The 57,671-nt window shown below is 67.0% G+C and carries 45 protein-coding genes, 1 tRNA gene and 5 pseudogenes (1 of these 51 running past the window's edge); 14 read left to right on the top strand and 37 right to left on the bottom strand.

Annotation, left to right across the window (positions count from 1 at the left end):
• From OR16_RS21915 to OR16_RS21900, 4 genes are all read right to left on the bottom strand, one after another.
• A protein-coding gene (locus OR16_RS21915; RefSeq protein WP_006160138.1) for a 3-hydroxybutyryl-CoA dehydrogenase crosses the window boundary here: on the bottom strand, positions 1–411 show its 5' portion. Its footprint begins 444 nt before the window's first position; only the first 411 of its 855 coding nucleotides appear in the window; the start codon lies at positions 409–411; its stop codon lies off the left edge, out of view.
• 72 nt (positions 412–483) lie between these two features.
• Positions 484–906 (bottom strand): HIT family protein, encoded by a 423-nt coding sequence (locus OR16_RS21910; RefSeq protein ID WP_006160137.1) that lies wholly within the window; start codon positions 904–906, stop codon positions 484–486.
• Between the two features lie 123 nt (positions 907–1,029).
• Positions 1,030–4,326 carry a fused isobutyryl-CoA mutase/GTPase IcmF gene (gene icmF, locus OR16_RS21905; protein ID WP_006160136.1) on the bottom strand — a complete coding sequence of 1,099 codons (3,297 nt, stop codon included), beginning with the start codon at positions 4,324–4,326 and terminating at the stop codon, positions 1,030–1,032.
• A gap of 369 nt (positions 4,327–4,695) precedes the next feature.
• Entirely contained in the window at positions 4,696–5,040 is a 345-nt protein-coding gene (locus OR16_RS21900) for a DUF2917 domain-containing protein (protein WP_006160135.1), read from the bottom strand.
• A gap of 182 nt (positions 5,041–5,222) precedes the next feature.
• Here OR16_RS21900 and OR16_RS21895 point away from each other — a divergent pair, with 182 nt between their 5' ends.
• A complete protein-coding gene (locus OR16_RS21895; protein ID WP_006160134.1) occupies positions 5,223–6,629 on the top strand; it encodes a PLP-dependent aminotransferase family protein in 1,407 nt (468 codons plus the stop codon).
• A 12-nt stretch (positions 6,630–6,641) separates the two neighbouring features.
• Here OR16_RS21895 and OR16_RS21890 read toward each other — a convergent pair whose 3' ends face one another.
• From OR16_RS21890 to OR16_RS21880, 3 genes are all read right to left on the bottom strand, one after another.
• Entirely contained in the window at positions 6,642–8,039 is a 1,398-nt protein-coding gene (locus OR16_RS21890; RefSeq protein ID WP_006160133.1) for an amino acid permease, read from the bottom strand.
• 367 nt (positions 8,040–8,406) lie between these two features.
• The gene (locus tag OR16_RS21885; protein WP_006160132.1) at positions 8,407–9,924 is read right to left on the bottom strand and encodes a CoA-acylating methylmalonate-semialdehyde dehydrogenase; all 1,518 of its coding nucleotides are present in this window, start codon (positions 9,922–9,924) and stop codon (positions 8,407–8,409) included.
• A gap of 53 nt (positions 9,925–9,977) precedes the next feature.
• Positions 9,978–11,309, bottom strand: coding sequence for an aspartate aminotransferase family protein (locus OR16_RS21880; RefSeq protein WP_006160131.1), 1,332 nt, complete (start codon positions 11,307–11,309; stop codon positions 9,978–9,980).
• Positions 11,310–11,676: 367 nt separating this feature from the next.
• Between OR16_RS21880 and OR16_RS21875 the strand changes: the two genes are divergently transcribed.
• On the top strand, positions 11,677–13,182 hold the full coding sequence (locus OR16_RS21875; protein WP_006160130.1) for a PLP-dependent aminotransferase family protein: 1,506 nt from the start codon (positions 11,677–11,679) through the stop codon (positions 13,180–13,182).
• Between the two features lie 39 nt (positions 13,183–13,221).
• Here the strand turns inward: OR16_RS21875 and OR16_RS21870 are convergent, their stop codons facing one another.
• From OR16_RS21870 to OR16_RS21830, 9 genes are all read right to left on the bottom strand, one after another.
• Complete coding sequence (locus OR16_RS21870) at positions 13,222–13,800, bottom strand: acyloxyacyl hydrolase (protein ID WP_006160129.1); 579 nt, start codon at positions 13,798–13,800, stop codon at positions 13,222–13,224.
• Between the two features lie 355 nt (positions 13,801–14,155).
• Entirely contained in the window at positions 14,156–15,925 is a 1,770-nt protein-coding gene (locus OR16_RS21865) for a putative bifunctional diguanylate cyclase/phosphodiesterase (RefSeq protein WP_006160128.1), read from the bottom strand.
• A gap of 205 nt (positions 15,926–16,130) precedes the next feature.
• Positions 16,131–17,321 carry a M24 family metallopeptidase gene (locus OR16_RS21860; protein ID WP_006160127.1) on the bottom strand — a complete coding sequence of 397 codons (1,191 nt, stop codon included), beginning with the start codon at positions 17,319–17,321 and terminating at the stop codon, positions 16,131–16,133.
• Positions 17,322–17,352: 31 nt separating this feature from the next.
• On the bottom strand, positions 17,353–18,321 hold the full coding sequence (locus OR16_RS21855; protein ID WP_006160126.1) for a Bug family tripartite tricarboxylate transporter substrate binding protein: 969 nt from the start codon (positions 18,319–18,321) through the stop codon (positions 17,353–17,355).
• Between the two features lie 129 nt (positions 18,322–18,450).
• Positions 18,451–19,107 carry a TetR/AcrR family transcriptional regulator gene (locus tag OR16_RS21850; protein WP_006160125.1) on the bottom strand — a complete coding sequence of 219 codons (657 nt, stop codon included), beginning with the start codon at positions 19,105–19,107 and terminating at the stop codon, positions 18,451–18,453.
• 130 nt (positions 19,108–19,237) lie between these two features.
• The gene (locus tag OR16_RS21845) at positions 19,238–20,122 is read right to left on the bottom strand and encodes an alpha/beta fold hydrolase (protein ID WP_006160124.1); all 885 of its coding nucleotides are present in this window, start codon (positions 20,120–20,122) and stop codon (positions 19,238–19,240) included.
• 13 nt (positions 20,123–20,135) lie between these two features.
• Positions 20,136–20,795 (bottom strand): 3-isopropylmalate dehydratase small subunit, encoded by a 660-nt coding sequence (gene leuD / locus OR16_RS21840; protein WP_006160123.1) that lies wholly within the window; start codon positions 20,793–20,795, stop codon positions 20,136–20,138.
• Positions 20,788–22,206 (bottom strand): 3-isopropylmalate dehydratase large subunit, encoded by a 1,419-nt coding sequence (gene leuC / locus OR16_RS21835; protein ID WP_006160122.1) that lies wholly within the window; start codon positions 22,204–22,206, stop codon positions 20,788–20,790. The genes leuD and leuC overlap by 8 nt, the downstream gene beginning before the upstream one ends.
• Before the next feature lie 57 nt (positions 22,207–22,263).
• Positions 22,264–23,265, bottom strand: coding sequence for a tripartite tricarboxylate transporter substrate binding protein (locus OR16_RS21830; protein ID WP_006160121.1), 1,002 nt, complete (start codon positions 23,263–23,265; stop codon positions 22,264–22,266).
• 157 nt (positions 23,266–23,422) lie between these two features.
• Here OR16_RS21830 and OR16_RS21825 point away from each other — a divergent pair, with 157 nt between their 5' ends.
• Positions 23,423–24,343, top strand: a complete 921-nt coding sequence (locus OR16_RS21825; RefSeq protein ID WP_006160120.1) for a LysR family transcriptional regulator — start codon at positions 23,423–23,425, stop codon at positions 24,341–24,343.
• 4 nt (positions 24,344–24,347) lie between these two features.
• On the opposite strand, the gene chrA is transcribed toward OR16_RS21825, so the two are convergent.
• The 4 genes from chrA to OR16_RS21805 all read right to left on the bottom strand — a co-directional run bounded on the left by chrA (position 24,348) and on the right by OR16_RS21805 (position 28,318).
• Entirely contained in the window at positions 24,348–25,709 is a 1,362-nt protein-coding gene (gene chrA, locus OR16_RS21820; RefSeq protein ID WP_050983066.1) for a chromate efflux transporter, read from the bottom strand.
• A 104-nt stretch (positions 25,710–25,813) separates the two neighbouring features.
• A complete protein-coding gene (locus OR16_RS21815) occupies positions 25,814–26,449 on the bottom strand; it encodes a flavin reductase family protein (protein ID WP_006160118.1) in 636 nt (211 codons plus the stop codon).
• 20 nt (positions 26,450–26,469) lie between these two features.
• Positions 26,470–27,174: a GntR family transcriptional regulator gene (locus tag OR16_RS21810; RefSeq protein WP_006160117.1), complete on the bottom strand. Its 705-nt coding sequence runs from the start codon at positions 27,172–27,174 to the stop codon at positions 26,470–26,472.
• A gap of 139 nt (positions 27,175–27,313) precedes the next feature.
• On the bottom strand, positions 27,314–28,318 hold the full coding sequence (locus tag OR16_RS21805; protein ID WP_006160115.1) for a polysaccharide deacetylase family protein: 1,005 nt from the start codon (positions 28,316–28,318) through the stop codon (positions 27,314–27,316).
• A gap of 323 nt (positions 28,319–28,641) precedes the next feature.
• Here OR16_RS21805 and OR16_RS21800 point away from each other — a divergent pair, with 323 nt between their 5' ends.
• The 4 genes and pseudogenes from OR16_RS21800 to OR16_RS47795 all read left to right on the top strand — a co-directional run bounded on the left by OR16_RS21800 (position 28,642) and on the right by OR16_RS47795 (position 33,399).
• On the top strand, positions 28,642–29,817 hold the full coding sequence (locus tag OR16_RS21800; RefSeq protein ID WP_006160114.1) for an ABC transporter substrate-binding protein: 1,176 nt from the start codon (positions 28,642–28,644) through the stop codon (positions 29,815–29,817).
• 76 nt (positions 29,818–29,893) lie between these two features.
• A pseudogene (locus OR16_RS21795) lies at positions 29,894–30,776 on the top strand (branched-chain amino acid ABC transporter permease).
• Positions 30,773–32,500 carry an ABC transporter permease subunit gene (locus tag OR16_RS21790; RefSeq protein ID WP_006160113.1) on the top strand — a complete coding sequence of 576 codons (1,728 nt, stop codon included), beginning with the start codon at positions 30,773–30,775 and terminating at the stop codon, positions 32,498–32,500. The pseudogene OR16_RS21795 and the gene OR16_RS21790 overlap by 4 nt, the downstream one beginning before the upstream one ends.
• Positions 32,425–33,399, top strand: coding sequence for an ATP-binding cassette domain-containing protein (locus tag OR16_RS47795; RefSeq protein WP_423739675.1), 975 nt, complete (start codon positions 32,425–32,427; stop codon positions 33,397–33,399). Before OR16_RS21790 ends, OR16_RS47795 begins: the two co-directional genes overlap by 76 nt.
• Positions 33,400–33,417: 18 nt before the next feature.
• Here OR16_RS47795 and OR16_RS21785 read toward each other — a convergent pair whose 3' ends face one another.
• The 4 genes from OR16_RS21785 to OR16_RS21770 all read right to left on the bottom strand — a co-directional run bounded on the left by OR16_RS21785 (position 33,418) and on the right by OR16_RS21770 (position 35,876).
• Entirely contained in the window at positions 33,418–34,524 is a 1,107-nt protein-coding gene (locus OR16_RS21785) for a bifunctional nicotinamide-nucleotide adenylyltransferase/Nudix hydroxylase (protein WP_050983064.1), read from the bottom strand.
• A gap of 25 nt (positions 34,525–34,549) precedes the next feature.
• Positions 34,550–34,993 (bottom strand): GNAT family N-acetyltransferase, encoded by a 444-nt coding sequence (locus OR16_RS21780; RefSeq protein WP_006160110.1) that lies wholly within the window; start codon positions 34,991–34,993, stop codon positions 34,550–34,552.
• A gap of 268 nt (positions 34,994–35,261) precedes the next feature.
• A tRNA-Cys gene (locus OR16_RS21775) sits at positions 35,262–35,336 on the bottom strand.
• 120 nt (positions 35,337–35,456) lie between these two features.
• Complete coding sequence (locus OR16_RS21770; protein ID WP_006160109.1) at positions 35,457–35,876, bottom strand: hotdog fold thioesterase; 420 nt, start codon at positions 35,874–35,876, stop codon at positions 35,457–35,459.
• Between the two features lie 395 nt (positions 35,877–36,271).
• On the opposite strand from OR16_RS21770, the gene OR16_RS21765 reads away from it, so the two are divergent.
• Genes OR16_RS21765 through OR16_RS46200 form a run of 3 tightly spaced genes read left to right on the top strand, consistent with a single transcriptional unit; the run spans position 36,272 to position 39,361 of the window.
• The gene (locus OR16_RS21765; protein WP_006160108.1) at positions 36,272–37,978 is read left to right on the top strand and encodes a putative bifunctional diguanylate cyclase/phosphodiesterase; all 1,707 of its coding nucleotides are present in this window, start codon (positions 36,272–36,274) and stop codon (positions 37,976–37,978) included.
• A gap of 47 nt (positions 37,979–38,025) precedes the next feature.
• Positions 38,026–39,132, top strand: a complete 1,107-nt coding sequence (locus OR16_RS21760) for an HDOD domain-containing protein (RefSeq protein ID WP_237717173.1) — start codon at positions 38,026–38,028, stop codon at positions 39,130–39,132.
• Entirely contained in the window at positions 39,110–39,361 is a 252-nt protein-coding gene (locus tag OR16_RS46200; protein ID WP_237717172.1) for a hypothetical protein, read from the top strand. The genes OR16_RS21760 and OR16_RS46200 overlap by 23 nt, the downstream gene beginning before the upstream one ends.
• 99 nt (positions 39,362–39,460) lie before the next feature.
• Here the strand turns inward: OR16_RS46200 and OR16_RS21755 are convergent, their stop codons facing one another.
• From OR16_RS21755 to glmU, 6 genes and pseudogenes are all read right to left on the bottom strand, one after another.
• A complete protein-coding gene (locus tag OR16_RS21755) occupies positions 39,461–39,781 on the bottom strand; it encodes a hypothetical protein (RefSeq protein WP_006160107.1) in 321 nt (106 codons plus the stop codon).
• A 218-nt stretch (positions 39,782–39,999) separates the two neighbouring features.
• Positions 40,000–40,239, bottom strand: coding sequence for a winged helix-turn-helix domain-containing protein (locus OR16_RS44135; protein ID WP_237717171.1), 240 nt, complete (start codon positions 40,237–40,239; stop codon positions 40,000–40,002).
• Positions 40,145–40,756 carry a response regulator transcription factor gene (locus tag OR16_RS43610; protein ID WP_006160105.1) on the bottom strand — a complete coding sequence of 204 codons (612 nt, stop codon included), beginning with the start codon at positions 40,754–40,756 and terminating at the stop codon, positions 40,145–40,147. Before OR16_RS43610 ends, OR16_RS44135 begins: the two co-directional genes overlap by 95 nt.
• Positions 40,753–42,720, bottom strand: coding sequence for a sensor histidine kinase (locus tag OR16_RS21745; RefSeq protein ID WP_006160104.1), 1,968 nt, complete (start codon positions 42,718–42,720; stop codon positions 40,753–40,755). Before OR16_RS21745 ends, OR16_RS43610 begins: the two co-directional genes overlap by 4 nt.
• A gap of 572 nt (positions 42,721–43,292) precedes the next feature.
• Positions 43,293–45,131, bottom strand: a complete 1,839-nt coding sequence (glmS, locus tag OR16_RS21740) for a glutamine--fructose-6-phosphate transaminase (isomerizing) (RefSeq protein ID WP_006160103.1) — start codon at positions 45,129–45,131, stop codon at positions 43,293–43,295.
• Positions 45,132–45,251: 120 nt separating this feature from the next.
• Positions 45,252–46,620, bottom strand: a pseudogene (gene glmU / locus OR16_RS21735) (bifunctional UDP-N-acetylglucosamine diphosphorylase/glucosamine-1-phosphate N-acetyltransferase GlmU).
• Positions 46,621–46,877: 257 nt separating this feature from the next.
• Between glmU and OR16_RS21730 the strand changes: the two are divergent.
• Positions 46,878–47,744: a DUF6279 family lipoprotein gene (locus OR16_RS21730; protein WP_006160100.1), complete on the top strand. Its 867-nt coding sequence runs from the start codon at positions 46,878–46,880 to the stop codon at positions 47,742–47,744.
• Positions 47,745–47,770: 26 nt separating this feature from the next.
• On the opposite strand, the gene ttcA is transcribed toward OR16_RS21730, so the two are convergent.
• From ttcA to OR16_RS21715, 3 genes are all read right to left on the bottom strand, one after another.
• Complete coding sequence (ttcA, locus tag OR16_RS21725; protein ID WP_006160099.1) at positions 47,771–48,712, bottom strand: tRNA 2-thiocytidine(32) synthetase TtcA; 942 nt, start codon at positions 48,710–48,712, stop codon at positions 47,771–47,773.
• Positions 48,713–48,870: 158 nt separating this feature from the next.
• Complete coding sequence (locus tag OR16_RS21720) at positions 48,871–49,272, bottom strand: dihydroneopterin aldolase (protein ID WP_043420600.1); 402 nt, start codon at positions 49,270–49,272, stop codon at positions 48,871–48,873.
• A gap of 70 nt (positions 49,273–49,342) precedes the next feature.
• Entirely contained in the window at positions 49,343–50,167 is an 825-nt protein-coding gene (locus tag OR16_RS21715; protein WP_006160097.1) for an SDR family oxidoreductase, read from the bottom strand.
• Between the two features lie 15 nt (positions 50,168–50,182).
• Here OR16_RS21715 and OR16_RS21710 point away from each other — a divergent pair.
• Both OR16_RS21710 and OR16_RS41620 read left to right on the top strand, forming a co-directional pair.
• A pseudogene (locus OR16_RS21710) lies at positions 50,183–51,402 on the top strand (class I SAM-dependent methyltransferase).
• A gap of 36 nt (positions 51,403–51,438) precedes the next feature.
• Positions 51,439–51,627, top strand: a pseudogene (locus OR16_RS41620) (DUF2905 domain-containing protein); the annotation flags it as partial.
• Positions 51,628–51,701: 74 nt separating this feature from the next.
• Here the strand turns inward: OR16_RS41620 and OR16_RS21705 are convergent.
• From OR16_RS21705 to OR16_RS21690, 4 genes and pseudogenes are all read right to left on the bottom strand, one after another.
• Entirely contained in the window at positions 51,702–52,937 is a 1,236-nt protein-coding gene (locus tag OR16_RS21705) for a multifunctional CCA addition/repair protein (protein ID WP_006160096.1), read from the bottom strand.
• An 8-nt stretch (positions 52,938–52,945) separates the two neighbouring features.
• Positions 52,946–53,635, bottom strand: a complete 690-nt coding sequence (locus tag OR16_RS21700; protein WP_006160095.1) for a glutathione S-transferase family protein — start codon at positions 53,633–53,635, stop codon at positions 52,946–52,948.
• 177 nt (positions 53,636–53,812) lie between these two features.
• Positions 53,813–54,838: a complex I NDUFA9 subunit family protein gene (locus tag OR16_RS21695; protein ID WP_006160094.1), complete on the bottom strand. Its 1,026-nt coding sequence runs from the start codon at positions 54,836–54,838 to the stop codon at positions 53,813–53,815.
• Positions 54,839–54,943: 105 nt separating this feature from the next.
• A pseudogene (locus tag OR16_RS21690) lies at positions 54,944–56,865 on the bottom strand (transglycosylase SLT domain-containing protein).
• Between the two features lie 97 nt (positions 56,866–56,962).
• Here OR16_RS21690 and OR16_RS21685 point away from each other — a divergent pair.
• On the top strand, positions 56,963–57,571 hold the full coding sequence (locus OR16_RS21685; protein WP_043420598.1) for a 5-formyltetrahydrofolate cyclo-ligase: 609 nt from the start codon (positions 56,963–56,965) through the stop codon (positions 57,569–57,571).
• The last annotated feature ends 100 nt before the right edge of the window (positions 57,572–57,671 follow it).

The following is a 57,671-nucleotide window of genomic DNA, read 5'->3' as shown; positions in this document are numbered from 1 at the left end:
GATGAAGTTGCCCGGGCGGCTGGTCACGGCGGCCAGCTTGGTGATCGAGATCGACGAGGTGTTGGACGCGACGATCACGTCGTCGCCGACGATGCTGTCGATCTGCTTGAGGATCTTGACCTTGAGGTCGAAGTTCTCCGTGGCGGCTTCGATCACGATGTCGGTGGCCTTGAGCGCGTCGTAGGACGTGGAGCCCTTGATGCGCGCGAGTGCGGCGTCCTTGTCGGCTTCGGTGATCTTGTCTTTCTTGATCAGGCGATCCAGGCTGCTGCCCACGGTGGCGATGCCCTTGTTCACCGCTGCGTCGCTGATATCCACCATCACTACGTCCAGGCCCACCACGGCGCACGCTTGCGCGATGCCATTGCCCATGGTGCCGGCGCCTACGATGCCAACTGTCCTGATTCCCATCTTCTCTTCCTTGTTGCTGGTTGCTTGATTCAGGCGAGGCACGCTGCAGTCACAGCGCACCGGTGTATTTGGTCAGGCTTCGCCCAGTGCGGCGATGATGCGCTCGGCATGCTGGCTAAGGATTTCCGGATCCTGCATGTCGGTGCCGTGGCCGCGCAGGGTGCGCTCGGCGTAGCGGGGCACGATGTGGAAATGCACGTGCGGCACGGTCTGGCCAGCGGCGGCGCCGTTGAACTGGCCGATCGAGATGCCGTCTGGCGAGAAGGCGGCGCGCACGGCGCGGGCAACACGCTTGGTGGTGCGGATGGCGGCTTCGGCGCCTGCGTCGGAGAGGTCGAACAGCTGGGCGGCGGGTTCCTTGGTCACGACCAGGACGTGGCCGTCCGACTGCGGCATGATGTCCATGAAGGCGATGGTGTCGGCATCTTCATAGACCTTGTTGCAAGGCAATTCGCCCCGCAGGATGCGGGCGAAGATATTGTTGGGATCGTACACGGCACTCCTGATTGGTCTTGGTCTTGATCTTCGCCGGCGCTCGCTGCCTGCAAGGCGACTCGGCTGGCGCAAACATCAAGTTTAACGCAGGGGCCTCGTGCTAGACAGCCCCTGGCGGACGGATCACATATTGCGGCGGTACTGGCCCCCTACCTCGAACAAGGCGTGCGTGACCTGCCCGAGCGAGCACACGCGCACCGCATCCATGAGCACCGCGAACACATTGTCGTTGTCGATCACCGCCTGGCGCAGCCGCTGCAGCATGGCCGGCGCCGCATCCGCATGGCGGGCCTGGAAATCCGCCAGCCGCGCAAGTTGCCCCTGCTTCTCCTCTTCGCTGGAGCGCGCCAGTTCGAGCGATTTGTGCGTGGGGTCGCCGTCGGGATTGCGGAAGGTGTTGACGCCGATGATGGGCAGCGTGCCGTCGTGCTTGCGCTGCTCGTAGTACAGCGACTCTTCCTGGATCTTGCCGCGCTGGTAGCCCGTCTCCATCGCGCCGAGCACGCCACCGCGCTCGGCGATGCGCTCGAACTCCTGCATCACCGCTTCTTCCACCAGGTCGGTCAGCTCATCGATCAGGAAACTGCCCTGGTTGGGGTTCTCGCATCTGGCCACGCCCCACTCGCGGTTGATGATGAGCTGGATCGCCAGCGCGCGGCGCACCGACTCGCCGGTGGGCGTGGTGATGGCTTCGTCGTACGCGTTGGTGTGCAGCGAATTGCAGTTGTCGTAGATGGCGATCAGCGCCTGCAGCGTGGTGCGGATATCGTTGAAATCGATCTCCTGCGCGTGCAGCGAGCGGCCGGAAGTCTGGACGTGGTACTTGAGCTTCTGGCTGCGCTCGTTGGCGCCGTACTTGTCGCGCAGCGTCACCGCCCAGATGCGGCGCGCCACGCGGCCCAGCACGCTGTATTCCGGGTCCATGCCGTTGGAGAAGAAGAACGACAGGTTGGGCGCGAAGTCATCGATATCCATGCCGCGCGCCAGGTAGGCCTCCACATAGGTGAAGCCGTTGGACAATGTGAACGCCAGCTGCGAGATCGGGTTCGCTCCCGCCTCCGCGATGTGATAACCGGAGATCGACACCGAGTAGAAATTGCGCACCTGGCGATGGACGAAGTACGCCTGGATATCGCCCATCACCTTGAGTGAAAACTCGGTCGAGAAGATGCAGGTGTTCTGGCCCTGGTCCTCCTTGAGGATGTCGGCCTGTACCGTGCCGCGCACGTTCTGCAGCACCCACGCGCGGATCTTGGCTTCCTCGTCGGCGCTGGGCTCGCGGTTGTTGTCGGCGCGGAACTTGTCGAGCTGCTGGTCGATGGCGGTGTTCATGAACATCGCCAGGATGGTGGGCGCGGGCCCGTTGATGGTCATCGACACCGAGGTCGACGGGCTGGTCAGGTCGAAGCCGTCGTACAGCACTTTCATGTCGTCCAACGTGGCGATCGACACGCCCGAGTTTCCGACCTTGCCGTAGATGTCCGGGCGCGTATGCGGATCCTCGCCGTACAGCGTGACCGAGTCGAAGGCGGTGGACAGCCGCTTGGCGTCCATGCCCTCGGAGACCAGCTTGAAGCGGCGGTTGGTGCGAAAGGCATCACCCTCGCCGGCGAACATGCGGGTGGGGTCTTCGTTCTCGCGCTTGAAGGCAAAGACGCCGGCGGTGTAGGGGAAGCTGCCAGGCACGTTCTCGCGCAGCAGCCACTTGAGCACTTCGCCATCGTCCTCGAAGCGTGGCAGCACCACCTTGCGCACCGTGGTGCCGGACAACGTGGTGGTGGTGAGCGTGGTGCGGATCTCCTTGTCGCGGATCTTCACCACGTACTCGTCGCCGCTGTAGGCCTTGCGCATCTCCGGCCACATCGCCAGCAGCTTGCGCTCCTCGCCGCCGAGCGCGGCTTCGCGTTCGGTGGCGAGAGCCTGCAGCGCTTCGCCCTGGTCTTCTTGCCCGGAGGCGGCCAGCAGCATGCGCCGCGCCTCGCGCAGTTGCTGGCGCTCGCGCGCAAGGCGGCTCTGCGCATCCACGCGCCGATGATAGGCGCGCACCGTGTCGGCGATCTCCGCCAGGTAGCGATTGCGGGCCGGCGGGACGATCACGTTCTGGCCGGTGGAGATGCGTCCGCTCAACTGCGGCAGCACGCCGGCCGGCGCACGCATGCCGCGCGCGCACAGCGCTTCGCGCAGGCCCTGGTAGAGCATGGTCACGCCGTCGTCGTTGAAGCGGGACGCCTGGGTGCCGTACACCGGCATCTCCTCGGGCTTGGCGTGCCATTGCTCGCGGTTGCGCTGCACCTGCTTGGCCACGTCGCGCCACGCGTCCTGCGCGCCCTTGCGGTCGAACTTGTTGATGGCGACAAAATCCGCGAAGTCCAGCATGTCGATCTTCTCGAGCTGGCTGGCGGCGCCAAACTCGGGCGTCATCACGTAGAGCGACAGGTCCACGTGCGCAACGATGGCGGCGTCGCCCTGGCCGATGCCCGAGGTCTCGACGATGATCAGGTCGAAGCCGGCCACCTTGCAGGCCGCCAGCACATCGGGCAGCGCCTGCGAGATCTCCGAGCCGGCCTCGCGCGTGGCCAGCGAGCGCATGAAGATGCGCGGATGGTTGATTGCGTTCATGCGGATGCGGTCACCCAGCAGCGCGCCGCCGGACTTGCGGCGCGAGGGGTCGATCGAGATCACCGCAATGGACAGCCCATCCCGCTGGTCCAGCCGGATGCGGCGGATCAGCTCATCGGTCAGCGAGGATTTGCCCGCGCCGCCGGTGCCGGTGATGCCGAGCACGGGCGTCTTCACCGTGGCGGCCTCGGCGCGCAGGGCGTCGGCCAGCGCGGGATCCGCCTTGCCGTTTTCCAGTGCCGTGATCAGCTGGGCGAGCGCGCGGCGGTCGCCGCCCTTCATCGCATCGAGCGTGGTAGGGGCATAGCGCGCCAGGTCGATATCGCAGCGCTGCACCATGTCGGCGATCATGCCCGCCAGGCCCAGGCGCTGGCCGTCTTCCGGGCTGAAGATCCGCGCCACGCCGTAGGCTTGCAACTCGCGGATCTCAAGCGGCACGATCACGCCGCCACCGCCGCCGAACAGCTGGATGTGCTCGCCGCCGCGCTGGCGCAGCAGGTCCACCATGTACTTGAAATACTCGACGTGGCCGCCCTGGTAACTGGAGATGGCAATGCCCTGTACGTCTTCCTGCAGGGCCGCGTTGACCACCTCGTCCACTGAGCGGTTGTGCCCGAGATGGATCACCTCGCAACCCGAGGACTGCAGGATGCGCCGCATGATGTTGATGGAGGCGTCGTGGCCATCGAACAGCGAGGCCGCGGTGACGAAGCGCACCTTGTTGACGGGGCCTTTTGGTCCCTGCGCCGGATGGGGAGCGCTAGGTTGAGCGCCCTTCTGCACATCGGAAAGATCGGTCATTTGTCTCCACCACATTCGGTGTTCTGGCTGGTCGCATGACGTCCATGGCTGCCGCTCTGGAGGCGGCTCGGATCGAACAGGCGAGCGGTCTGGCTGGCGCCGGCGCGACGTCTTGATTATATGACGTTTACGTTAACGGCAATCACGCCACGGCGGCGCTGCTTGCCGCGCGGCGCGGCCAGCCATAGGAAACATCCTCGCATAGTTGGCGCGACGATGTGGGGGAGAGTTAACGAGGCATCGGGGGAGACCGATGCCGGAAAACGGCATCCTGGAGAGCGCACGACCAGACACTTGGCCAGGCTTCTACCAATACGGATGGGAACGGGATGACCGGACGCGCTGCGTGCGGTCCGCGCCGGCAACCTCTCAGAGGCCTGGTTCCGGGCACTGGCCGGCAGCGGAGGCACGACGCTCGCCAAAGCGGCGCTTCAGCGCACTGGCCAGCCCACCCAGCCAGCGCCACGGCAACGGCGCCGACGCCGGCGTTTCGGCGAGCGTGAAGCGCGCGCCCTCGCTTTCGCCGGACAGCCACACCCGGGTGCCGGCCGGCAGCGCAAAGACGGCGCCCGGCAGCAGCCAGATGTCCGCGAGGTGGCCTTCCACCGTGAGCCAGAGGCGGCCTTCTATCGCCTTCACGCTCTGCCCTTCGCGGGCACGCCAGCTCACCGGCCGGCCGGGTTCATCGAGTTCGAAGATCCTTAGTTCGCGCATGTCATCACTCCTGTTCTGCATTGCGGCCATGTTTGTCGTACCCACCGGCCCAGCCAGTGCCGGCACGTTTGCCGCATGCCTTACATTATTCACAGCGCAAACTACAATCCCATGAACAGTTGCGAACAGTTTGGCATGAACTGTTCACTAGTTTTTCCTGACACTTTCCCCGCATCCTGCCGATGAAGCTGACCCTCGTTCCCGCCACCGGCGTGCCCCTGACCGACCAGATCGTGAGTGAGGTCAAGACCTGGATCAGCACGCGCGAGGTGCGCCCCGGCGCGCGCCTGCCGTCGATCCGGCAGCTCGCGGCGGAGCATGGCATCAGCCGTTTCCCGGTGATCGAGGCCTATGACCGGCTGGTGTCGCAGGGCCTGCTCGATTCCCGCCACGGGTCGGGCTTCTTCGTCGCGGACAGCCCGCTGCTGGCGCGCGGCGCCAATGGCTGGTCCGACCCGAGTCTGGCGGAGGACTTGTCGGACCATATCCTGGAGCAGTTCAACCATCCCAGCGCCACGCTCAAGCTGGCGGGCGGCTTCGTGCCAGAGAGCTGGCGCGACGTGGAAGGGCTGACCCAGGCCATCCGCCAGGTCTCGCGCAACGACATCGATAGCGTGATCCACTACGCCACGCCGATGGGCAACCCGGAGCTGCGCCAGCATGTGCTGACCCGCGTGCGGCAGCTCGGCATCGCAGCGGAGCTGCCGCAGGTGCTGATCACCACGGGCGCCAGCCAGGCGCTGGACCTGGTGGTGCGGCGCCTGCTCAAGCCAGGCGATACGGTGTTCGTGGAGGATCCCGGCTACTACAACCTGTTCGGCCTGCTGCGCCTGCACGGCGTGCGGCTGGTGGGGGTGCCGCAAACCCGCAACGGCCCCGACCCGAACGCCGCCGAGGCGCTGCTGCGCGAACACAAGCCCAAGCTGTTCTTCACCAACAGCGTGCTGCAGAACCCGACCGGCTCGACCCTCTCGCCGCCGGTGGCGTTCCGCCTGCTGGAGCTGGCGCGCCGTCACGGCTTCCGCTTTGTCGAGGACGATATCTTCTCGGACTTCCAGACCAACTACACCGATCGGCTGGCCACGCTGGACCAGCTCGAGCACGTGATCTACATCGGCGGATTCTCCAAGACGGTGTCGGCCTCGCTGCGGATCGGCTACCTGGTGGCCGACAAGGCACTGGTGAAGGAGCTGGTGGATGTGAAGGTGCTGACCAGCGTAGCGGGCTCGCATTTCGCAGAAAGCGTGACGGCGGCGCTGCTGGAGCGCGGCGCCTATCGCAAATACATGGAGCGGCTGCGGCTGCGGGTGCGCCAGGCCACCGCGCGCGCGGTGCAGCGCCTGGGCGACGCCGGCTGGGAAGTGTATTGCGAGCCGGCGGGTGGCAATTTCCTGTGGGCCCGCACGTCCGGGATCGAGGATTCGCGCGAGCTGGTGACCCTGGCCGAGCGGCATGGGGTGACGCTGGCGCCCGGCAATTATTTCCGGCCAGGCGGCGAGACCTCGGCCTGGATCCGCATCAACTCCGCCTTTGTCGAGGAGCCGCGCGCGCTGGCCTTCCTGCAGGAAGCCGGCGCGCGCGAACGGTAGCCGCAAGCGGCGTCAGTCGCCGCCGTGCAGCACCGCATTGCGGCGTGCGTAGAGGAAGTAGATCGCCAGGCCAATCGCCAGCCAGGCCAGGAAGGCCACCCAAGTCAGCGCCTGCAGGTGGGCCATCAGGAACAGGCAAAAACCCACCGACAGCAGCGGCACCACCGGCACACCCGGGCAGCGGAAGGCACGCGGCAGGTCCGGCCGCGTCTTGCGCAGCACCAGCACCGCGACCGAGATCAGCGTGAAGGCCGACAGCGTGCCGATATTGATCAGCTCCGCCAGCACATTGAGCGGCACGAACGCAGCGATAAACGCAAACACGATGCCCACCGTCCAGGTGGCGAAGAACGGCGTGGCATGCACCGGGTGCACCGTCGAGAGCCGCTGGGGCAGCAGCCCGTCGCGCGACATGGCAAAGATGATGCGGGTCTGGCCGAAGGTCATCACCAGGATCACCGTGGTCATGCCCAGGATGGCGCCGAGATCGACGAATCCCGCCACCCAGTTCTCGCCCGCGTACTGGAGCGCCAGCGAGACCGGATGATCGATGCCCGCGAACTTGGCGAAGGGCACGATGCCGGTCATGATGGCCGCAACCGTCACGTACAGCACGGTGCAGACCGCCAGCGAGCCGATGATGCCGATCGGCAGGTCGCGGCGCGGGTTGCGCACTTCCTCGGCGGCCGAGGTCACCGCGTCGAAGCCGATAAAAGCGAAGAACACCAGCGCGGCCGCATTGAAGACGCCGTCCAGCCCAAACGGCGCGAACGGATGCCAGTTGGCCGGCTTGACGTGCCACACGCCCACCCCCCCGATGAAGAGCAGCACCACCGCGATCTTGATGGCCACCATCACGTTGTTCAGGCGCGCCGACTCGCGCACGCCGTACGACACCACCCAGGTGATCAACAGCATGATCACGGCAGCGGGCAGGTTGAACAGCGTCTGCACGCCCGGCACTGCACCGGGCGCGGCGGTGAGCAAGACCGGCAGGTGAATGCCGAAGCCCGCTATCAGCGACTGGAAATAGCCCGACCAGCCCACCGACACCGCAGAGGTCGCAAGGCCGTATTCGAGCAGCAGGTCCCAGCCGATCATCCACGCCACGATTTCGCCGAGCGTGGCATAGCTGTAGGTGTAGATGGAGCCGGAGACGGGGATCGCGGACGCGAATTCGGCGTAGCAGAGCGCGGCAAAGCCGCAGGCCATTGCGGCGATCACGAAGGACACGGTCAGCGCCGGGCCGGCCGTGAGCGCGCCGGTGCCCGTCAGCACGAAGATGCCGGTGCCGATGATGGCGCCGATGCCCATCAGGATCAGGTCGACGGGACCGAGCACTTTTTTCAGGCCGTCGTCGCGGGCAGCGGCCAGCATGGCTTCGATGTTCTTGGTGCGGAATAGACTCATCGGGGGGGACTCCTGGGGTGCTTGGCGGCTTTGAAAAGCGGTGTATTTTAGCGTGGTGGTGTTCGCTTATTCATCACTTGCTGGTTGGTCGCTGTTTGATTGATCGGCGATGGCGCCTTGGACCCAAGTGCGTACGACATCCCCCTGCGGGGGCTGCCGGTCACTCTTCTTTGCGTCGGCAAAGAAGACTAACGAGAAGAAAGCCGACCCTGCGTCGTACGCTCTTGGGTCCAAGACGCCATCACCGATCAAAGAAACAGCGACCAACCTCACAGGGAGATGTCGTACGGCTGTTGGGTGCAAGATGCCATCGCCGATCAAAGAAACAGCCCCCCACCCCCATCATCCAGCCCAACCCCAAACCCATTCATTTAGCCACCGGCATGGCAAACTCCGCCCCCTTCCCAATACTATCCGGCCAGCGCTGCATAATGCTCTTGTAACGCGTATAGAACCGAACCCCTTCCTCGCCGTAGGCATGATGGTCCCCAAACAGCGAGCGCTTCCACCCGCCGAACGAGTGCCACGCCATCGGCACCGGAATCGGTACGTTGATGCCGACCATGCCCACCTGGATCTGGCGCGAGAAAGCGCGTGCCACGCCGCCGTCGCTGGTGTAGCAGGACACGCCGTTGCCGTACTCGTGGCCATTGATCAGGTCCACCGCTTCGGCCAGGTCATGCACGCGCACCACCGACAGCACCGGGCCGAAGATTTCTTCCTTGTAGATGGTCATGTCCGGCGTGACGTTGTCGAACAGTGTGCCGCCCACATAGAAGCCGTTCTCGTGCCCGTCAACCTTGTGGCCGCGGCCGTCGGTCACCAGCGTTGCGCCCTCTTGCACGCCCTTGGCGATATAGCCTTCTACCTTGGCCTTGTGCGCGGCGGTCACCAGCGGACCCATCTCGGCATCGTCTTCCATGCCGTTGCGGATCTTCAGCGATTGCGCGCGTTCAGCCAGGCGCGGCACCAGCTTGTCGGCGACATCGCCCACCGCCACGGCGACCGAGATGGCCATGCAGCGCTCGCCGGCCGAACCGTAGGCAGCGCCGATCAGCGCGTCCACGGCCTGGTCAAGATCTGCGTCGGGCATCACCACCAGGTGGTTCTTGGCGCCGCCCAGGGCCTGCACGCGCTTGCCGCGCCGGGTGCCTTCCGTGTAGATGTACTCGGCAATCGGCGTCGAGCCGACGAAGGACAGCGCCTGCACGTCCTTGTGCGCCAGCAGCGCGTCGACGGCTTCCTTGCCGCCTTGCACCACGTTGAACACGCCATCCGGCAAGCCAGCCTGCTTGAGCAGGTCGGCAATCAGCAGCGAGGGCGAGGGATCGCGCTCCGACGGCTTGAGCACGAAGGTGTTGCCGCACGCCAGCGCCACCGGGAACATCCACATCGGCACCATCACCGGGAAGTTGAACGGCGTGATGCCGGCCACCACGCCCAGTGGCTGGCGCAGGTTCCAGTTGTCGATGCCGCCGCCGATGTTGTCGGTGAAATCGGTCTTGAGCAGGTTGGGAATGCCACAGGCGAACTCCACGATCTCGACGCCGCGGGTGACTTCGCCCTTGGCATCCGAGAACACCTTGCCGTGCTCGCGCGTGATCAGCGCGGCGAGGTCGTCATGGTGGCGGTCGAGCAGTTCCTTGAACTTGAACAGGATGCGCGCGCGCTTGAGCGGCGCAGTCTCGGACCAGGCCGGGAAGGCCGCATGCGCGGCGGCCACCGCGGCATCCACGTCCTGCGCCGAGCCGAGCGCCACGCGCCCGGCCACGGCGCCGGTGGCCGGATTGAAGACGTCGGCGAACCGGTCCGACGAGGCGGCGCGCACGGTGCCGCCGATATAGTGCGCGATGTCGGCGATCTGCCGGTTCTCTGCGATGTTCACGTCAGTGCCCCTTGTCTTGTCTCTGGCCACCCTGCTCGCTGCGTTCACTGCAATCACTGCAGTTCTAGCAGCACCTTCTTCACGGTGTCGAACATCTCTTCGATCTGCGCCTCGGTGATGATCAGCGGCGGCGAGAAAGCGAGGATGTCGCCGGTGAAGCGCACCAGCACGCCGCGCTCCAGGCATTTCAGGAAGGCCTCATAGCCGCGCGCGCCAGGCTGGCCGGGACGCGGCTCCAACTCGATGCCGGCCACCATGCCGAGATTGCGGATGTCCTTCACGTGGGGCACGCCGCGCACGCCATGCACCGCGGCTTCGAACTTGGGCGCCAGTTCGGCGGCGCGGCCGAACAGGTTCTCGTTCTTGTAGATATCCAGCGTGGCAATGGCCGCGGCCATCGCCAGCGGATGGCCGGAATAGGTGTAACCGTGCAGGAACTCGATGGCGCCCGGCGCCGCGGAATTGACCACGGTGTCGTGCACTTCGCGCCGGACCGCCACCGCGCCCATCGGCACGGCTGCGTTGTTGATGGCCTTGGCCATGGTGATCAGGTCCGGCGTGACCTTGAAGCGCTCGGCGGCGGTAGCCGCGCCCAGGCGGCCGAAGGCGGTGATGACCTCGTCGAAGATCAGCAGGATGCCGTGCTTGCTGGTGATCTCGCGCAGCTTTTCCAGGTAGCCCACCGGCGGCACCAGCACGCCGGCGGAGCCGGCCAGCGGCTCGACGATGACGGCGGCCACGTTGGACGGGTCATGCAGCGCCAGGATGCGTTCCAGGTCGTCGGCCAGGTGCGCGCCCCAGGTCGGCTGGCCCTTGGAGTAGGCCGCCTCGGCAATGTTCAGTGTGGCCGGCAGGTGGTCCGTGCCGGGCATCAGGTTGGCCGAGAAGGCCTTGCGGTTGGGGCCGATGCCGCCGACCGCCATGCCGCCGAAGCCAACGCCGTGGTAGCCGCGTTCGCGCCCGATCACGCGAGTGCGCTGGCCCTCGCCACGGGCGCGGTGATACGCCAGCGCGATCTTCAGCGCGGTGTCTACCGCTTCCGAGCCCGAGTTGGTGAAGAAGATGCGGTCCAGCCCGGCCGGCATGATGGCGGCTACCTTGGTAGCGGCCTCGAAGGTGAGCGGGTGGCTCATCTGGAACGGCGGCGCGTAGTCCAGGGTCTGCACCTGGCGGGCGACCGCGTCCGCGATCTCCTGGCGGCAATGGCCGGCAGCGACGCACCACAGGCCGGCGCAGCCATCGAGGATCTGGCGGCCGTCATGCGAGGTGTAGTACATGCCGCTGGCGGAGTCGAGCAAGCGCGGGGCCGCCTTGTACTGGCGGTTCGCGGTAAACGGCATCCACAGGGCATCGAGATCGGGGATCACAGTCTTGGCGGCATCCATACGTCCTCCTCAGGAGCGGTAGCGATTGGCAATTGGCTTGGGCGGCGGCGGTTGCCGCCACGCCCGGGTTGGCAGGTGATTCTGGTGAATGCGGCCACTGTAGCGGCCCGGCCCGGCTTAAAGAATATACGGTCGGCAGAAGCTCGCCTTACCGTACAGTTAAGAGTGAGACAACTGTACAGATCAAGAAGTACCCAAGGCCGGCAATCGCGCCTGCGGATCCCGCTGCTGTTCCCGTCATGGCGCCCAAGGTCGCGCCAGCAGACGGATTCACGTTGCAGTGCCGCACGCCCTGGTGCTGTGATGACGCTTCCCACTGGACCGGTACGGCCATTAAACTGTACAGGTCAATCCTTATATGTAACGCATGCTGAACCTTGAACTCGTCCGCGGCCGGCGCAGCGGGGATACCCTCACCGAGCAGATCGTGGCCGGCGTCGCCAGCCTGGTGGACCGGCGCGTGCTGCGCGCCGGCGTGGCGCTGCCTTCGGTGCGGCGCTTTGCCCAGGCACACGGGGTCAGCACCTTCACCGTGGCCGAGGCCTATGGCCGCCTGACCGCGCTGGGCTACCTGAGCGCACGGGTGGGTTCCGGCTATACGGTGGCGCACCGCCACGCCCCGGCCGGCCAGGCACCGGCGGCGCGCTGGGAGGCGCCGGGACTCAACGCCGCGTGGCTGCTATCGGATGTGTTCGCCGATCATTCGGTGCCAATCAAGGCGGGGGCGGGCTGGCTGCCCGGCGACTGGCTCAACGAGGAAGGGCTGCACCAGGCGATGCGCGCCGCGGCGCGGGTGCCCGCCGCGCAAGTCTCGGGCTACGGCCACCCTTACGGCTTCGCCGCGCTGCGCGAGCATATCGCCACCGGGCTCAGCCAGTACGGCATGCCGGTGCAGGCCCAGCAGGTGGTGCTGACCCAGGGCGCCACGCAGGCCCTGGACCTGGTGGTTCGTACATTGTTGCGCCCGGGCGACACCGTGCTGGTGGAAGACCCCTGCTACTGCAACCTGCTGCAGATCCTGCGCCTCGCCGGCCTGCGGGTGGTGGGCGTACGCCGCACCGCCAGCGGGCTCGACACCGACGCGCTGGACCACGCCATCCGCGCCCATGCGCCGCGCGCGCTGTTCGTCAACACAGTGCTGCAGAACCCTACCGGTGGCACGCTCACCAGCATGAACGCGCACCGCGTGCTGCAACTGGCCGAGCAGTACCGGCTGCTGGTGGTGGAGGACGATATCTACCGCGAGCTGGCGCCACCCGGCTCGCCGATGCTGGCGGCCATGGACGGGCTCTCGCACGTGATCTACGTCAACGGGTTTTCCAAGACCATCACGCCGTCGCTGCGGGTCGGCTACCTGGCGGCCAGCCCGGAATTGGCCAAGGCGCTGGCCCGCACCAAGATGGCCGTGGGACTGACGTCATCGGAGGTGACCGAGCGGCTGGTGTACTCGGTGCTGACCAGCGGCCACTATGGCCGCCACGTGGCAGCGCTGGCCGAACGGCTTCGCGCCCAGCAGGACCGGATCACCGAGAAGATGGAAGCACACGGGCTGGAGGTGATGCTGCGCCCGGAAGGCGGGATGTTTGCCTGGGCCAGGCTGCGGCCGGAGGAAGGCCGCGACCAGGGCGCGCTGTCGGGCAACCGGCTGGCGACGCTGGCGCTGGAGCACGGCATCTGGCTGGCGCCGGGTTCTTACTTTGAACCGGAAGAAAGCGACTCGCCGTGGATACGGTTCAACGTGGCAACCAGCGATGAACCCGCGCTGTGGCGATTCTTCGACACGCTGCGCACCGGGCAGGCGCAAGGCGCGGAAACGGAATCCGTCGCCCGCGGCACGCGCGCCCCGCGCACAGGCATGGTCAGGCTGGCCTGAGCGTCACGGCATCGGCCCGGCCCAGCCATCTTTGCAAAATCAGAAACGATAACGCACGTAACCCGTGTAAAAACCGCTGCCCGGGTTGGGCTGCTTGATACCGGCGTTGGAGACGTGCTGGTAGCGGAAGCCGGCTTCATAGGCGGTCTTGGGGCCAAAGGCCATGCCCACGCCGATCATGTCGGAGAACTGGAACAGGCTGCCGGAGCGGTGGTCGTCGGAGGTGGCCTTATGGCTCATCATGCGTACGCCAACCGAAGCTTCCATGAACGGCACCAGAGAGCCGCCGCGCTTTTCCACGCGCAGGATCGGCGAGAAGCCGAATTCGGTCACATTCTGGGCATTGACGCCACTGCGGGAGTTCCATTCGGCCAGTTCGGCTTCCCACTGCAGCTTGGCCAGCCAGCCTTGCGGGTTGCCCCAGGCAAAGCCGGAATCCCAGTTCACGCCAACTTCGTACTTGTTGATGTTGTGGCCGGGATCGCGGCCAAAGGCCACATGCACCCCCGGGTCGGCGTGCGCGGCAGCGCATGCGCCGAGGGCAGCCATGGCGCCAAGCGCCTTGATACGCATTGCAAACCGGCGGGCACGGCCGGCGTTCTTCTTATCGATGGTCATGTGCATGGTGGGTGGTAATTACCGCGAAGAATGGCAAGCCCTAGCGAAAACCTTGCCACCTCCCAGCGGCAAAGCCGACCACCCGTACTCAGGACCAGAGGCGTTCCACTACCCAGCCCGCAGTCACGCAGATCGCGAGCCAGGCGCTCATGCACCCGGCAATAAATCGGTAAGTCATGGTCAATTTCCGCAACAATCGCTTAGAGACAAGCGAATAATTACGGAATTATACATCCATTCATGAATGTATGTTGAGGCCAGCAAGATCTGGCTAGGGCTCGACGCACTGGTGAGCGATTATGCACCTCCGGAACAGCGCATGCATGTGGCACGGCGGGGCTGTTGCCACGCCGCGTCAATCCCCCCGCGCCACGGCGCTGGCACCCATGACCGCGGCAAAATCCGCTGCCGGCATCGGCCGGCCGAGCAGGTAGCCCTGCACTGCGTCGCAGCCCTCCCCGGCCAGCAAGCGTTGCTGGTCACGGGTCTCCACGCCTTCCGCCAGGGTTCTCATGCCAAGCGAGCGCGCCAGAGCGATGACCCCGCGAATGACCGCCAGGGCCTCGGGCGCGCTGCCGAGCACCGCGACAAACGACTTGTCGATCTTGAGTGTGGCAACCGGCAGGCGTGTCAGGTAGGCCAGGCTCGAGTAACCGGAGCCGAAATCGTCCAGCGAGGCGCTGATGCCGCAGCGCTTGAGCTCGTCCAGCGCCGCAGCGGCACTATCGAGGTCGGTCATCAGGGTGTTCTCGGTAACTTCCACGTCCAGCAGCCCGCATGGCACTTCGTGCTCACGCGCGAGGTCCGCCAGCAAGCCTGCCAACCCTGGCATGACCAGCTGCCGCGCCGACAGGTTGAGCGAGATCCTGGGCACCGGCAGGCCGGCACGCCGCCATGCCGCTATCTGGCGGCACACGGCGCGCATGACCCAGAGCCCTACCGCCGGCTCCAGCGGGGACTCCAGCAGTACATCGAGAAAGCTGGCGGGCGGCAGCAGGCCGCGCGTAGGGTGCTGCCATCGCAGCAACGCCTCCGCGCCCGCCAGCCTGCCATCCTGCAGCGACCATTGCGGCTGGAAATGAAGCACAAGCTGGTCGTCTGCCATCGCGGCATGCAGGTCGGCGCGCAACTGCAGGCGCTGGCGCAAGCCTTGTGCAAGGTCCAGGTGAAAGACGCGGAACTGGAAGCGCCCCGCGGCCTTGGCTGCATACATGGCGGCATCGGCGTGGTTCAACAGGGTGTCGGCGGTATCGCCGGCCTCTGGCCACTGCGCGATCCCGACGCTGGCACCCAGCAGCAGCGTATGGCCGTCGACCTGGAATGGCTGCGACACGCCGGCAAGGATGGTGCCGGCAAAACGCTCCGCCTGTCCCGGCCTCGCGTCGCGCAGGATGAACACGAACTCGTCGCCACCGACGCGCGCGACAAAGGCCGATGGGGCCAGCAGCGCGCGAAAGCGTTCGGCGACCCCGCACAGCAAGGTATCGCCCACGGCATGCCCAAAGGCATCGTTGACTTCCTTGAAGCGGTCGAGATCGACGAACAGCACCACCACCCCGGCGGCGTACGGCTCTTGCGCGCCAATACCGGCCAGCGGTGCCGCCACCCCGGCTTCGCCCGCTTGCGCCACCGCGTGCGCCAACACCTGTGTGCAGCGCCGGCGGTTTGGCAGGCCGGTCAGGTAATCGTGATCGGCATGGTATTCCAGCTGAGCCGACTGCTGCCGCTCGCGGCTGACGTCGCGAAAGATCACGGTCAGGCCGTTGGCATCGGGAAAGGCACGGGCCTCCAACCAGCATGCCAGCGGGGCATGGTAGGCGGTGCAAGTGCGCGGTGCGCCGCTGGCAGCCGCCTCGTGGTACGCCCGGTAATACGCTGAGCCGATCAGGTCCGGATAGCACTCCCAGATGCCGCGCCCGCCAAGGTCCGTCAGGCTGCGCTTGAGCAAGCGTTCCGTGGCCTGGTTGACGTAGGTGAATCGCCACTCGCGGTCGAGCAACATGATGCCATCCGCAATGCTGTCGAGCATCGCGGCAACATGCGTGGGCAACGCCTTGACAGGCGGAATGCGCGCGGGAATGGCATGGGAGGGCGAGAATGGCGCGTGCTGGGGAGAGTCGTCCATGTCGAGGGGGGGGTCGTCCGGGCACCGCGTGAATCACGATTGACAAGGCGGCAGGTGGCAAGCGTCGGCCGCATTTTATCCTCGATCGCCTCCCGCCGGTGTGCCGGCACGTGCCTTTGGCCCAAGGATTGCGCACCAATCCCGCCACGACGATTTCCCGGTCACATTCGGCTTCCCCCCGCCATCCCCCCATTCGCCGCTTGTGTCACGCGACTGTTGCATACTCCAGCGTTTTTGGCGTCTTCACGATGACCTCGGGGCGCTCGCCCACCACGACCGTATCGTCTAGCCGGAAGCCGCCCAGCCCGTAGACATAGATCCCCGGCTCGGCCGAGTAGACCTCGCCGTCCTGCAGCGCGCGCGTGTTGAAGGCCATGTCTTCCGGGTACTCGTGCAGCATCAGCCCGACCGCGTGTCCGGTGCGGTGGAAGATGTATTCGCCCAGGCCAGCGCGCTCGATCACAGCCTGCGCGGCGGCGTCCATGTCGCAGACCCGGCGCCCGGTTACCGCGGCGGCCACCGCCGCGTCGGTAGCCTCGGCGGCAACCCGGTAGCAGCGGGCCTGGCGCTCGTCCGGTTTGCCGCAGAACCACGTACGCTCGTTCTCCACGAAGTAGCCGTTCAGGCGCGGCAGGATCAGGTTCACGATAGTATCGCCGGGCGCGATGCGCGCGCCGCAGGCGGCGCCGTCGCCATGCGGCGAGGCCGAGGCCGGCCCTGTCAGCGTCCAGCATTTCAGGATGTCGAAATCCTCGCCAGGAAAGCGGCGCGCGGCCTCCTCCACCATCAGCGCCGACATGGCATGGTCCAGTTCCTGTGTCAGCCGCCCCGGGCGAATGTTCTCGCGGTAGCGGTCCTGCACCCAGTCGGTCAGGCTCCCAAGCTCGCGCATGACCTGTAGTTCTTCCGCATGCTTGACCCAGCGCATGCCGCGCATCTCCGCCATGGCCGGGCGCAACGCGAGCTCCGGCAGGTAGCGCTGCGCCGCCGCGAGAATCGGGTGGGCCACGTCCACGGCAATGCGCGAGCCGCCCAGCCCGTGCGACGCCAGCAGCGATGCCACCACCTCGGGCAACTGCGGCGCCAGTGCCAGCCGCTGCGACACGCGCGGATGCTCGGCGTAGTACGTCACGTCGCGCAGCCAGACCTTATCCTTCTCCGTGCACAGGCGCATGTGGTTGGTGGACAGTTCGTTCATCACGGCGAAGGGCTCGCCGTTGCGCGGCACGAACACGAAAACCGGGCGCTCCCACGGCCAGACATCCAGCTGGAAATTGGTGGCGAACTGGAAGAAGTCCGGCGTGCTGAACACCAGCGCATCCACGCGGATGCGGTCCATCAGCGCGTGCATCATCGCCAGGCGATAGTCGCGCACGGCGGTCGTGATCTGGGGCATGTCTAGTCTCCTTGGTAGTGGGTGCGGGGGATCAGAGGGCGATGCCGAGCTTGCGGATCATGGGGCCCCAGGCCTGCGCGTCGCGCTGCATATAGCGCTCCACTTCGGTCGGCGGCCCCTTGATCGGGTCGAGGAACTGGTTGGCCAGCTTGTCCTTGAATGCCGGCTCGTCCATGGCCGCATTGATGTCGGCGTTGACCTTCTGCACCAGCGCCGCCGGCGTGCCGGTCTTTGCGACGATGGCGTACCAGCCTGGCACCGCCACGTCGTAGCCGAGCTCCTTGAAGGTCGGCACGTCGGGCAGCGCGGCCAGCCGCCGCTCGCCGGTCACCGCCAGCGCCACCAGCTTCTTGCCGGCGATATAGGGCTGCACGCCCGCCAGCACATTCATCATGGCTGGCGTCTCGCCCGACATCAGGCTGGTTGAGCCACCGGCGCCGTTGAACGGCACATGCTGCAGCTTGACGCCGGCGCGCTCGGCCACCAGTTCCATGGCCAGGTGCGTGGAGTTGCCGATGCCGCCGGAGGCGTAGCTGATGCCGCCCGGCCGCGCCTTGGCGAGCCGCACGAATTCGGCAAAGCTGGTGGCATGCAGCGCCGGCGCGACCACCAGCACGAACGGCGAGTTGGCCAGCATCGCCACGCCGGTCAGGTCGCGCTGCGGCACATAAGGCAGCGCGGGATACAGGAAGGGATTGAAGGCCAGGTTGGACACCCCGGCGAAGAACAAGGTGTAGCCATCGGCCGGCTGCTGCAGCACATAGTTGATGGCCAGCACGCCGTTGGCGCCGGGCCTGTTTTCCACGACGACGCTGCGTCCCCAGCGCTTGCCCAGCGCCTCGGCCAGCGCGCGCGCCAGCACGTCGTTGCCGCTGCCGCCGGCCTGCGGCACCACCAGCCTGACGGGGCGCTGCGGCCAGTCCTGCGCCCAGCCGGCGGCGCCATATGCCATGCCCGCCACGGCCAGCGCGGCACGCAATATCAGTGTGCGTCTGTTCATTTCGATCTCCTCTTGAATCCCCTGAGCCTCACCTCGCATCGAGGTGCATCCGGTTTACTGTACCATGTGGTACATAGAGAGGAAAAAAAATTTTGATGCGGCGGCGCAATCCTCCGCGCCGCCCGAGGATCAGGCATCGGCCTGCGCTGTTGCGCCCGTGGCCCTCGGCGCATTCAGCATGCGCGCGAAGTACTTCAGCGCGGCAGTGGTGCCCTTGCGGTCGCCCGTGGTGACGAGGTCCAGCAACAAGCCGCGCACGGTGGCCACCTCGATGCGGGCCCGCAGCTTCGCCTCGCTCGTGCTCAATCCAAGCTGCTTGTGAAAGCGCTCGGTCAGCGCGCCGGTCCAGCTGCCGATCACATCGTCGAGGAACACCTGGAAGCGTTCGCGATCGCGAATGGCACGGCCATAAATCTCGAACAGCAACTGGATGATAGGCAGGTAGTTGTCCGCCGAATAGCGCGCCCAGGCCACTTCCAGCGCCCGCGCGGGATCCGCCTCGCTGGCGGCCAGGCTGGCGCGCGCATCCAGCTCGGCGTGGCGGATGCGGCGCAGGACCGCCTCCCAGAACTGGTCGGCCGAGCCGAAATAGTAGATCAGCATGCGGTGGCTGGTGCCGACCGCTTCGGCGATATGACGCAGCGACAAATCGCCAATGCCATGTTCGAGCACGTGGCTGACGGCGCCGTCGAGCAGTTGGATAGCCTGGTCGCTGGTAGCGCGGCCTTGCGCGAGCGTGTCGGCGGCGGCGGCGGCGGCGGCGGCGGGATTCTTGCGGGGCGGCATGGGCAGGGGAATGCGTTCGGTTGGGCACGGGGGCGAAGACAGCGAGTGTAAGCCAGCCCGGCTCGCCGCGCACTCGCCCGCTGTGCCCGGCGCCCCTGCGGCGTCCCGGCCGCGCCCCTAATTTGCGCCCCTAATCTGCGCCCAACAGGAACGGCAGCGTCTCCTCCAGCAGCAACTCCGGCATCTCCTCGGCCATGTAGTGCCCGCACGGCAGGCTCTTGCCGCTCACGTTGCGCGCCACCTTGCGCCACTCCTCCAGCGGCGCGAAGCAGCGGCCCACCGCGCCCTGCTCGCCCCACAGCGCCAGCATCCGGCACGCGACCTTGCGCCCGGCGGCCAGGTCGGCGCGGTCGTGCTCGAGATCGATCGACGCGCTGGCGCGATAGTCTTCGCACAGCCCGTGCGCCGCGCCCGGCAGGCTCAGGCAACGCAGGTACTCCGCCATGGCCGCCTCGGTAAACGGCGCCAGGCCGGCACTGCGGCTGCCCATGGTGCTGCGCAGGTAGAGCGCCGGATCGGCCTCGATCAGCGTCTCGGGAAACGGCGCGGGCCGGATCAGGAAGAACCAGTGGTAGTAGGCCAGCGCGAACTGCAGGCTGGTCTGTTCGTACATCGCCAGCGTGGGCGCGATATCGAGCGTGACCAGCCGGCGCACGGCATCGGGATGGTCCAGCGCCATGCGGTGCGCGACGCGCCCGCCGCGGTCATGCGCCATCACCACGAAGCGCTCGAAGCCCAGCGCGCGCATCGCCGTGACCTGGTCCTGCGCCATGCTGCGCTTGCTGTAGTTGGCGTGGTCCGGCAGGCCGGCGGGCTTGCCGCTGTCGCCGTAGCCGCGCAGGTCGGTGGCTACCACGGTGAAATGCCGCGCCAGCGTGGCGGCCACCTTGTGCCAGATCATGTGCGTTTGCGGATGCCCATGCAGCAGCAGCAAGGCCGGGCCCTGGCCGCCGACGATGGCGTTGATCTCGACTTCGCCGCATGGAATGCGGCGCTGGGTGAAGCCTTCGAACATGCTCAGTCCTCCTTCAGACGGACAGCCGCGCCATGGTCTTGGCGGCGACGTCCTGCAGCCAGGGCTGCGACTGGTGATGGCGCTGCGCGAACGCGGCGATCTGCGAGGACTGTGCCAGCGTCGCGCCGATCATGTCCAGTCCCCGGCGGAACATGGTGCGGTGGCGCTCGGCCAGCGTAAAGGCGAAGCGCAGCGCCCCGGCGCTCACCGACATCGCCGCGAGGTCGATCTCGATTCGCGCGGGCGCGTCGCCCGACACCGCGGCCATCAGCGCATCCACCTCGGCCTGCGGCAACATCACCAGCAGCAACCGGTTGTTGATCGCGTTCGAGTAAAAAATCTCGCCAAAGCTCGGCGCGATCACCGCGCGAATCCCGTATTGCTGCAGCCCCCAGACAGCGTGCTCGCGGCTCGAGCCACAGCCAAAGTTAGGGCCGGCCACCAGCACCCCCACGCCCTGGTATCGCGGCTGGTTGAGCGCGAACTCCGGGCGCGGCGCGCCTTGCGCGTCGAAGCGCATATCGTAGAGCAGGCCACGGTCCAGCCCCGCCTTGTCGATGATGCGCAGGAACTGCTTGGGCATGATCTGGTCGGTGTCGAGGTTGCCGACAGGCAGCGGTGCGCCAAGCGCGGCAATCAGGTCGAAAATCAGTTCGGAATCGTGATCAGTCATTGCATTGCTCCAGGCGGCGCACATCGGTGATGCAGCCGGTCAGCGCCGCCGCGGCGGCCATGGCGGGACTCATCAGGTGGGTGCGCCCGGCGCGCCCCTGGCGTCCCTCGAAATTGCGGTTGGTGGTGGAGGCGCAGCGCTCGCCCGGGGCGAGCACGTCGTCGTTCATGGCCAGGCACATCGAGCAGCCCGGCTTGCGCCATTCGAAGCCGGCGTCCAGCAGCACCTGCGCAATGCCTTCGTCCTCGGCCTGCTGGCGCACCGCGCCGGAGCCCGGCACCACCATCGCGCGCACGCCCTCGGCCACCCTGCGCCCGCGCGCGATGGCGGCCACCGCGCGCAGGTCCTCGATGCGGCCATTGGTGCAGGAGCCAATGAACACCCGCTGCACCGGCAGTCCTTCGAGCGTGGCGCCCGCCTGCAGGCCGATGTAGTCGAGCGCCTTGGCGGCGGCGCCACGCGCGAGATCGTCGGCGGCATCGGCGGGCAGCGGCACGCGCGCGTCGATGGGGATGGCCTGGTCGGGGCTCGTGCCCCAGCTCACGTACGGTGCCACTTGGCCGGCATCGAATACCAGCTCGCGGTCGAACCCTGCGTCCGCGTCGGCGTGGAGTTGGCGCCAGCAGGCCAGCGCACGCTCGCGCATCGGCGCATCGATATCGGCCGCGCGCGCCAGCACGTAGTCGATGGCCGCCGCGTCCGGCGCGATCAGGGCGCCGCGCGCGCCGGCCTCCACCGTCATATTGCACAGCGTCATGCGCGCCTCGATCGACAGCGCGGCAATGGCGCTGCCGGCGAATTCCACCACGTAGCCGCGCGCGCCCTGCGCGCCGATGCGGCTGATGATATGCAGGATCAGGTCCTTTGCAGTGGCACCGCGCGCAAGCAATCCTTCCACACGGATCCGCATGTCCTTGGCCACGCGGTACACCAGCGTCTGCGTGGCCAGCACATGCTCCACCTCGGACGTGCCGATGCCAAAGCCGAGCGCGCCCAGCGCGCCGTAGGTGGTGGTATGGCTGTCGCCGCACAGCACCACCATGCCAGGCCGGATCATGCCGTGCTCAGGCGCGATCACGTGCTCGATGCCCTGCAGCGCGTCATCGGTATCGAACAGCGGGATGCCGTGCCGATCGCAGTTGCGCTTGAGGTTGCGCGCCTGCAGCGCCGAAGCGGGATCCTGGATGCGGCGCGGGCTCTGCGCGTGGGTGGGGATGATGTGGTCCACCACCGCCACCTGCTGGCCCGGCGACGGCACGCCCCGGCCCTGCGCGGCCAGCCCGGCGAAAGCCTGCGGGCTGGTGTATTCGTTCATCAGGTGCAGATCCGCGTAGAGCAGCACGTGGTCGGCATCGAGCACCGCCACGGTGTGCGAATCCACCAGCTTGCGATAGAAGGTAAGGCCTGACATGGGACTCTGCCTGAAGTGAGTGGTAAGTCGAAAAATGCGCAGCCGCAAGGGCCGCGCTTACTCCGGCGTGATGCCGGCCTGCTTGATCTGCGCGGCCCAGCGCTTGATTTCCTTGTGCAGCATGGCGTCGGCCTGGGACGGGCTCATCGTGAGCGGTTCGAAGCCTTCCCTGAGCAGGCGCGCCTTGATTTCCGGCGCGGCCAGCGCCTGGTTCAGCGTCTGGTTGAGCTTGGCGATCACGTCCTTGGGCGTGCCGGCGGGCGCGCTGACGATGAACCAGGTCTCGAAGGCGTAATTGAGCAGGCCCGCCTCGGCAATGGTGGGCACATTGGGCAGCAGCGGCGAGCGCTTGGGCCCGGTCACCGCCAGCGCGCGCAGCTTGCCCGCCTGCACCTGCGGCAGCGCGGCCGACAGCACCGGGAAGCTGAGCTGTACCTGGCCGGCGATGGTATCGACCATGGCCGGGCCGCCGCCCTTGTACGGCACGTGCAGGATGGCCGTGCCGGACTCCGACTTGAACAGTTCCGCCGCCATATGGAAGGTGCTGCCGGTGCCCGCCGAGCCAAAGCTCAGTTGCCCGGGGCGGCTCTTGGCCAGCGCAATCAGCGCCTTCACATTCTTGGCCGGCAGGCCATTGGTGACCACCAGCACGTGCTGTGAGGTGCCCACCGTGCCGACCGACGTCAGGTCGCGCTCGGTGTCGAACGGCAGCTTGGCGAACAGCGACGGATTCACCGCCAGCGCCACGTTGTTGATGGCCAGCGTATAGCCATCGGGCTTGGCCTTGGCCGCCTGGTCCATGCCGATATTGCCCGAGGCGCCCGCGCGGTTGTCCGCCACCACGGGCTGGCCGAGCTGCCGGCCCCACGCTTCGGTGACCAGCCGCGCGGCGATGTCGACGCTGCCGCCTGGGGCGAACGGCACGATCAGGCGAATCGGGCGCGCGGGAAACGTCTCGGCCGAGGCCACCGCCGGCGCGAGCGCAACCGACAAGGCGACAGCACTCAAGGCGAGCGGCATCCGGCAGATCCGGCGGGCGATGGCGGTAAAGCGGTTCATGTGGGGTCTCCTGGACGGCAGGCTGGCTACAAGGGAACGCCCCCGGCGCCGCCGCGCTTATCGAGATGCCAGTTTAACCATTGAACCCACCGCTATAATTTCGCTCACAGACTTTCATTCAGTCGCCTGATTCATCAATCAGGCCTCGGACCGCATCGTGGACAATTTCTCCGACCTCGCCTTCTTCGTCACCTTGGTCAAGCGCGGCAGCCTGGCCGGCGCGGCCCAGCAGTTCGGCATCACGCCGTCGGCCGCCAGCAAGCGGCTGACCGCGCTGGAGGCGCGCCTGGGCGTGCGCCTGCTCAACCGCACCACGCGCCGGCTGAGCGTGACGCAGGAGGGCGAGGCTTACCTGGCCCAGGGCGCGCGCATCCTGGCCGAACTGGAGGAGCTGGAGCAAGGGCTCGGCGGCAGCCGGGTGGCGCCGCGCGGGCTGCTGCGGGTCAATGCCACGCTGGGCTTTGGCCGGCGCCACGTGGCGCCGGCGGTGGGCGCCTTCCTGTTGGCTTGCCCGGAGGTGGAGGTGCAGCTGGAGCTCACGGACCGGCCGCTGAACCTGGCCGAAGCGGGCTTCGATGTCGGCATCCGCGTGGGCGATTTGCCCGATGCGCGCCTGACCGCCAGGCCCATCGCGCACAACCGCCGCCTCCTGTGCGCCGCGCCGCGCTACCTGGCCGGCCACGGCGAGCCGGCGTCGCCGCGCGAGCTGCAACAGCACCGCTGCATTGTCATCCGGGAGAGCGACACCCCCTACGGCACCTGGCACCTGCGCTCGGCCAGCCGCCAGGAAACCGTGAAGGTGCGCGGGCCGGCCAGCACCAACGACGGCGAAGCGGCACTCGGCTGGACCCTGCAGGGCCACGGCATATTGATGCGCTCGGAATGGGAGGTGGCGCCGATGCTCCGCTCCGGGCGGCTGCGCCAGGTGCTGCCCGACTGGGAGACGCCGCCCGCCGATGTGTTCGCGGTATTCCTCACGCGCGACCACCTCACGGCCAAGGTGCGCGCGTTCGTGGACTTCCTGGCGGCGCACTTCGCGGCCCACCGCCTGGCGGGCGCGCCCTATAGCGGCTGGTAGCCGTTCAGGCCATACCGCGCAGGAACACCAGCGCCAGCCCGGCGGTGCCGCAAGCGAGGATGACCGGAATCACGCCGGCCTTGAAACGGAACAACGCCACCGCCGCGGCCAGTCCGATCAGGGCGGATGGCCACTCCAGGCGCCCTTGCAGCCCGGCGGGCCACAACACGTGATAGGCAAAGAACACCGCCAGGTTGACGATCACGCCAACCACCGCCGCCGTGATGGCGGTCAGCGGCGCGGTGAACTTCAGGTTGCCGTGCGTGCTCTCCACGAACGGCCCGCCCAGCAGGATGAACAGGAACGACGGCAGAAAGGTGAAGAAGGTCACCACCGTCGCCGCCACCACGGCCGACGCCACCGCCGCATCGGCGCCGAACACGGCCTGCGTCCAGCCGCCGACGAAGCCGACGAAGGCCACCACCATGATGAGCGGGCCGGGCGTGGTTTCGCCCAGTGCCAGGCCGTCGATCATCTGCGGCGCGCTCAGCCAGTGGTAGTGCGCCACCGCGCCCTGGTTGACGTAGGGCAGCACCGCATAGGCGCCGCCAAAGGTCATCAGCGCGGCCTTGGTGAAGAACCAGCCCATTTGCGTGAGCGTGCCCTGCCAGCCGTAGCGCCAGGCCAGCGCGCCCAGCGCCAGCCCCCAGATCGCGAGGAACACCGCCAGAACCAGCCAGAAGCGCTTCCAGGTAAAAATCGCGTGCGGCGGCGTGGGCGTGTGATCGTCCAGCAGCGCGGGGCCAAAGCCGGTCTTGCTGGCGCCGTGCCCGCCCCCGCTGGCAAAGCGCGCCGGCGCAAACCGGCCGCCCGCGTAGCCGATCAAGGCCGCGGCCAGCACGATGACCGGGAACGGCAATTCCAGCGCGAAGATGGCGACGAACGAAGCCGCCGCGATCGCCCAAAGCCAGCTGTTCTTCAGCGCCCGCGAGCCGATGCGCCACGCCGCCGACATCACGATCGCCGTCACCGCCGGCTTGATGCCGTACAGCACCCCCGCCACCGCCGGCACCTCGCCAAAGCGCATGTAGATCCACGACAGCAGCATCAGGATCAGCAACGACGGCAGCACGAACAGCCCGCCCGCGATCACCCCGCCCCAGGTGCGGTGCATCAGCCAGCCGATATACGTTGCCAGCTGCTGCGCCTCAGGCCCGGGCAGCACCATGCAGTAGTTAAGCGCATGCAAGAAGCGGCCCTCCGAGATCCAGCGCCGCCGCTCGACCAGGTCCTCGTGCATGATGGCGATCTGTCCCGCCGGGCCGCCAAAGCTGATGAAGCCCAGCTTGAGCCAGTACCAGAACGCCTGGCGCAAGCTGATGGCGGCCGGGGTTGCGGCGTCGGGTGTGGTGGTCGATGCTTGCATGGGAGCCAATGTGGGAATGATGGCCAGCGACACGCTGGGTGCCTAAAGATAGCAGAGGCTTGTGTCAGCATGCTGCCAATCGCCCACGCCACCGTATTGCCAGCTCACATCTCGTCCACCGCCGTGGTCGCCGTCACCACCCCCGCCTCCTTCTCCATCGAGAACCGATCCCGCGTGGTGACGTAGAAGCTGGCCCCGAATCGTCCCACCGGAAAGTAGTTCTGCAACCGCACGCGCCAGGTCTGCGTATCGATCAGATCGTCCCGCGCATGCAGCCGCAGCACGCGGCCGATGAAAATCTGCCGGCTGGCTGTCTCAAGCGTTTCCCACAAGGTGCATTCAAACGCCACCGGCGCTTGGGCAATTCGCGGCGGCGCCACCGCGCTCGATGGCAGCGACGTCAACCCCACGCGCGCGAGCTCGCTCTGCTGCGGCGGCAAACGCTCGCCGCAGCCGTGCATCTGCTCCGCCATCGCTTCATCGCTAAGGTGCACGACAAACTCGCCGGTGCGCGCGATATTGGCGGCGGTGTCCTTGAGCGCGCCGTCATGCAGCCGGTTGATGCTGATCATCACGATGGGCGGCTCTTCGCCGAGCATGTTGAACATCGAGAACGGCGCGGCATTGACGGTGCCGTCCTCCGACAGCGTGGTGACCAGTGCGATCGGGCGCGGCACGATCAGGCTGGCCATCAGCTTGTAACGCTGATACTCGGTGATGGCCTCGAAATCGATTTCCATACTTGCTCCCCTTATCTCCCTTATCCCCCATGCTCCCCCGCCAGGCCCAGCATCTGGGCAAGGCTCTTCTCGCCCTGCATGCGAGACGTTTCGATGCGTTGCTCCAGCTCGCGCAGGTGCGACTCCATCCGTTGGACCGCGCCGGCAGCGTCGCGCCGCTCTATGCAATCCACAATGGCCGCATGTTCGTCGTGCTCGCACGGCGCGTGTCCCGGCGGCTCGTACAGGCCTACGATCAGCGAGCAGCGCGAGACCAGCTCAGTGAGATAGCGCTGCAGCACGGGGTTGCGCGCGAGCGCGGCGATGCGCAGGTGAAAGCCGCTTGCCAGCCGCGCCCATGAGGGCTGGTCGAAGCGATGCATGGCCTCGTGCTCGGCGGCCAGTTGCTGACGCAGCTCGCGCAGGTCGGCGGGCGTGACGCGTGCCACGGCGAGTTCCACCAGCACGCGCTCCATGGCGCGGCGCGCTTCGAAGATCTGGCTGGTCTCGGCCGGCGTGGGCTCGGCGATGACCGCGCCTTTGTTGGGGCGCAGGTCGACGATGCCGTCGTGCGCCAGCTTTTCCAGCACGCGGCGCACGACCGCGCGGCCCACGCCGAACAACTGGCACAGCTCGGGCTCGGGCAGCTTGGTGCCGGGCATGAGCCGGTGGTTGAGCACGCCGTCGAAGATGGACTGGTAGATGCGCGCGTCGGCATCGCCGCCGAGTTCCGCGCCGGCCTCCATCGAGGCGGCCTCGACGGACGCAGAGGGCGCTGCACCGGGCTTCGGCTTGCCGGCTTTCGGCTTGGCCGCCTTCGGCGGCGCGGTACGGGGTGATGCGGTGCGAGGCATGACGTCGGCCGGGGACATGGAACTCATGATGTTAGCGTGAAGCGGCGGCCAGCGGCGCCACCTGCTCGAGGTGATCGCAGATGGCGCCGGGCGTGGTGAACCACACCTTGCCTTGCCGCCGGCGGCAGGCAATGTGCGCCAGCGCGCGGCGCAGGTGCCGCAGGCGATATGGCTGGCCCACCAGGTAAGGATGCAGCGCAATGCCCATCACCAGCGGTTGCGGATGCTGCGCGTGGCAGGCCTGCGCCAGCATTTCGTCGAACTGGTCGATGATCATGTCGGCGAACGCGCTGCCGTCCAGATGGCGGCCCACGATCATCGGGATATCGTTCAGCTCCTGCGGATAGGGAATGGACCATAGCGGGCCGCCGCGCGTCTCCATGCGCACCGGGCGGTCGTCGTGGCACCAGTTGAGCGTGTAGCGATAGCCGGTCTCGGCCAGCAGGTCGGGCGTGAGCGCGGTCTCGGCGATCCAGGGCGACAGCCAGCCCGATGGCGCTGTGCCCGCATGCGCGACGATGCGCTCGCGGCAATGCAGCAGCAACGCGCGCTCGCCGGCCTCGTCCAGGTCGCTCTGACGGCGCGCGTTGGTGTGCCCGTGCCCGATCAGCTCGTCCCCGCGCGCGAGGCAGGCGTTGACCACTTCGGGGCAATGATCGTAGAGGGCGGTGTTGATCAGCGCGCCGGCCGGCAACGCAAGCTGGTCGAACAACTCCAGGCAGCGCCACACGCCCACGCGGTTGCCGTACTCGCGCCAGCTGTAGTTGAGCACGTCGGGCTGCGGCGCGGCCGGTCCGAGGTTGGCACCCAGCCCTTCCCCGAACGCGAAGTGCTCGATATTGAAACCGAGGTAAACCGCGAGGTGGGCGCCGCCGGGCCAGCGATAGGTATCCACGTCGGTGATGGGCCGGTAGCCAAAGCGCCCGTGCGAGCGCAGGGGGCCATATCCGGGTCCGGGTCCGGGTCCGGGTCCGGGCGTCGCATCGTGCGGGCCACCGAGCGCCTGGACGGTGGAGGGGATCGGGTTATGCGTCATGTTCGATGATTGCCGGAGATTGCCTTAGTGCGTCCTTGCCGATGCGTGGGAGTCGCCAGCGCGGGCCATGCCCCGCCTTGGCGCCATCCGCAGACACCTGGCGGCATCCGGCACCGACATCGTGCAGGCATGGCACCAGGTTGATCGTATGCAAACTTCTATCAAGATCGTTTGCAAGAAGCAGGCCATATCGTAGACATACTGATTCATATATCGCTGCGCCTTTTCCGCCCGGTTTGCCGACGTGTGGCATGGCTCTTGCGAGCGGGACACCACGCATAGCCGACCGTCCCTCTCGCCTCATTCCTTATCGGAGAACCGCCATGTCCACCGTCTCACGCCGCGCCCTGCTCGCCGCCATTGCCGCGGCCTGCGCCTTGCCGGTCCTGCCCGCCCTGGCCGCCGACACCATCAAGATCGGCCTGGTCACCGCGTTGTCCGGCCAGTCGGCCCGCGCTGGCGAGTCGCTCACGCGCGGCATGACCATCGCCATCGACGAGATCAACGCCAAGGGCGGCCTGCTTGGCGGGCGCCAGCTCGAACTGGTGCGCCGCGACGACGAAGGCAATCCCGCCAAAGGCGTGCTGGCCGCGCGCGAGCTGATCTACAAAGAGAAGGTGGCGGTGCTGTTCGGCGGGCTGGACACGCCGGTGTCGATGGCCATCGTGCCGATCGCCAACCAGGAGAAGGTGCCGTTCATGGGCCCGTGGGCAGCGGGCACGCCGATCACCCGCAATGGCGCCAATCCCAACTATGTCTTCCGTGTCTCGGCAGTGGACGAAGTCGTCGACAAGGCCATGCTGCAGTACGCGCAGAAGAGCTTCAATGCCAGCAAGCCCGGCCTGATCCTCGTCAACAATCCCTGGGGCGAATCGAACGAGAAGGGCATCGTGGCCGCACTGTCCGCCAAGGGCATGACCCCGGCGGGCATCGAGAAGTTCGAGGCCAATGACGTGGACGTGGTGCCGCAACTCGGACGCCTGAAGGCGGCCGGCGCCGATGTGCTGTTCATGGTGGGCAACGTGGGACCGTCGGCACAGGTGGTGAAGTCGCTGGACCGCATGGGCTGGAAGGTGCCGGTGGTATCGCACTGGGGCCCCGCCGGCGGACGCTTCACCGAGCTGGCCGGCCCCAATGCCAAGAACGTGCACTTCGTGCAGACCTATAGCTTCTTCGGCTCGCCCTCGCCGGTCAGCACGCGCGTGGTGACCGCACTCAAGGCGAAGTACAACGACATCAAGGGCCCGGACGACATCACGCCGGCCGTGGGCGTGGCCAATGCCTACGATGCCATGCAGCTTGCCGCGCTGGCCATCGCGCGCGCCGGTTCGACCAAGGGCGATGCGGTGCGCGAGGGCTTCTACAAGATCGACCGCTATGAGGGGCTGATCAAGACCTATGTGAAGCCGTTCACGCCGCAGACGCATGACGCGCTCAGCGAGAACGACTACGTCTGGGCGCAGTTCATCGACAACCGGATCGTGCCGGTGGCGAAGTAAGGCGTGGTGCTGCGGGTGCATCCCCCGCAACACCTGCATCACCTGCAGCACCGACCACCCGCGACAAGGACTCACCATGTTATGGATCTCCGCCCTGATCAGCGGCCTCGGCCTGGGCAGCATGTACGGCCTGATGGCACTGGGATTTCACATTACCTACGCGGTCTCGGCCACGGTCAACTTCGCGCAGGGCAGCTCGATGATGCTGGGCGCGGTGCTGACCTACACCTTTGCCCAGACGCTGGGCTGGCCAATGCCGCTGGCGGTGGTGCTAGCGCTGGCGCTGTCTGTGCGCGCTGTACGGGCTGGCGGTGGAGTTCCTGGCGGTGCGCCCGTTTGCCAGCCGCGGCTCCAACGCCTGGCTGATGGCCACGGTGGCGCTAGGCATCGTGCTCGATAACGTAGTGATGCTGACCTTCGGCACCGAGCCGCGCAGCCTGCCCTCGCCGCTCGCCACCTCCGCGATGCAGCTCGGCGACACGGGCCTGGGCGTGTATCCGCTGCAGTTGCTGATCCCGGTGATCGGGCTGGCGCTGGCGGGGGTGCTGCACCTGCTGCTGCGCCGCTCGCGCTGGGGCGTGGCGATGCTGGCCGTGGTGCAGAACCGCGACGCCGCGCGGCTGATGGGCATCCCGATCCGGCGCCTGGTGGCGGCGGCGTTCGCGCTGTCCACGCTGCTGGCCGGCATTGCCGGCGTGCTGATCGCGCCGCTGTTCAACGTGCAATCCGACATGGGCACGGTGTTTGGCCTCAAGGCCTTTGCCGTTGCCATCCTGGGCGGGCTCGGCAGCGCCTGGGGCGTGATGGTGGCGGGCCTGATCTTCGGCGTGGCGGAGGCGCTGGTGACGGCCTCGCTCGGCTCTGGCTACACCCAGATCATCACCTTCTCCCTGGTGATCCTGCTGCTGGCCATGCGGCCGGACGGCTTGTTCGGACGCGCGGAGGTGCGCAAGGTATGAACGATTCCACGCTGACATCCACGCAAGGTGGCGCGCCGCGCGCCGCCTTACCGCAAGCCGCGCCTGCGAGCGCGCGGCCGCTGCTGGGCCTGGGCACGCCGCTGCAGGTAAGCGCGATGACGCTGGCCCTCATCGCGGCCGGTGCCGCGGCGCTGCTGGTCAACGGCTACTTCGTCTTTGTCATCGCCGGGGTGGCCATGCTGGCGATCTGCGGTGTGGGCCTGAACCTGCTGCTGGGGCTGACGGGACAGATCTCGTTCGGCCACGTGGCCTTTTATGCCATTGGCGCGTACACCGTCGCCATCCTCACCGGCCAGGCCGGCTGGAGCATCTGGGCGGCGTGGCCGGCGGGCGCGTTGATCGCCGCCGCCACTGGCGCGCTGCTCGCGCTGCCGGCATTGCGCGTGAAGGGGCCGGGCCTGGCGATGGTGACCATCGCCTTCGGCTTCATCGTGGAGCACGGCGCGGTTGAGTGGCGCGCGCTCACCGGCGGGCAGAACGGCCTGATGGGCATCGCCCAGCCGTCGCTGCCGGGCGTGGATGGTGGCGAGCGCGCGCTCGCGCTGATCGCGCTGGCGGTGCTGGCGATTGCCCTCGCGGCCTACGCACGTATCTCGCGCGGGCCCTGGGGCGCGGCCATGCGCGCGGTGCGCGACAGCGAGACCGCGGCGGCATCCATCGGCATCGACCCGCTGGTGGTCAAGACCGTGGGCTTCGCGTTCTCGGCCGCGCTGGCGGGGCTAGCCGGCGGCTTGTTCGCGCCGCTGCAAGGCATGGTCGCGCCAGGCATGTTCTCCTTCCTGCAGTCGATCCTGTTCGTCCTGGTGGTGATGATCGGCGGCGCGGGCACGGTGGCCGGGCCGGTGCTCGGCGCGGTGGTGGTAGGCGTCTTGCCCGAGCTGCTGTCGAGCCTGGAAAACCTGCGCCTGCTGTTCTTCGGCGGCCTGCTGTTGCTGGTGCTGTGGGTCGCCCCCGGCGGCATCGCCGGTATGTTCGGCCAGCTATGGCAGCGCGCTCGCCCGCAACGGCGCGCCTGCGGCGAAGGTGCCGGTGCCGGTGCCGGTGCCGGTGCCAGCTTGCCCGCGCTGCCGCCCTCCCGGCAGCGCGGGCTTGCGGCGCAGGGCTTGTCGATGGTGTTCGGCGGCGTGCGCGCGGTCGACGATCTTTCCTTCGACATGCCCGCCGGCGCGGTGACCAGCCTGATCGGCCCCAACGGCGCGGGCAAATCGACCGTGCTCAACATGTTGTCCGGCTACTACCGTGCGCGCGCCGGCGGCCGCCGCCTGGGCCAGGCCGCACTGCCCGCGCGCGGCGCCTGCCATAGCGCACGCAACGGCATCGCCCGCACCTACCAGACCTCGCAGCTGTTCGCCGGCATGAGCGCGGCCGAGAACGTGGCCATCGCCTTGCGGCGCGGGCGGCTTGGCACGCTGCTGGGCATCGCGGGCTTTACCGCGCCGGCGGTGCGGCAACAGGCGCTGGACCTGCTCGCCGCGTGCGGCTATGCCGGCGACCCGGACGCCTGCGCGGCCGACCTGGCGCACGTGGACCGGCGCCTGGTGGAGATTGCACGCGCGCTGGCCACCGCCCCGCGGTGCTGCTGCTCGATGAGCCGGCCGCCGGGCTATCGCGCGAGGACAAGGCGCGGCTGGGTGCGTTGCTGCGCAAGATTGCCGGCAGCGGCATTGCGGTGGGGCTGGTGGAACACGATATGTCGCTGGTGATGAACGTGTCGGATGGCATTGTCGTGATCGACGCCGGCCAGCACCTGGCGGCGGGCACACCGGCGGCCATCCGCAGCGATCCGCAGGTGCGCCGCGCCTACCTGGGCGAGGCCGCCGTGCTATCCGGCCAGGACGCCGCGCAGGCAATGCGCCCACGCAAGGTGCCGTCCGATGCATTGCGCGAAGTACTGGGCGTGAATGCGCTCAACGCAGGCTACGGCGCGGCACCTGTGCTGCACGACGTGGCGCTGCAGGTCCGCGAAGGCGAAGTGGTGGCGCTGCTGGGCGCCAACGGTGCGGGCAAATCCACCTTGATGCGCGCGTTGTCTGGCCTGCATCGCCCGCTGCAGGGCGGCATCACCTTCGACGGCGTGGACCTGGCGCGACTGGATGCCGAACGCATCGCGGCCATGGGCGTGGTGCTGGTGCCGGAAGGCCGGCAGGTGTTCCCCGAGCTATCGGTGCTCGACAACCTGCGGCTGGGTGCCTTTGCGTCGGGGCCGCTGTCCCATATGGAAATGATCAAGCGGGTTGAGTCCATGTTGACCCGCTTCCCGCGGCTGCGCGAGCGCCAGCACCAGCGTGCCGGCCTGCTCTCCGGGGGGGAACAGCAGATGCTGGCGATCGGGCGCGCGCTGATGTCCAACCCGCGCGTGCTGCTGCTCGACGAGCCTTCGCTGGGCCTGGCGCCTAAGGTGATCGCTGAGCTGTTCGCCTCGCTGGAGCAGTTGCGCGAGGCGTCGATCAGCATCCTGCTGGTGGACCAGATGGCCGCACTGGCACTCGCGCTGGCCGATCGCGGCTATGTGATGGAGGAAGGACGGGTGGTGGCGAGCGGGCCAGCGGACGAACTGGCCCGGGATCCCGCGCTGGCGCAGGCGTACCTGGGCGGGCAGTGAATCCACCGGCGAGCCGGCTCAGCCCGCCGGCTGCGCCTCGCCGTCGAACAGATGCAGGAAGCGATCGAGGATCAGCAGATGATCCTCGAACATCTGCCCTTCCAGCGCCAGCAGCTCCTGCTGCGGCACCCAGCGCACCGCGGCCGCGTCATCGGCGGCCGCCACCGCCGGCAGCGCATCGAGCGGCAGGTCGAAGAAGAAAGCGTGGGTCAGCGTGCGCCCGCGCTGGCTGCGCTCGGGATGATCGAACAGCGCCTGGCCGCGCAAGGATTGCTGCAACGCCGGCCTGGACAGGCCGAAGCGTGTCTCCTCGTCGAGCTCGCGCAACACCGCATCGGCCACGCGCTCATGCTGGTCAAGGAAGCCGCCGGGCAGCGCCCAGGCGCCGCGGCCAGGCTGTCCGCCGCGGCGGATCAGCAGCACCTGGCCGCAGCAGCGCACCACCGCATCCACCGTCACGAAGACCGGCGGATAGGGCGCGGCCGCCCACCGGCGGCTGTGGTCCTGCAAGAAGCGGTACTCGGCCAGCAAGGTCGCAAACGCTTCGCGCCCGGCGAAATCGCGCAGGAACGCGGCCACCGGCTGCGGCAGCACGCTCTCCAGCCCTTCCAGCCCACCCTGCTGCTCGAACCATTGCCGGCGCACGTCGGCGGCGTTGAGCCGCCCGAAGCTTGGCTGCGGCAGCAGCTCCCAGCCAGGGAAATCGTTGAGGTAGCCCGAGGACGCATCCTTGAAATGCCCGAACAGGCCAACGCGCGGCGCGCCTTGCGCAGGGGCATCGATCACCGCGCCCGCCGCGGCGCGCACCGCCTCTGTCCAGCGCGCGCTTTCGTAGTAGTCGCGCACCACCACAAAACGCAGGTCGGCAACGCGCGCGACGTCCCACGCCGCTACCGCGCCCGCGATCATCTGACGGCGCTCATTCGCGGTGAAGGGGTTCTTTACCGTGCGGGCGCCCCCGGCCGAGCCGAGCACCACGACCACGGTGCGAGCCTGTGCCAGCGCCTGGCGCAACATGGCAACGTGCCCATTGTGAAAGGGCTCGAAACGGCCGATATAGACCAGGTAGTCGAAGGTAACGGCGCTCGCCGGGTTCGTCAGGTCAGTCTGGTTCGTCGGAATCATCGGGTTCAGCGGCACGTCAGGTAGATCATTTCAGCTCGCAACACATGCACAACGGCAGCGCGCCCTCTTGCTGGCGGAACTCGCGTGACGCGCGCACTTCCGGCGGCAGGCGCTCGGCGGAGATCAGCGAGAACCCGTAGCGGGCGAAGTAGCTGGGGCAGCTGGCGCTCAGCAGCACGGCGCGCGTGCAGCCGTTGGCACGGGCGCGCATGAGCATGGCGGAAACCATATGGGACGCGATGCCACGATCGCGATAGGGCGGCAAGACCGCGACCGAGCGCACGACTACCGTGTCGCCATAGCCTTCGGCACCGGCGCAGCCGACGATCCCGCCGTCGAGCACGGCAATATGGAACAACGCCAGCGAGGGATCGAGATCGTCGCTGGCGAGGCCACAAGCTTCAAGGACTTCCGCGATTGCCGGCCAATCGGCCGGTTGTGCGGCGCGGATACGCAGATCTCTTGTCATTGCAATTATCTCCCCGCCACGCACGATGGCGGAGGTTGTCATGGATGGACTGCGCTGACTTCACACTACATGATTCGGGCGACTTGTTCCAGCGGGGAAAACGGCATAAGCGGTGCCTTATCCACCAAATGAATAAGGCAGGGCCGAGGCAAAATAGGCTAACGGAAAAAGGGAAAAAGGGGCGCGAAGCATCGCTGCGGATCGCAGCGGCCGGCCGGCCGCCGGGTCGGCTGCACGATGCAATCGCCACGACCATCATGGGGAAACCTGGAGGCGGGGGAACGGAATTGAACCGCCGTGTACGGCTTTGCAGACCGTCGCATAACCACTCTGCCACCCCGCCGCTGCCGGGACGCCGCGTTTTGGCGTCCGCTTACAGTGCGCGGCGCAGTGTAGCTGGAAATCAAAATCTTTGCACGGCGCGAAGACGCCCCCAGGTTGCGCAGCCTGGAGCGACTGGCCGTCAGCGTGAAAGAATGGACATGGTGATCCGGGCGACGCATACCATCTTGCCTTCATCATTGCGGATCTCGATGGCCCACACATGGGTCGATCGGCCGATATGCACCGGCGTCGCGGTGCCGGTCACAAAGCCGGTGCGCGCCGCGCGCACATGGTTGGCATTGATGTCGAGCCCGACACAATATTGCGCCTCGCTATCCAGGCACAAGCTGGCAGCGCAACTGCCCAGCGTCTCCGCCAGCAGCACCGAAGCCCCGCCGTGCAGGATGCCGTACGGCTGCACGGTGCGGCGGTCAACCGGCATGCGCGCGCTGATCGACGCCTCGCCGATTTCGGTGAACTCGATGCCCAGTTGCTCGACGGCGGTGTCCTTGTGGCGGGCCTGGAGGTCTTTCAGGGAGGGGGTCGATTTCCACAGCATGCACGGTCTCCGATATGGTTTGTGCTGCATTCTAAGGCACCTGTCCGCGAACGTCCCGGGTTGGGAAGTCCCTGGAAAATCCGCATCGGCCTGGCCCTGCCCATCGGCGCATCGGGTGCCTTCTGTGCAACGGCGCCACAAACTCTTGCCGCAGACGCATTCGGGTGATCGAACGTTGCGGTTAAGCGTTAAACTGGCATGCGCAGCATGGATAACATGCACCTGAAATCACTTTAAAGCGCGGGATAGCCAGCACGGCAGCACTGGCGGCGCTCAATCACGAGATCGCTCGATTCGGCCCGAGTTTCAACCAGAGTTCCATGACGTCGTTTACGTATGACGCAGTTCTAGCGGCTGAGCCTCCTGAATGGCCATCATCCGACCGGAATCCGCTCTTGTCCGCCGGGGTGTCGGCGCTGGATGCCTGGGCATTGCTCGAGGCTTCGGGCGGGCTCGCCCTGCAGATCGATCTCGCGGGCAACATCATCCTGGCGACCGAAGCCTCGGCGCAGCTGCTTGCCTATCCGCGGGCATACCTTCTCAAGTCCTCAATCCTGGATGTCGTCTCGCTCGATCAGCGTGGGCGACTCGCCGAACTGCTGCGTGCCTGCGAGCAGGAAGCCCCCGGAAAGCTCGGCCGCATCCGCTTCTCCGGCGGCGTCGGCGAAAGCCGCTGGCTGGACCTGCGGGTGTGCCGCCATGCCGACGAAGACGGCAACCCGAGCTTGCTGCTGTTTGGCTACGACGTGACCGACTGGGTCGACAACGAAGAGCGGCTCATCGAGGCGTCGTTTCGCGATCCGCTCACCGGCGTTGGCAACCGCGCCATGGTGCGCGAGCGCATTGCCGGGTACCTTGCCGAAGATGGCACGGGAAAAGCGCCGTTTGCGCTTGCCTTGATGGATCTCGACGGGTTCAAGAAGGTAAACGACTCGCTCGGCCATGAATTTGGCGACGCCTTGCTCAAGCAAGTCAGCGTGCGGCTGCTTGGGGCGGTCCGCCCGATGGACATGGTCGCCCGACTGGGCGGCGATGAGTTCGTGCTGCTGCTGGACGGGATCGCGTCGGAAGCGGCCGCTATCGGCATCGTGGAGAAGGTGATCCACGTCTGCAGGCAGCCCTTTCATCTCGCCGGTTGCCAGATCCGCGTCACCACCAGCCTGGGGCTGACTTTTGGCACGCTGGACCACCAGTCCGAGTCGCAACTGCTCAAGCGCGCGGATCTGGCCATGTATGACGCAAAGGCGCAGGGCAAGAATCGTTACTGCGTCTACACGCCGGAGCTGGGGCACCGGCTGGACGAGCAGTTCCGGATCGAACAGAACATGTTCGAAGCCGTCCAGAACGGCGAGTTCCTGCTTCACTACCAGCCGATCGTGTGGCCCGGCTCCGGCAAGGTCTGCGCAGTCGAGGCGCTGATGCGGTGGCAACACCCGACGGGGTCCGTGCCGCCGGCCGTGTTTATCCCGGTTGCCGAGCATAACGGCCTCATCAACCATCTCGGGGCGTGGGCGCTGCGTTGCGCGTGCGCGCAACTGGCGAGCTGGGATGCGCTCGGGCTGGACGTGGGATACATATCCGTCAATGTCTCGCCGGTCCAGTTCAGGCACCCCGGCTTCGCGGACAGCGTCAGGAGGGCAATCAAGGATTCCGGCATCAGCTCGCACCGGCTGGTCCTGGAGATCACGGAAGGCGCGTTGATGACCGACCCCGAAGCGGCGCAAGACTTGCTGACGGAGTTGCGCGCATTGGGCGTGCGGTTCGCGGTCGACGACTTCGGCACGGGATACTCCAGCTTGTCCTACCTGCGCCGCTTCCCGCTCTCAGCGCTGAAGATCGACCAAAGCTTTGTGGCCGACATGATGGACTCCCCGCATGCGCGGACCATTGTGTTTGCAGTGTTGTCGCTCGCGCGGGAACTCGGCCTGGTGGCCATCGCCGAAGGCGTGGAATCCGAGGAGCAGAGCCAGTTGCTGGCCGAGCAAGGCTGCGAGCTGGTGCAGGGCTGGCGCTATGCGAAGGCGATGAGCCCGGCCCAGTTTGTGGACCTGGCGCATGCCGGCAAGCTTCAGCTTGGCAGCACCCAAGTGTTCTCGAAGTAGACGCCGCCATGTCGAACAAGACGTTCTTCGAGACACTATGGAGCCGCATGGCGCAGCAAGGGGATTTCCCCACGCTGCAGTTCTGCATCGACAACATTTTCAAGACGCTCAACAGCGACACCACCGTCGGTGAGATGGCCGCAGGCGTGCTCTCCGATTTCAGCTTGTCGCAAAAGGTGATCCGGCTGGCCAACTCCGCCATGTATCGCTCGTTCGGGGGGGAAGTCACGACCGTGTCGCGCGCCATCCTCGTCCTGGGGGTCGAGGCGATCAGCCATCTCACGCTGGGGGTCCAGTTGCTGGACTATTTTTCCGGAGTGTCCATCAACCGCCCGCAAGCTTCAACCGAGCTGAAGCAGGCCCTGATCGCCGGCGAGTTCACGCGCGCGCTCAGCAACGCCCAAGGCATCAGGCAAGCGGAAGAAGCCGTGGTTTGCACGCTGATGCACCACATGAGCCGCCTGCTCCTGGTCTTCTACTTTGCCGAGGAGTGGGAACAGATCCACGCCATCTGCGAGGGCGATTCCGGAAAAGAAAGCGAAGCATGCCAGCAAGTGCTGGGCGTCACCCTCGAGGAGATCGCGGCGCAGGCTGCCATCAAATGGCGGTTGCCCGGCCTGATCGCGACGTCGATGCGCAGTCAGCGCTTCGACGGGGACTCGGTACTGGAATCCCACGCTGACTGGCTGGGCGCGATTGCCGACATCTCCTCCCGGGCCGCCGCGCTGGTTTCGAGGGACGCCCCCCAGGAAGACGTCCAGGCCTTGCTGCTGGATCACGCCGGGGCACTGGGCCTGCAAGCTTCGGCCGTTGAAAGCGCAGTCCGGCAGGCCCTGGCGTTGAACGTCTCCATGACCAATGCGGAGTCCCCCGAGGCGGCCGAGGCAACCCCTGCCCTGAATGCGGGCAAGCCGAAGGATGCCCTCAAGCGCCTTCAGCAAAGCCTCCTGGAAATACAACGCGACGGTAGCGAACTGCCGGTCTCCGAGCTCGCTCCGCTAGTGCTCGAATCGGCCATGCAGGCGTTGAATTTCTCGCACTGCTTCCTCATGCTGCTCAACCCCATGGCAATCGTTCGAGGAGGGTTTCGTCCCAGATATCTTTCACTTCGCGGCCATCGGCAACAAGCCGGTGCTGCTCGAGGATTCCTTTGACAAAGAGGTGGCGCACCGCGTGCCGCGCTGGTACCGGGAACAGATGCCCGATGCCCGCTCCATCCTGCTGGCGCCCGTCATGATGAAGAATCGCTGCGTCGCCATGATCTGCGGAGACTGGGGCCCGACCGCCTGCACGGGCGGGCTGTCCGACGCGGAGATGGAATCCATCAGCCTGCTGACGCGGGAGATCTCCGCGAGCTTCCTGCGGCCTGCCGAGCACCGGTAGGCCAGCAAAGGCGTCCTGGCGCGAAGGCGCGATGCGCTGATCCTGCGATGGGCGCCATGGCAATGACACATCCCGAGGAGCCGATGGGCCAGGACTGATCTAGTCCGAGCCCTGCGCCGGGCCGGCGGGAGGTGGCCCGGCCATCCTGGCCCTCGCCTTCGCGCGATTCCAGGCATTGCCAATCGCAAGTCCGGCAGAGGTGGCGACATACGCGCTGGAGTCCTCGGCCGTGGTGCCGTCGTACTGCAGCAAACCTGAATCCATCATCTTGCGAATCTGCCAGCGGTGAACGACCTCGTCGCTGCCATGCGAGCCAGGTTCCGCCAGCACGACACTTGGCAGGAGCCGGCCCCAGGGATCGCGAGTGACGCGCAGGATCGCCCCGTTGGCCACTCTTCCCAATAGCTCGCTCTGCCTCATTCTTGCTCCACGCTTCCTTTCCCAGGTACGGCGGGCATCAAGCTTCCCCGCGCGGCGCTCGAGTCCCTTAAACCAACCGCCCAGCCCCCTGACGGGGGGTGAGGATACAAAAATCCGTGCCAGCAAAGCTCACAAATACTCACGAATACTCACGAATACTCACAAATACGCACAAGTCCTCAGAAAGGTCACGAACGCGCACCGCCGGCCGCTCAGCGCTATCCCTCGGCCTGGCCCAGCCAGCGCTGCACCAGCAGGTAGCCAACGCCGCGCACGGTGCGGATCACCGGGCCATGCGGCCACGCCTGCGAGAGCTTGCCGCGCAGCCGGCTGATGGCGACCTCGATCCGGTGCTCGTCGAAGTCAAGGTAGTTGCCACCCAGCGCCTCCACCAGTTGCCGGCGGTCGGCCGGATCGGGTGCACTGCGTCGCAAGGCCTGCAACAGCTGGCTTTCCACGCGCGTTAGCAAAAGCGCGTTGCCATCCGGCGTGATGGCCGTGAGGCGGCGCGCATCGAGGCGCGCGGCCAGCCAATGGCGGCAAAGGATGCTCGGGCGCGACGGGGCCAAGGCGGCGCAGCAGGTTGGCGATCACCAATAGCAGCTCTTCCGTGCGCGCCGGCTTGACGAGATAGGCGTCGGCGCCACCGCGCAGCCCGGCGAGCCGGTGGTGCGCCATGCCGCGCGCGGTCAGCATGATGATGCCCAGGTCGGGCCGGGTACGGCGCAGCCGCTCGCAGATCGACAACCCATCCTCATCCGGAAGGCCCAGGTCGAGTACCAGCACCCGGCACGGCCGGCCCGCCAGGTGCGCGTCCAGCGCGGCCCCGTCGGGCAGGCCCGCGACCGCGTAGCCGGCGTGGGTCAAGTGAAAGACCAGCTCCGTGCGCAGACGCTCGTTGTCCTCCACCAGCGCAATGGGAACCCGCTCGGACATCCCGCTTGCGGCGGCATCGGAAGCGGCGAAAGCCGTCATGCGGCCTCCGGCAGCCAGGCCACGAAGCAGGCCCCCTCGTGCCAGCCCGGATCACAACGCAGCGTCCCGCCATGCAGCTCCACGATCTTGCGCGCCAGCGGCAGGCCCAGCCCGAGACCCGGCTGGTCGGCAATCTCGCCGAGCCGGTGGAATTTCTCGAAGATCACATCTTCCTTGCCCAGCGGCACGCCGGGCCCCTGGTCGCGTATGCGCCAGACCACGCCGCGCACGCCTTCGCGCATACCCGCGGCGATGTCGATCAGGATGGGGCTCAGCGGGTAAGCGTACTTGACCGCGTTGTCGAGCAGGTTGAGCAAGGCGAAGTGCAGCAGGCGGACATCCCCATTGAGCCGGGGCAACACCGCCGCGGCCCTCAGGGATACACGGCCCGCCGCGTGCGGCTCGAGCGACGCGAGTACGTCGCGGCTGAGCTCGGCGAGGGCAAACGGCGCAGCGTCGAGTTGCTGTTCGCCGGGCACCAGCCGCTCGCGCGTCTCGGCCAGTTCCATCAGCAGCTTGAGCCGCCGCACCGCCAGCTGGATGCTCTGGTAGCGGCTCTCGCGCTGCCCGCGGTCGCCGCCGATATCATCGAGCAGGCGCAGGCTATAGGCCGCGGCGTCGATCACCGCCACCGGCGTGCGGACCTCGTGCGTCATCATCGCGAGCAAACGGCTTTGATCCGCGAACGCAACCCGTTCGCGCAGGGAAGATGCCACGGCCTCGCTGGCCTGCTCCTGCGCCCTCTTGCGCTCGCTTTCGGCATCGCGCACGCGCAGCACAATGGTCAGGTGCAGCGCCAGCATGAGCGGTAGATCAAGCAGGCGTCCGCTTCGCAGGGCAAAGGGGCTCATCGGCAGCAGGCCGAACGCACCAAGGCAGTCGTGCAGGATGACGAGGCAATACAGCGAGAGCGAAGCCGCGACCAGCCGTCCGGAAGCCCCCCCGGTACGCCACAGGCGAAGATGGACAGGAATCGAGAACCATTGCCCCAGCAACACGCCGACATAAAGCACGGATACCGCGTCACCGTAGTGATCGCTCGATGACGACAAGGCGACCGCCAGGGCCGCCAGCATGAGGCCCTGGTAGTAGCGCAGCAGGCGCGGCGCGCGCTCCCGCAGTTGCAGCAGGCTGATCACGAACAGGCTGGCGCACGCCCATTGCAGCCCCACCAAGGCCTTGGCGGCCAGCAGCGGCACGGCAGCATCGCGCGGAAAGAGAAACTGGCTGGCCAGTCCGTCGGCGGCAAACCAGCGCAGGGTAGCAACGGCCACGATCAGGGAAAAAACCCCGTAGAGCGCCCGGCGGGTCAGCAACCAGGCCGCCAGGTAGAAGAGCACTACCGTGGCCATGAAACCCAGGTGCATGCCATAGGCAAGATTGGCGGTTGCGCTTGCCGCATGCAGCGCGGACGCACGCCACAGCCGCAACGCAACGACCATCGTGCCTGTGGTCTGGATGCGCAAGTACAGCACGTCGCCCGGCCGCGCCTGCGCAAGCCGGAAGGCCAGGTTGCGATAGCGCCCATCGGACCCGTCGCGCGCGTTGAAGGGCAGCGCATTGCCGCTGCGGCGCTCCACCCAGGCGCCGTTCGTGCCCGCCTGGTACAGGCGCACATCATCGAGCGCGCCGGGCCAGATCTCCAGCCAGCGCTCGTTACCCTGCGCCGCCGCGGGCAGCACCACCTTGAACCAGACCACGTCGTGGGTATAGCCCTCGCTCAGGCCCCCGACCAGTGGCTGGAAGCCGTTGGCAAGCGCGGCTACCTGCGTGATCGTGAAGCGCCTGCCCGGATCGCGCAACCAGGACACATCGGGGCTTTGCAGGGGCAGCGGGCTGGCATCGGAGGCCCAGGCCCGTGCCGCCAGCAAGCACGCCAGCATGGCGATGACACCGGCAGCATGAAGGTGGCGGGCCAGCGCTGCGCCTGCACCATGGCGCCAGGCCGGGTTGGCGACGGTCATGAGGCGAAGCCGGGCGGCCGCGCATGACAGCGCTGCGGGCGCGTGATGCCACCAACTGGACAAGCCAGCCATCCTGGGCGGCTTGGACACCACCCGGCAAGCCAATCTTCAGTCATTCCCGAGGCAAGGTGTGCGGCGGGACTCCTAGAGCACCTGGTCCGCATATTCGTATTTGGTGTTTTATCTTTTTATCGTCTTCCTGCTTGCCTGCACCTGCAGAAGGCCTTGTGTCGGGCGCGTCTTCGGCGAAAACACAAGCAGTGCGAGATTTTTGGCCATTGGCCCGGATTATTCAAGCCCGCCAAACGAATGAGTCGAATGAGTCGAACGGGCGTATTGCGCGCCCCGTCGGCGTTGGCCGATATCAAAGTCGGCAACTCACCGATAGCGAGCGGTGAGCGCAAAGGCCATCCTGACACCAGCATCGGCGCGAAGCCGGCCATCTGGCCGCGCGCCCTCCACCGGCAACTGGCATGAATACACACTTACCCATGCCGGCCAAACCGCGCGGCCGGCCAGGCTTTCCCGGCCATGCCGCGCGGCGCGGCTTGCATCTATCGCGATCGCTTGCGTTACTCCACCGTGACCGATTTGGCCAGGTTACGCGGCTTGTCCACGTCAGTGCCACGCGCACAGGCGGTGTGGTACGCCAGCAATTGCAGCGGCACCACGTGCAGGATAGGGGACAGGTCGCCGTAGTGTTCGGGCAGGCGGATCACCTGGATGCCCTCGGTGGAATGGATGTGGGTGTCGCTGTCGGCGAACACATAGAGCCGGCCGCCGCGGGCGCGCACTTCCTGGATGTTGGACTTCAGCTTTTCCAGCAGCGCGTCGTTGGGCGCCACCGTGACCACCGGCATGGCCTCGGTCACCAGTGCCAGCGGGCCGTGCTTGAGCTCGCCGGCCGGATAGGCTTCGGCGTGGATGTACGAGATTTCCTTGAGCTTGAGCGCGCCTTCCAGGGCGATCGGGTAGTGCAGGCCACGGCCCAGGAACAGCGCGTTCTCGCGGCGGGCAAAGTCCTCGGACCAGGAGATGATCTGCGGCTCCAGCGCCAGCACGCCGTGCAGGGCCACAGGCAGGTGGCGCAGGTTGGTCAGCGCGGCGGCTTCGGCCTCGGCCGTGAGCCGGCCACGCACCTTGGCCAGCGCCAGGGTCAGCATGTACAGCGCGGCGAGCTGGGTGGTGAAGGCCTTGGTCGACGCCACGCCGATCTCGGTGCCGGCGCGGGTCAGGAAGCGCAGCTCGGTTTCACGCACCATGGCGCTGGTGGCCACGTTGCACACCGCCAGGGTATGCGTGTGGCCCAGCGACTTGGCATGGCGCAGGGCAGCCATGGTATCGGCGGTTTCGCCGGACTGCGAGATCACCACCACCAGCGCGCGCGGATTGGGTACGGTCTCGCGGTAGCGGTATTCGCTCGCGACTTCGACCTGGGTCGGGATCCTGGCGACGGATTCGAGCCAGTACTTGGCGGTGCATCCCGAGTAATAGCTGGTGCCGCAAGCCAGGATCAGCACACTGTCGATCTCGCTGAACACGCTCTGGGCGGTCTCGCCGAACAGTTCCGGCGTAATGGCGTCGATGCCTTCCAGCGTATCGCCGAGCGCGCGCGGCTGCTCGAAGATCTCCTTCTGCATGAAGTGGCGGTACGGGCCCAGTTCCACAGCCGCGGCGTGCGTCTCCACCACGCGCACTTCGCGCTTGACCAGGTGGTCGTGCACGTCGCAGATGGTGGCGCCTTCGCGGGTGATCTCCACCACGTCGCCTTCTTCCAGGTAGATGATGCGGTTGGCGGTACCCGCCACGGCCAGCGCGTCGGAAGCCAGGAAGGATTCGTTGTCGCCCAGCGCGACCACCAGCGGCGAGCCGGCGCGTGCGCCGACCACGCGTTCCGGATGGTCCTTGGAGAACACGGCGATGGCGTAGGCACCGTGCAGGCGCTTGGTCACGGCGCGCACCGAGGCGAACAGGTCGCCGCGCGTAGCGCTGCTCGGGTAGGTGTAGACCTGGTGGATCAGGTGGGCTACCACTTCGGTGTCGGTCTGCGACTCGAAACCGTAGCCGGCTGCGCGCAGTTCTTCGCGCAGCGGTTCGTAGTTCTCGATGATGCCGTTGTGCACCAGCGCGATGGACTCGCCCGAGAAATGCGGATGCGCGTTGGTGGTGTCGGGCTTGCCGTGCGTGGCCCAGCGCGTATGCGCCACGCCGGTCATGCCGGACAGGCCCGACGCGCGGGTCTGCTCGTCCAGGTCGGCCACGCGCGACACCGTGCGGGCGCGCTCGAGCGCGTCGTCGCGCACGACCGCCACGCCACAGGAATCATAGCCACGATACTCGAGGCGACGCAGTCCTTCGATCAGGACCGGAACGATATTGCGCGAGGAAACCGCGCCGACGATGCCGCACATATTCTTCTCCCACAGGGCGCGGACACGGCCGCACCGGATGATAGGCGCGAGGACGGCGCTGCCGTCTCCCGCGAGTTGCCATTGCCGCCCGGCCGTATCCCGGCCGGGCGGTGGCGGGGCTTATTTCTTGGCTTGCTTGACCGGACGCTGCCACGCGTCGAGCGTCATCTGCTTGGAGCGCGACAGCGTCAACTTGTCAGCCGCCGCCTCCTTGGTCAGCGTGGTCCCGGCACCAATGGTGGCGCCGCGGCGCACGGTCACCGGCGCGACCAGTTGCGTATCGGAACCGATAAAGACATCATCCTCGATGACGGTACGGTACTTGTTCGCGCCATCGTAGTTGCAGGTGATGGTGCCCGCGCCGATGTTGACGCGCGAGCCGACCGTGGCGTCGCCCACGTAGGCAAGGTGGTTGGCCTTGCTGTGCGCGGCGATCTGGCTGTTCTTGACCTCGACGAAGTTGCCGATATGCACATCCTCGCCCAGCACCGTGCCGGGACGCAGGCGCGCGTAAGGGCCGATGCGGCCGGCCGCGCCAACGCTGGCATCCTCGAAATGGCAGAACGGCTGCACCCGCGCGCCAGCGCCCACGGTGCTGTTGCGCAGCACGCAGTTGGCGCCGATATGCGCGCCGTCTTCCAGGTGCACGCGGCCTTCGAACACGCAGTTCACGTCGATGGTGACGTCGCGCCCGCAGGTGAGCTCGCCGCGGATATCGATGCGTGCCGGATCCAGCAGCGTCACGCCGGCTTCCAGCAGGCGCTGCGCCAGGTTGCGCTGATGGATGCGCTCCAGCTCGGCGAGCTGCACCTTGCTGTTCACGCCCAGCGTTTCCCACAGCGCCCTGGGCTGGGCGGAAACCACTTCCATGCCGTCCGCCACCGCACGCTCGACCGCGTCGGTCAGGTAATACTCGCCCTGGGCGTTGTCGTTGCGCAGCGTGGACAGCCAGCGGCGCAGCGGGCCGGTGGGCGCCAGGATGATGCCGGTGTTGATTTCACGGATGGCGCGCTGCGGCTCGCTGGCATCCTTTTGCTCGACGATGCGCACGATCTTGCCCGCCTCGCGCACGATGCGGCCATAGCCGGTGGGGTCCTCCATTTCGACCGTCAGGATGCCGAAGCGCTCGCTGCCGGCCGCGTCCACCAGGCGCTGCAGCGTGGCGGCTTCGGCAGCGGCACGTCGCCGTACAGCACCAGCGTCGGCTGGCTGTCGTCGAGCAGTCGAGCAACGGGAGCGCCTGCGCCACGGCATGGCCGGTGCCAAGCTGCTCGGCCTGCAGGGCGAAGGCAACGTCTGGCGCGCCAACCGCCTCGCGCACGCGGTCGGCACCATGCCCAACCACCACCACGAGCCGGGTCGGCAACAATTTGCGCGCCGCCTCAATCACATGCGCAAGCAGCGGCCGGCCAGCGAGAGGATGCAGGACCTTGGGCAGCGCGGAGTTCATCCGCTTGCCCATTCCTGCGGCGAGAATGACGATATTCACAAGGAGGGTCCTAAGTGAGTGTGTCCAGTCAACAGTATGAATCACCCCCTCGGAGATCCCGGGGGCCGGCAGCGTTGGCCAGGATCCTGGCCCGAACCCTGAAACCGGCGGCAAAGCCAGCAACGGTCGGGAAATACGGGCGCGATCAGCTGCCAAAACGCGCGGAAAAGGATTCTATCATGGGGGTTTTGCGCCGTTTGACCGCTTATCCCTTCCTGCGCAGGGACTGTCTCCGGCGTCTCTTTCTGGTCACAGCCGTGTTCGCCCTGACGGCCTGCAGTGCCCTCAAGCTAGGCTACCAGCAGGGCGACCGGCTCGCCTACTGGTGGATTGACAACTACGTCGACGTCTCCGCCAGCCAGGAACCCCTCACCCGTGATGCCATCGCACGCTTCTTCGCCTGGCACCGCAAGGATCAGTTGCCCGAGATCGCCGGCCTGCTGCGCCAGGCCAAGAGCGAAGTACAGCAACCGGTCTCCGCCGCCGCGCTCGGCAAGATCCAGGACGACGCCCAGCGCCTGGCACGCGTCGCCTTCGATCGCTCCGCGCCCGACGTGGCCGACCTGCTGCTGACGCTAACACCTGAGCAGATCGTCCGCATGGAGAAGAAATTCGCCGACACCAACGCCAAGTACCGCAAGGAATACCTGCGCCCCGACCTGGCTGCCCGCGAGGAAGCTCGCTTCGACAAGGTGATGGACTACGCGCGTCTGGTCTACGGACGTTTCTCGAGTGACCAGGAGGCCACTATTCGCCTCGCCATGGCGCCCGTGGTGCAGGGCGCCGAGGCGCGCTACGCGGAGCGCGTCAAGCGCCAGCAGGAATGGCTCGCGCTGGCGCGCCAGGTGCAGGCCGAGCATCCGCCCAAGGCCCAGGTCGTGGAGATGCTAAGGCGCTATGGCGATCACTGGCAGAACCCGCCTACGCGGGAGCGCAATGCCCGTTACGACGCCAATAACGAGGCCGGGCTGGCGCTTACCGTGACCATTGCCAACCTGACCACGCCGGAGCAGAAGGCGCACGCGGCTGAGCGCTTCCAGAAGTGGATCGATGACGCGAACGCGTTGATGCGCGATGGCACCGCCAATGCGGCGGCACCCCGGCCAACGCGCGCTGAGAACTGACCAGGGGCCGCGAGCCGGCCCGTAGCCTATTCGGCGGCAGGCTGCGCCGCGCTGGCGGGCGCGGACTTCTCGAAGCGCACGAATTCCAGCTTGTTCTCTTCCAGGCCGCCCGCAAAGACCAGCGGCTGCTGGGAGAAGGTGGTCTCGCCGAACAGCGCGGCCTCGTCCACCTTGGCCAGGCCGGTTGCCAGCCCGTTGAAATCGAACAGATCGGTATCGGCCAGATGCGACGGCACCACGCTGCGCAGCGCGGCAAAGATATTGTCGGTGCGCCCCGGATTGGTCCGCTCCCACTCCAGCACCATTTCCTTGACCTTCTTGCGTTGCAGGTTTTCCTGCGAGCCGCACAGGTTGCACGGGATGATCGGGTATTCCATTGCGCGCGCGTAGCTGGCGATGTCCTTTTCAGGGCAATAGGCCAGCGGGCGGATCACGATGTGCTGGCCGTCGTCGGTGGCCAGCTTGGGCGGCATCGCCTTCATCTTGCCGCCAAAGAACAGGTTCAGGAAGAAGGTCTGGATGATGTCGTCGCGATGGTGGCCCAGCGCGATCTTGTTGGCGCCGAGTTCCTTGGCGGTACGGTAGATCACGCCGCGGCGCAAGCGCGAGCACAGCGAGCAGGTGGTCTTGCCCTCGGGCACCTTCTCCTTGACGATGGAATAGGTATCCGCGTCGACGATCACATACTCCACGCCCACCGACTTCAGGTAGGCGGGCAGGATGTGCGCGGGAAAGCCCGGCTGCTTCTGGTCCAGGTTCATCGCGATCAGCTTGAACTTGACCGGTGCGCGCTTTTGCAGCGCCATCAGCACCGACAGCATGGTGTACGAGTCCTTGCCGCCGGACAGGCACACCAGCACCGTGTCGCCATCCTCGATCATCTTGAAATCGCCGATGGCACGGCCCGTCTGCGACTGGAGATAGGTCTCCAGACGGAAGAAGTTCTTGGAATGCGTGGTGGCGGTCATGGCGATGGGGCGATGGGTACGGCAAAGCAAGGGCAAAGCGGCGCGCAATGCGGCAATTGCATCACATGCAAGCTGCCGGGGCCGGAGAACCTGCCATTTTACCGTGAGCTGCCGCCCTGCGCCGGTGGCGCTGCCAGAGCGGCAACCGACAGGCCAACCTACGCGCTCTTGATGTGGAACACCTCGACGCCGACCGAATCGCAGTCCGGGTACACATCCGGCTTTTCGGTCGAGACACGCACGGCGCGCACCTTGGGGTGCTTGAGCATGGCGCGCGCCACGTCGTCGCACAGGGTTTCCTGCAGGTGGACGTGGCCCTGCGCCATGCGCTCGGCGACCGTATTGCGCATGAAGTCATAGTCCACCACTTCCTGCAGCTTGTCGTCCTGGGGCGTGCTCTGGGCCAGCGGCACGAACAGGTCGATATTGATCAGCACGCGCTGTTCACCCTTTTTCTCGAATTCGTGCACGCCGATATTGATCTGCACTTCGTAGTTGCGCAGGAACATGCGGCGGCAGTCTTGCAGGCTGGGGTGTGTGAGGGCGGCGAGCATGGTCATGATGGGGAGAGGAAAAAAGAGGGGGAAGGCGCGCGCGGACTTGGCGCACGCGCCGGTTACGTCATTCGGCTTATTCGGTCAGGAACATCACGTCGCGCGCCAGCGGCATCAGGTGCTGGCCGCCGTCGACGTATAGCGTGGTGCCGGTCACGGCGCGCGCCTCGGCCAGGTAAGCCACCGCCTGCGCGATGTCTTCCGGCGTGGACGACTGCCCCAGCGGCGTCATGCGGTGGGCGCGCCGGAAGCCCGGGCTGGACTGGTCGCCCGAGACCATGGTGATGCCGGGCGCCACGCCCACCACGCGCAGCTTGGGCCCCAGCGCCTGGGCCAGTTGCACGGTGGCAGTCTGCAGCGCCGCCTTGGACAGCGTATACGACAGGAAGTCCGGATTCAGGTTATCCAGCTTCTGGTCGAGCAGGTTGACGACCACACCGCGCTGCGTGTCCGACATGGCACGGTGCATTTCGCGCGCGAGCAGCAGTGGCGCGGCCACGTTGGTGCGCATATGCGTGTCGAGCGAGGCATAGGAGAAGCTGGTGGCCACGTCGTACTGGAACAGCGAGGCGTTGTTGACCAGGCAGGTCGGCACGCCCAGCGCATCGGTACAGGCTTTGATCAGCGTGGCGGTGGACGCTTCGTCGGCCAGGTCGGCCTGCAGCACGGCCGCGCGCCGGCCGCCGGCGCGGATCTGTTCGGCCAGCGCCTCGGCCTCGGCCACGGAGCGGTGGCAGTGCACCGCCACGTCCCAGCCGCGCTGGGCCAGTTCCAGCGCGATCACTCGCCCTAGCCGGCGCGCGGCGCCGGTGACGAGCGCGATGCCGCGCGCGGGGGTGGCAGAGGCGGCGGCGGTAGCGCCGGCAGGCGATGCGGAGTCAGGGGATTCGGAGGCTGGCATTGCTACAATCGCGGTATGCACAAAGGCGCTAGTTTACCCCTTCCCCCCGCCGACGCACTGTCGGCGTCCGCCGCGCTTACCGCGCGCATCGGCCAGGCTATCGACGACGCGGGCGGCTGGCTCGGTTTCGACCGTTATATGGCGCTTGCGCTATATGCGCCCGGGCTGGGCTACTACAGCGGCGGCGCCGCCAAGTTCGGCCGCGACGCGCGCGATGGCAGCGACTTCATCACCGCCCCCGAACTGAGCCCGTTTTTCGCCCGTACGCTCGCACGCCAGTTCGCGCCGCTGCTGGCGCAGGGCCTGACCCAGGTGCTGGAATTCGGCGCCGGCACCGGCCGGCTTGCCGCCGACCTGCTGCTGGCCCTGGAGCAGGAAGGCCAGTTGCCCGAGCACTACGCCATCGTCGAGCTCTCCGGCGAGCTGCGCGCGCGCCAGCAGGCCACGCTGGCCGCCCGCGCGCCGCACCTGGCGCCGCGCGTCGCCTGGCTGGATACCCTGCCCGAGCATTTCGAGGGGATCGTGGTCGGCAACGAAGTGCTGGATGCCATGCCGGTGCGGCTGTTCGCCCGCAGCCATGGCCGCTGGCTGGAGCGCGGCGTAGCCCGCCTCGACAACGATGCCAATGCCGATGCCGATGACGCCAATGCGGCGGACGCCGCCTTTGTGTTCTCCGACCGCCCGCTGGCTGCCGATGCCCTGCCCGAAGCCCTGCACGCCGTGGCCGGCGACCACGACATCGTCACCGAGACCCACGCCGAGGCCGAAGGCTTCACGCGCGCGGTGGGCACGATGCTCAAGCGCGGGGTGGTGTTCCTGATCGACTACGGTTTCCCCGCAGCCGAGTACTACCACCCGCAGCGCGTCGGCGGCACGCTGATGTGCCATTATCGCCATCACGCCCATCCGGACCCCTTCCTCTATCCCGGCCTGCAGGACATCACCGCCCACGTCAACTTCAGCGGCATCGCCCACGCCGCCGCCGATGCAGGGCTGACGGTCGCCGGCTTTGCCTCGCAGGCGCGCTTCCTGATGAATGCCGGCATCACCGAACTGCTGATGGCGCTGGACCCCAACGACGCGCGCAGCTTCCTGCCCGCGGCCAACGCGGTACAAAACTGCTGTCGGAGGCTGAGATGGGCGAGCTGTTCAAGGTCATCGCGCTGACGCGGGACTTCGATGCGGCGCTGCCGCTGGCAGGCTTCGCGCGCGGCGATCGCAGCCACGCGCTATAGTCCGCGCACCCTACCCCACCCTTTAGGCACACCTACATGCTGCGCTGGACTTTCACCATCTTCCTGGCCGTCATCGTGCTGTCGGCGGCGCTGCCCTGGCTGCAGAAGCTGGGGTTGGGGCGGTTGCCGGGGGATTTGCGGTTTCGGTTGTTTGGGCGGGAATTTGTGTTGCCGTTTGCTTCGACGATTTTGTTGTCGATGGTGGCGTTGGTGATTGGGAAGTTGTTTGGTGAAACTGCCGTTGAAGTTGCCCTTGACGTTGAGCCGTTGAAGCTGAAGTTGCAGTTGCAGTTACCCCCCTACCCCCCCAACTTAGCCGCCACCGCCTCAACCCGCGCAGCACGCACGCGATCCTTGATCAGCCCAGGATCCCCAGCACACTCCAGCGCCACGGCCCCGGCGTCCACCGAAGCCGCCGCCTCCAGCGCCGTCATCAACCGCGCCGTCTGCGGATACTCCCGCGCCTCAAACCCAAGCCGCCCCCGCGCATCCGCCTCGCATGCCTGCAGCGCTTCGGCAAACCGCGCCGGTTTGCGCAACGCATCGCACCGCTCCAGCAAGCGCGTCAACGCGGCCGCGCCGAACTCCCCGCAGCGATGGATATTGCCATGCTCGCGCGCCACCACCACGGCCAGGTCACGGCAGTCAGTCGGCACGCGCAACCGCTTGCAAACCGCCTCCAGCAGTTGGACGCTGCGCTGCTCGTGCCCGATATGGCGCGGTAGCACATCCTCGGGCGTGGTGCCCTTGCCCAGGTCGTGCATCAGCGCGGCAAAGCGCACTGGCAGCGAGGTACCCATCGCGGCAGCGGTATCCACTACCATCATCACGTGCACGCCGGTATCCACCTCCGGGTGGTAATCGGCCCGCTGCGGCACGCCCCATAGCCGGTCCAGCTCGGGCAGCAGCCGCGCCAGCGCGCCGCATTCGCGCAGCACCTCGAACATGCGCGAGGGCCGCGCCTCCATCAGGCCGCGCGCGAGTTCCTGCCAGACGCGCTCGGCCACCAGCGCGTCGACCTCGCCGGCCCCCACCATCCGGCGCATCAGCACCAGCGTCTCCGGGGCTACCATGAAATCATGGAAACGCGCGGCGAAGCGGGCCACGCGCAGGATCCGCACCGGGTCTTCGGCGAAAGCGTCCGAGACATGGCGAAACAGCCGTGCGGCGAGATCGCGCTGGCCGCCGTAGGGGTCGATCACGGGGCCAGTGAGCGCGCCGTCGTCGCCCACCGCTTGCGCCATGGCGTTGATGGTGAGGTCGCGCCGCACCAGGTCGTCTTCCAGCGTCACGTCTGGCGCGCAATAGAACGAAAAGCCCTTGTAACCCGCAGCGGTCTTGCGCTCGGTGCGGGCCAGCGCGTACTCCTCCCGGGTCCTGGGATGGAGGAACACGGGGAAATCCTTGCCCACCGGCTTATAGCCTTCGGCTTCCATCCCGGCCGGGGTTGCGCCCACCACCACGTAGTCGCGGTCCTGGCTCGACAAGCCCAGCAAGGCGTCGCGAATGGCTCCGCCTACGGCATACACCTGCATGGGCGAGCTCAATGGTTGATCACGACCGCGTCGGCGCGATCAGGGACAAGACGGTAGGGCTCGTCGTCAGCGAGGAAATCGCGCTCTTCATGGGCATCGGTGATCCATGCCTGCATGGCCGGCAGCGCCAGGATAAAGTCCGCATATTGCTTGGCGGCCTCGGGCAGGCGGATGCCATAGGTGGCAAAGCGGCTGACCACCGGCGCGAAAAATGCGTCGGCAATGGTGAACGTGCCGAACAGGAACGGGCCGGCGCCAGCGTGGCGCGCGCGCAGGCCGGACCAGATCGCGGCGACGCGGTCCACGTCGCGCTGCACCGCTACGTTCCAGCCCATGCCCGGCAGCACCGCGGTGACGTTCATCGGCAATTGGCTGCGCAGGTTGCCGAAGCCCGAATGCATCTCCGCGCAGATCGAGCGCGCATGCGCGCGCTCGGCACGGTCGGCCGGCCAGAGCTGCTTTTCGGGGAAGGACTCGGCCAGGTATTCGGAGATCGACAGCGAGTCCCATATGGAGACATCGCCATCGACCAGCACCGGCACCTTGCCCGCGGGCGTATGCTTTGCGATCGCTTCGTCAAACCCTGCCACGAACAGGCGCACCTTGACCTCCTCGAACGCGATGCCCGCCTGCCGCATCAACAACCAGGGGCGCAGCGACCAGGAGGAGTAATTCTTGTTGCCGATGACGAGCTTCATCGCGAAATCCTTGCAGGAAACTTGGGGAGAGAGGCCGGGGCGTGCGGGCGGGACCACTTGCCGGCAAACGGATCATTGTAGCCAGCCGCGCCAAGCGCCTCCAAGCGAATTACGCTCGCAGCGATGTGAATCCTGGTCACAAGCAAAAGGCGCGGCCACGCCGAGCCGGGCTGCCGCTCAGCGATAGCCGCTGCGCCGCAGCGACAGCATGTAGCTCTCGTGCCCGCGCCCCGCCAGCACATCGGTCATCACCACTTCCAGTCCCACCGGCTGGCGCAAGCCAAGTTCGGGCGCGATCGGCCCGTGCATGACATTGTCGAGCCGCATGGAATCCAGGTTGTCGCGCGACATCACCGGCGCGCCCGGCATATGTTCGAGGATGGCTGCCTGCACGCGGGCCAGGGCGTCGGGCAGGTGCAAGACCGGGCGCGGGTGCCCGCTGGCGCGGCCCGCAAAACGCACCAGTTCCTCGAGCGTGAAGACCTGTGGCCCGGCCAGGTCGTAGGCGTGGCCGATGGTGGCCGGGGTCGCCATGGCGTTGACCATGGCCTGCGCCACGTCCTGCACGTACACCGGCTGGAACCTGGCTTGCGCGCAGGCCAGCGGCACCACCGGCGCCAGTTGCTGCATTTGGGCGAACAGATTGAGGAAGTGGTCGTCGGGGCCGAACATCACCGACGGCCGGAAGATGGTCCAGTCCAGAGCGCTTTCGCGCACCACGCGCTCGCCGTCGCCCTTGCTGCGCAGGTACATCGACGGGCCGGCGCTGTCGGCGCCCAGCGCGCTCATGTGCAACAGCCTGCGCACGCCGGTGCTGCGGCAGGCTTCGACGATGCGCCGCGGCAGGGCCACGTGGGCAGCGGCAAAGGCCGCGCCGTAGGGCTCGGCGCGTTCGCCATGGAGAATGCCGGCCAGGTTCACCACGATGCCGTCGGTGCCCAGCGTGCCAATGGCGGCGTTCAGCGCGACGTCGTTTCTCACGTCCAGCTCGATCACCTCGACGCGCGGCAACAGAAGCAGGTGCTGTGCATGCTCCGCATCACGGGTGGCGGCCAGGATGCGTTCGGGGTCCAGAGGCGGCTCCACGACGGTACCCGGCTCCAGCGGCGTGGCCGACGCGGTGGCGACGCCCGCCAGCCGGGCCACCAGGTGGCTGCCGACAAAGCCGGCCCCTCCGATCACTAGAACGTTGCTGGTCTGCATGGATCTCTCCGTGGCAAGGGACGACTGGCGCACGCTCCAGGGCTGGAGCACGCGCCGGCTACCGCTTTGGCCTGCAGGCCACGCTGCCTTCAAGGCATGAAAACCTCAGGGCAGGCTGGTCGTGGTGATCTGCGACGGCGACACCACGCCCAGGCGATCCTTGAGCGACTGCGGCCGGCCGCTCATCAATGCAGCATAGTACGTGGCGTTCGACAGCACATTCTTCACGTAGGTCCGGGTTTCCGCGAACGGAATGGTCTCGGCGAAAATCGCACCCTCGACCTGGCGCGGCAAGCTGGAGCGCCAGCTCTTGGGACGCCCCGGGCCAGCGTTGTAGGCGGCCGAGGCCAGCGTCCAGGAACTGTCCAGGTCAGTAAGCACCATGCTCATGTAGTTGGTGCCGAGCTGGATGTTGATATTGGGATCGCTCATCATCGAGGGCGAGAAGTCCGTCATGCCGATCTTGCGCGCCACCCACTTGGCGGTCGCCGGCATCACTTGCATCAGGCCATGGGCGCCCGCCGAGGAGCGCGCGTTCATGATGAAGCGCGATTCCTGGCGCACCAGGCCATAGGCCCACGCCATGTCCAGGCCCACGTCGTCGGTGGCGCGCTGCATGATGTCCCGGTACGGCATCAGGAAGCGCAGCGAGAAATCGTGCTCGGCCTGGGTGCGGTCGGCCGTGTTCACGGCGCGGTCGAGTAGTTCGATGCGGCGGGCGTAGTCGGCGGCGGCCAGCAGCTGGCGGTCGGTCATGCCACGCAGCTCCCAGTTCCATTCGCGGTTGCCCTCGAAGCGCAGGTTGAGGTCATAGAACTTCTGCGCGCGCAGGAAACCCAGGCGGGTGCGCATGGCATTGACCTCGGCATCGCTGACCGGCGTGCGTGCCGGCAGCACGATGCGATTGCCCAGTTCCTCGCTGGCCAGCTGGCCGTAGAAATTGAACTGGCCGGCGATCGACTGGAACTGCTTCTCGGCCTCGGCGCCGCGGTTGTCCGCCTTGAGCGCGCGCCCATACCAGTAGGTCCAGGCCGGGTCCTTGGCGCGCAGCTCGGGGCGCATCAGCTCCACTGCCTGGCGCACCTGTTTCCAGTCGCCCTGGCGCAGCACGGCGCGCACGCGCCACTCCTGCGTTTCGTCGGACAGCCACTGGTTGCCGCCCAGGTCCATCTGGCGGCGATAGTAGCCGGCCGCCTCGGGCGCGAGCTTCTTGGCGGCGTACAGGCCGATCACCCCCCAGCCGGCGCCCTGCTCGTCGCGCGACAGGCTGCCGGCGTTGGCGCTCAGGTAGGCTTGACCACGGTGGCGAGCGTGTTGCTGTCGCCGCGCGCGTCCGGCGCAGTGGCGGCGATGCGCCCGGCCAGCGTCACATAGTTCTGCTCCAGCGCCTGGCGAGCCTGGAAGGCCACGTCGCTCGGCTCGATCTGCTTGCTCTGCGCCAGGTAGCCGATCAGGTCGACACAGCCTTCGCCGTAGTAGCGTGGATCGCTCAGCGCGGCGCGTGCATCCGCCGCCACGTTCTGGCCCTTGAGGGCGCGCGACAGCAGGGCGTAGCACTCCACCTGCGTATCGTCCTTGAGCGCGAACTGCGGGTACTCGGCATCGAAATTGGCCCAGTCGCGCTTCTTGCCCAGCACCAGCAGCCAGTCATTGCGCATGCGGTCGGCGATGGCCTCGCCCTTGTAGCGCTGCAGGAAGGCGCGCACCTGGTCGTCGGGCGCGTCGACGCGGGCCAGGCCGCTGGCATCGAACATCTGCGGCTTGATGCGGAAGTACTCGACGTACGACGAGATCGGGTAGTCCACCAGCGTGGCCGAGATGGCGTCGGTACGTGCCACGTCGTTCTTGCGCGCGGCTTCGCGCAACGCCACGAAAGCGTCGTCGGGGTTGCTCGGGATGGCCAGCGACTGAGGCTGGGACTGCGGCTGAGGCCGCTTCTGCGCAAATACCGGCGTGGCAAGCAGTGCGCACGCGATCGCCGCCAGGGCGGCCTTGGCCGCACGCTGCGGATATACTCCCTTCGGCATTCTTCTTCCTTGTTGTGACGGCCGGACAAACCCCTTTCGAGGGCGCTCGTCCGACCGTGCAATGTTTGGTCAACCACAGACATTATCCCACGCAGCCATGCCAAGCGACGACGTTCGCGGCCCCTCCGGCGAGCCCGGAAAGCCTGATCCCGGCGTGCAGCGAGCGGCGCTGCGGCGCCAGTTGCTCGCGCTGCGCGGCGCATTGCCACAGCGCAGCGCCGCAGATGCCGGCATCGAAGCCGCGCTGGGCGCACTGCTGGAGCGCCTGCCCGTGCAGCGCCTGGGCTTCTACTGGCCAATCCAGCAAGAGTTCGACGCCCGCGCCGTGGTCTCGCGCTGGCTGGCCGGCGCCCCCGGGCGGCAAGCGGCCCTGCCGCTGGTAAGCCGGCCGGGCGCGCCGCTGGATTTCCACTTGTGGGAGCCGGCTACGCCGATGATTGCCGGGCATTACGGCATTCCCGTGCCCGATGGCACGCCGCCCTTGTTGCCAGACGCCCTGCTGATTCCATGTGTCGGTTTCAGCGCGAATAAGTTCCGCCTGGGCTATGGCGGCGGGTTCTATGACCGCACGCTGGCGGCACTGGCTGCCGGCGGGAACGCGCCGGTTGCGATCGGCATCGGGCATGAGGCCTGCCGGATTGCGCTGGTGCCGCAGGCGCATGATTTGCCGATGGATTGGGTGGTTAGTGAGGGGGGGGTGTTTTGAGGGATTTGGGATGCATCTTCATCCTATTGGGGGTTGGTCGCTACTTCTTTGAGCGGCGATGGCGTTTGCACCCAACAGGCGTACGACATCCCCCTGCGGG

This window comes from Cupriavidus basilensis OR16, from assembly GCF_000243095.1.
Taxonomy (GTDB): Bacteria; Pseudomonadota; Gammaproteobacteria; order Burkholderiales; family Burkholderiaceae; genus Cupriavidus; species Cupriavidus basilensis_D.
Note: the sequence above shows the minus strand (reverse complement) of the source record. Positions and strands in the feature narration are given on the sequence as shown.

Coding starts and splice junctions, on each gene's coding strand:
- OR16_RS21720 (WP_043420600.1), bottom strand. CDS start 49,272: ATGACCATGCTCGCCGCCCTCACACACCCCAGCCTGCAAGACTGCCGC.
- OR16_RS21875 (WP_006160130.1), top strand. CDS start 11,677: ATGCTGAACCTTGAACTCGTCCGCGGCCGGCGCAGCGGGGATACCCTC.
- OR16_RS21805 (WP_006160115.1), bottom strand. CDS start 28,318: ATGACGCATAACCCGATCCCCTCCACCGTCCAGGCGCTCGGTGGCCCG.
- OR16_RS21830 (WP_006160121.1), bottom strand. CDS start 23,265: ATGAACCGCTTTACCGCCATCGCCCGCCGGATCTGCCGGATGCCGCTC.
- OR16_RS21790 (WP_006160113.1), top strand. CDS start 30,773: ATGAACGATTCCACGCTGACATCCACGCAAGGTGGCGCGCCGCGCGCC.
- leuD (WP_006160123.1), bottom strand. CDS start 20,795: ATGACTGATCACGATTCCGAACTGATTTTCGACCTGATTGCCGCGCTT.
- OR16_RS21715 (WP_006160097.1), bottom strand. CDS start 50,167: ATGCCAGCCTCCGAATCCCCTGACTCCGCATCGCCTGCCGGCGCTACC.
- chrA (WP_050983066.1), bottom strand. CDS start 25,709: ATGCAAGCATCGACCACCACACCCGACGCCGCAACCCCGGCCGCCATC.
- OR16_RS21800 (WP_006160114.1), top strand. CDS start 28,642: ATGTCCACCGTCTCACGCCGCGCCCTGCTCGCCGCCATTGCCGCGGCC.
- OR16_RS21685 (WP_043420598.1), top strand. CDS start 56,963: ATGCCAAGCGACGACGTTCGCGGCCCCTCCGGCGAGCCCGGAAAGCCT.
- OR16_RS21845 (WP_006160124.1), bottom strand. CDS start 20,122: ATGTTCGAAGGCTTCACCCAGCGCCGCATTCCATGCGGCGAAGTCGAG.
- OR16_RS21855 (WP_006160126.1), bottom strand. CDS start 18,321: ATGAACAGACGCACACTGATATTGCGTGCCGCGCTGGCCGTGGCGGGC.
- OR16_RS21760 (WP_237717173.1), top strand. CDS start 38,026: ATGGCGCAGCAAGGGGATTTCCCCACGCTGCAGTTCTGCATCGACAAC.
- OR16_RS21755 (WP_006160107.1), bottom strand. CDS start 39,781: ATGAGGCAGAGCGAGCTATTGGGAAGAGTGGCCAACGGGGCGATCCTG.
- glmS (WP_006160103.1), bottom strand. CDS start 45,131: ATGTGCGGCATCGTCGGCGCGGTTTCCTCGCGCAATATCGTTCCGGTC.
- OR16_RS21880 (WP_006160131.1), bottom strand. CDS start 11,309: ATGGATGCCGCCAAGACTGTGATCCCCGATCTCGATGCCCTGTGGATG.
- OR16_RS21745 (WP_006160104.1), bottom strand. CDS start 42,720: ATGACCGTCGCCAACCCGGCCTGGCGCCATGGTGCAGGCGCAGCGCTG.
- OR16_RS21705 (WP_006160096.1), bottom strand. CDS start 52,937: ATGCAGGTGTATGCCGTAGGCGGAGCCATTCGCGACGCCTTGCTGGGC.
- leuC (WP_006160122.1), bottom strand. CDS start 22,206: ATGTCAGGCCTTACCTTCTATCGCAAGCTGGTGGATTCGCACACCGTG.
- OR16_RS21770 (WP_006160109.1), bottom strand. CDS start 35,876: ATGCTGTGGAAATCGACCCCCTCCCTGAAAGACCTCCAGGCCCGCCAC.
- OR16_RS21695 (WP_006160094.1), bottom strand. CDS start 54,838: ATGCAGACCAGCAACGTTCTAGTGATCGGAGGGGCCGGCTTTGTCGGC.
- OR16_RS21895 (WP_006160134.1), top strand. CDS start 5,223: ATGAAGCTGACCCTCGTTCCCGCCACCGGCGTGCCCCTGACCGACCAG.
- OR16_RS43610 (WP_006160105.1), bottom strand. CDS start 40,756: ATGACGGCTTTCGCCGCTTCCGATGCCGCCGCAAGCGGGATGTCCGAG.
- OR16_RS21865 (WP_006160128.1), bottom strand. CDS start 15,925: ATGGACGACTCTCCCCAGCACGCGCCATTCTCGCCCTCCCATGCCATT.
- OR16_RS21700 (WP_006160095.1), bottom strand. CDS start 53,635: ATGAAGCTCGTCATCGGCAACAAGAATTACTCCTCCTGGTCGCTGCGC.
- OR16_RS21780 (WP_006160110.1), bottom strand. CDS start 34,993: ATGACAAGAGATCTGCGTATCCGCGCCGCACAACCGGCCGATTGGCCG.
- ttcA (WP_006160099.1), bottom strand. CDS start 48,712: ATGACCGCCACCACGCATTCCAAGAACTTCTTCCGTCTGGAGACCTAT.
- OR16_RS21900 (WP_006160135.1), bottom strand. CDS start 5,040: ATGCGCGAACTAAGGATCTTCGAACTCGATGAACCCGGCCGGCCGGTG.
- OR16_RS21850 (WP_006160125.1), bottom strand. CDS start 19,107: ATGCCGCCCCGCAAGAATCCCGCCGCCGCCGCCGCCGCCGCCGCCGAC.
- OR16_RS21890 (WP_006160133.1), bottom strand. CDS start 8,039: ATGAGTCTATTCCGCACCAAGAACATCGAAGCCATGCTGGCCGCTGCC.
- OR16_RS21870 (WP_006160129.1), bottom strand. CDS start 13,800: ATGACCATCGATAAGAAGAACGCCGGCCGTGCCCGCCGGTTTGCAATG.
- OR16_RS21815 (WP_006160118.1), bottom strand. CDS start 26,449: ATGGAAATCGATTTCGAGGCCATCACCGAGTATCAGCGTTACAAGCTG.
- OR16_RS21860 (WP_006160127.1), bottom strand. CDS start 17,321: ATGCCCCAGATCACGACCGCCGTGCGCGACTATCGCCTGGCGATGATG.
- OR16_RS21785 (WP_050983064.1), bottom strand. CDS start 34,524: ATGATTCCGACGAACCAGACTGACCTGACGAACCCGGCGAGCGCCGTT.
- icmF (WP_006160136.1), bottom strand. CDS start 4,326: ATGACCGATCTTTCCGATGTGCAGAAGGGCGCTCAACCTAGCGCTCCC.
- OR16_RS21810 (WP_006160117.1), bottom strand. CDS start 27,174: ATGGAGGCCGGCGCGGAACTCGGCGGCGATGCCGACGCGCGCATCTAC.